This is a genomic window from Rhizobium terrae, from assembly GCF_003425685.1.
Lineage (GTDB): Bacteria > Pseudomonadota > Alphaproteobacteria > Rhizobiales > Rhizobiaceae > Neorhizobium > Neorhizobium terrae.
Map to the genome: position 1 here is coordinate 56,082 of NZ_QJKM01000005.1, position 57,116 is coordinate 113,197.

55 protein-coding genes and 3 pseudogenes (2 of these 58 cut by a window edge) are annotated in these 57,116 nt (G+C 60.2%); 38 read left to right on the top strand and 20 right to left on the bottom strand.

Annotated elements, in window-relative coordinates:
* On the top strand, positions 1-126 hold the 3' end of the coding sequence (locus DMO26_RS10415) for a sulfatase family protein (RefSeq protein WP_117191996.1). Its footprint begins 1,314 nt before the window's first position; the window shows 126 of its 1,440 coding nt (coding positions 1,315-1,440); the start codon falls outside the window, past its left edge; it ends in the stop codon at positions 124-126.
* Positions 127-467: 341 nt separating this feature from the next.
* On the opposite strand, the gene DMO26_RS10420 is transcribed toward DMO26_RS10415, so the two are convergent.
* Positions 468-1,235 carry an HpcH/HpaI aldolase family protein gene (locus tag DMO26_RS10420; protein WP_205421196.1) on the bottom strand — a complete coding sequence of 256 codons (768 nt, stop codon included), beginning with the start codon at positions 1,233-1,235 and terminating at the stop codon, positions 468-470.
* Between the two features lie 138 nt (positions 1,236-1,373).
* On the opposite strand from DMO26_RS10420, the gene DMO26_RS10425 reads away from it, so the two are divergent.
* The 10 genes from DMO26_RS10425 (at position 1,374) to eutC (ending at position 11,636) form a co-directional block, all read left to right on the top strand.
* The gene (locus DMO26_RS10425) at positions 1,374-2,291 is read left to right on the top strand and encodes a proline iminopeptidase-family hydrolase (RefSeq protein WP_117191997.1); all 918 of its coding nucleotides are present in this window, start codon (positions 1,374-1,376) and stop codon (positions 2,289-2,291) included.
* Positions 2,288-3,151: a carbon-nitrogen hydrolase family protein gene (locus DMO26_RS10430; RefSeq protein WP_117191998.1), complete on the top strand. Its 864-nt coding sequence runs from the start codon at positions 2,288-2,290 to the stop codon at positions 3,149-3,151. Before DMO26_RS10425 ends, DMO26_RS10430 begins: the two co-directional genes overlap by 4 nt.
* Positions 3,152-3,162: 11 nt before the next feature.
* Positions 3,163-3,825: an RraA family protein gene (locus DMO26_RS10435; protein ID WP_404947038.1), complete on the top strand. Its 663-nt coding sequence runs from the start codon at positions 3,163-3,165 to the stop codon at positions 3,823-3,825.
* Between the two features lie 106 nt (positions 3,826-3,931).
* Positions 3,932-4,753: an alpha/beta hydrolase gene (locus DMO26_RS10440; RefSeq protein WP_117192000.1), complete on the top strand. Its 822-nt coding sequence runs from the start codon at positions 3,932-3,934 to the stop codon at positions 4,751-4,753.
* Between the two features lie 28 nt (positions 4,754-4,781).
* Entirely contained in the window at positions 4,782-5,873 is a 1,092-nt protein-coding gene (locus DMO26_RS10445; RefSeq protein WP_117192001.1) for an ABC transporter substrate-binding protein, read from the top strand.
* Between the two features lie 54 nt (positions 5,874-5,927).
* Positions 5,928-7,667: an ABC transporter permease gene (locus DMO26_RS10450; RefSeq protein ID WP_117192002.1), complete on the top strand. Its 1,740-nt coding sequence runs from the start codon at positions 5,928-5,930 to the stop codon at positions 7,665-7,667.
* Entirely contained in the window at positions 7,660-8,754 is a 1,095-nt protein-coding gene (locus tag DMO26_RS10455; RefSeq protein ID WP_117192003.1) for an ABC transporter ATP-binding protein, read from the top strand. The genes DMO26_RS10450 and DMO26_RS10455 overlap by 8 nt, the downstream gene beginning before the upstream one ends.
* A 20-nt stretch (positions 8,755-8,774) precedes the next feature.
* Complete coding sequence (locus DMO26_RS10460) at positions 8,775-9,425, top strand: GntR family transcriptional regulator (RefSeq protein ID WP_162894805.1); 651 nt, start codon at positions 8,775-8,777, stop codon at positions 9,423-9,425.
* A gap of 64 nt (positions 9,426-9,489) precedes the next feature.
* Complete coding sequence (locus tag DMO26_RS10465) at positions 9,490-10,866, top strand: ethanolamine ammonia-lyase subunit EutB (RefSeq protein ID WP_117192005.1); 1,377 nt, start codon at positions 9,490-9,492, stop codon at positions 10,864-10,866.
* On the top strand, positions 10,863-11,636 hold the full coding sequence (eutC, locus tag DMO26_RS10470) for an ethanolamine ammonia-lyase subunit EutC (RefSeq protein WP_117192006.1): 774 nt from the start codon (positions 10,863-10,865) through the stop codon (positions 11,634-11,636). Before DMO26_RS10465 ends, eutC begins: the two co-directional genes overlap by 4 nt.
* A gap of 51 nt (positions 11,637-11,687) precedes the next feature.
* Here eutC and DMO26_RS10475 read toward each other — a convergent pair whose 3' ends face one another.
* Genes DMO26_RS10475 through DMO26_RS10490 form a run of 4 tightly spaced genes read right to left on the bottom strand, consistent with a single transcriptional unit; the run spans position 11,688 to position 16,724 of the window.
* The gene (locus tag DMO26_RS10475; RefSeq protein ID WP_226951272.1) at positions 11,688-13,316 is read right to left on the bottom strand and encodes an ABC transporter ATP-binding protein; all 1,629 of its coding nucleotides are present in this window, start codon (positions 13,314-13,316) and stop codon (positions 11,688-11,690) included.
* Positions 13,317-13,335: 19 nt separating this feature from the next.
* Entirely contained in the window at positions 13,336-14,913 is a 1,578-nt protein-coding gene (locus tag DMO26_RS10480) for an ABC transporter substrate-binding protein (RefSeq protein WP_117192298.1), read from the bottom strand.
* A 48-nt stretch (positions 14,914-14,961) separates the two neighbouring features.
* Complete coding sequence (locus DMO26_RS10485; RefSeq protein WP_117192007.1) at positions 14,962-15,801, bottom strand: ABC transporter permease; 840 nt, start codon at positions 15,799-15,801, stop codon at positions 14,962-14,964.
* A complete protein-coding gene (locus tag DMO26_RS10490; protein WP_117192008.1) occupies positions 15,801-16,724 on the bottom strand; it encodes an ABC transporter permease in 924 nt (307 codons plus the stop codon). The genes DMO26_RS10485 and DMO26_RS10490 overlap by 1 nt, the downstream gene beginning before the upstream one ends.
* Positions 16,725-17,029: 305 nt before the next feature.
* On the opposite strand from DMO26_RS10490, the gene DMO26_RS10495 reads away from it, so the two are divergent.
* The 3 genes from DMO26_RS10495 to DMO26_RS10505 all read left to right on the top strand — a co-directional run bounded on the left by DMO26_RS10495 (position 17,030) and on the right by DMO26_RS10505 (position 19,951).
* Entirely contained in the window at positions 17,030-17,698 is a 669-nt protein-coding gene (locus DMO26_RS10495; protein ID WP_117192009.1) for an RraA family protein, read from the top strand.
* A gap of 22 nt (positions 17,699-17,720) precedes the next feature.
* The gene (locus DMO26_RS10500; RefSeq protein ID WP_162894806.1) at positions 17,721-18,410 is read left to right on the top strand and encodes an aldolase/citrate lyase family protein; all 690 of its coding nucleotides are present in this window, start codon (positions 17,721-17,723) and stop codon (positions 18,408-18,410) included.
* Between the two features lie 185 nt (positions 18,411-18,595).
* On the top strand, positions 18,596-19,951 hold the full coding sequence (locus DMO26_RS10505; protein WP_117192011.1) for a leucyl aminopeptidase family protein: 1,356 nt from the start codon (positions 18,596-18,598) through the stop codon (positions 19,949-19,951).
* Here the strand turns inward: DMO26_RS10505 and DMO26_RS10510 are convergent.
* Positions 19,933-20,685, bottom strand: a complete 753-nt coding sequence (locus DMO26_RS10510; protein WP_117192012.1) for a helix-turn-helix transcriptional regulator — start codon at positions 20,683-20,685, stop codon at positions 19,933-19,935. The two genes, DMO26_RS10505 and DMO26_RS10510, sit on opposite strands and share 19 nt — an antisense overlap.
* Before the next feature lie 415 nt (positions 20,686-21,100).
* Between DMO26_RS10510 and DMO26_RS10515 the strand changes: the two genes are divergently transcribed.
* The 7 genes and pseudogenes from DMO26_RS10515 to DMO26_RS10540 form a co-directional block, all read left to right on the top strand.
* On the top strand, positions 21,101-21,883 hold the full coding sequence (locus tag DMO26_RS10515; protein ID WP_162894807.1) for an ATP-binding protein: 783 nt from the start codon (positions 21,101-21,103) through the stop codon (positions 21,881-21,883).
* Positions 21,884-21,920: 37 nt separating this feature from the next.
* Positions 21,921-22,148: a hypothetical protein gene (locus DMO26_RS10520; RefSeq protein WP_117192014.1), complete on the top strand. Its 228-nt coding sequence runs from the start codon at positions 21,921-21,923 to the stop codon at positions 22,146-22,148.
* A gap of 55 nt (positions 22,149-22,203) precedes the next feature.
* Positions 22,204-22,443: pseudogene (locus tag DMO26_RS34365) on the top strand (response regulator); the annotation flags it as partial.
* 322 nt (positions 22,444-22,765) lie between these two features.
* Positions 22,766-23,113: a helix-turn-helix transcriptional regulator gene (locus DMO26_RS33640; RefSeq protein ID WP_162894830.1), complete on the top strand. Its 348-nt coding sequence runs from the start codon at positions 22,766-22,768 to the stop codon at positions 23,111-23,113.
* A gap of 313 nt (positions 23,114-23,426) precedes the next feature.
* On the top strand, positions 23,427-24,194 hold the full coding sequence (locus tag DMO26_RS10530) for an SDR family NAD(P)-dependent oxidoreductase (protein WP_117192016.1): 768 nt from the start codon (positions 23,427-23,429) through the stop codon (positions 24,192-24,194).
* A 9-nt stretch (positions 24,195-24,203) separates the two neighbouring features.
* Complete coding sequence (locus DMO26_RS10535) at positions 24,204-25,442, top strand: D-arabinono-1,4-lactone oxidase (protein WP_117192017.1); 1,239 nt, start codon at positions 24,204-24,206, stop codon at positions 25,440-25,442.
* 26 nt (positions 25,443-25,468) lie between these two features.
* A pseudogene (locus DMO26_RS10540) lies at positions 25,469-25,753 on the top strand (MFS transporter); the annotation flags it as partial.
* 43 nt (positions 25,754-25,796) lie between these two features.
* Here the strand turns inward: DMO26_RS10540 and DMO26_RS10545 are convergent.
* Positions 25,797-26,099, bottom strand: a complete 303-nt coding sequence (locus DMO26_RS10545) for a hypothetical protein (RefSeq protein WP_117192018.1) — start codon at positions 26,097-26,099, stop codon at positions 25,797-25,799.
* Between the two features lie 272 nt (positions 26,100-26,371).
* Here DMO26_RS10545 and DMO26_RS10550 point away from each other — a divergent pair, with 272 nt between their 5' ends.
* From DMO26_RS10550 to DMO26_RS10580, 7 genes are all read left to right on the top strand, one after another.
* On the top strand, positions 26,372-26,614 hold the full coding sequence (locus DMO26_RS10550; protein WP_117192019.1) for an RHS repeat-associated core domain-containing protein: 243 nt from the start codon (positions 26,372-26,374) through the stop codon (positions 26,612-26,614).
* A 501-nt stretch (positions 26,615-27,115) separates the two neighbouring features.
* The gene (locus DMO26_RS10555) at positions 27,116-28,672 is read left to right on the top strand and encodes an ABC transporter substrate-binding protein (RefSeq protein WP_117192020.1); all 1,557 of its coding nucleotides are present in this window, start codon (positions 27,116-27,118) and stop codon (positions 28,670-28,672) included.
* A gap of 53 nt (positions 28,673-28,725) precedes the next feature.
* On the top strand, positions 28,726-29,709 hold the full coding sequence (locus DMO26_RS10560; protein WP_404947039.1) for an ABC transporter ATP-binding protein: 984 nt from the start codon (positions 28,726-28,728) through the stop codon (positions 29,707-29,709).
* Entirely contained in the window at positions 29,706-30,533 is an 828-nt protein-coding gene (locus tag DMO26_RS10565) for an ATP-binding cassette domain-containing protein (protein WP_117192021.1), read from the top strand. Before DMO26_RS10560 ends, DMO26_RS10565 begins: the two co-directional genes overlap by 4 nt.
* 15 nt (positions 30,534-30,548) lie before the next feature.
* On the top strand, positions 30,549-31,280 hold the full coding sequence (locus DMO26_RS10570) for a glycerophosphodiester phosphodiesterase (RefSeq protein WP_117192022.1): 732 nt from the start codon (positions 30,549-30,551) through the stop codon (positions 31,278-31,280).
* Positions 31,280-32,215, top strand: a complete 936-nt coding sequence (locus DMO26_RS10575) for an ABC transporter permease (protein WP_117192300.1) — start codon at positions 31,280-31,282, stop codon at positions 32,213-32,215. Before DMO26_RS10570 ends, DMO26_RS10575 begins: the two co-directional genes overlap by 1 nt.
* On the top strand, positions 32,215-33,108 hold the full coding sequence (locus tag DMO26_RS10580) for an ABC transporter permease (RefSeq protein WP_117192023.1): 894 nt from the start codon (positions 32,215-32,217) through the stop codon (positions 33,106-33,108). The genes DMO26_RS10575 and DMO26_RS10580 overlap by 1 nt, the downstream gene beginning before the upstream one ends.
* A gap of 377 nt (positions 33,109-33,485) precedes the next feature.
* Here DMO26_RS10580 and DMO26_RS10590 read toward each other — a convergent pair whose 3' ends face one another.
* Entirely contained in the window at positions 33,486-33,869 is a 384-nt protein-coding gene (locus DMO26_RS10590; protein ID WP_117192024.1) for a VOC family protein, read from the bottom strand.
* Positions 33,870-34,074: 205 nt separating this feature from the next.
* Here DMO26_RS10590 and DMO26_RS10595 point away from each other — a divergent pair, with 205 nt between their 5' ends.
* On the top strand, positions 34,075-36,069 hold the full coding sequence (locus DMO26_RS10595) for a PhoX family protein (protein ID WP_117192025.1): 1,995 nt from the start codon (positions 34,075-34,077) through the stop codon (positions 36,067-36,069).
* A gap of 159 nt (positions 36,070-36,228) precedes the next feature.
* On the opposite strand, the gene chrA (DMO26_RS10600) is transcribed toward DMO26_RS10595, so the two are convergent.
* Both chrA (DMO26_RS10600) and DMO26_RS10605 read right to left on the bottom strand, forming a co-directional pair.
* A complete protein-coding gene (gene chrA, locus DMO26_RS10600) occupies positions 36,229-37,458 on the bottom strand; it encodes a chromate efflux transporter (protein WP_226951260.1) in 1,230 nt (409 codons plus the stop codon).
* Complete coding sequence (locus DMO26_RS10605; RefSeq protein ID WP_117192026.1) at positions 37,430-37,741, bottom strand: PadR family transcriptional regulator; 312 nt, start codon at positions 37,739-37,741, stop codon at positions 37,430-37,432. The genes chrA (DMO26_RS10600) and DMO26_RS10605 overlap by 29 nt, the downstream gene beginning before the upstream one ends.
* 132 nt (positions 37,742-37,873) lie before the next feature.
* On the opposite strand from DMO26_RS10605, the gene DMO26_RS10610 reads away from it, so the two are divergent.
* Complete coding sequence (locus DMO26_RS10610) at positions 37,874-38,083, top strand: hypothetical protein (RefSeq protein WP_117192027.1); 210 nt, start codon at positions 37,874-37,876, stop codon at positions 38,081-38,083.
* 67 nt (positions 38,084-38,150) lie between these two features.
* Entirely contained in the window at positions 38,151-38,753 is a 603-nt protein-coding gene (locus DMO26_RS10615) for an exopolysaccharide biosynthesis protein (protein ID WP_162894808.1), read from the top strand.
* Here DMO26_RS10615 and DMO26_RS10620 read toward each other — a convergent pair.
* From DMO26_RS10620 to DMO26_RS10630, 3 genes are all read right to left on the bottom strand, one after another.
* Complete coding sequence (locus tag DMO26_RS10620) at positions 38,750-39,253, bottom strand: arsenate reductase/protein-tyrosine-phosphatase family protein (protein ID WP_117192029.1); 504 nt, start codon at positions 39,251-39,253, stop codon at positions 38,750-38,752. The genes DMO26_RS10615 and DMO26_RS10620 overlap by 4 nt on opposite strands.
* Positions 39,254-39,486: 233 nt before the next feature.
* Positions 39,487-40,890, bottom strand: a complete 1,404-nt coding sequence (chrA, locus tag DMO26_RS10625) for a chromate efflux transporter (protein ID WP_117192030.1) — start codon at positions 40,888-40,890, stop codon at positions 39,487-39,489.
* 6 nt (positions 40,891-40,896) lie between these two features.
* Positions 40,897-41,709 (bottom strand): chromate resistance protein ChrB domain-containing protein, encoded by an 813-nt coding sequence (locus DMO26_RS10630; protein ID WP_117192031.1) that lies wholly within the window; start codon positions 41,707-41,709, stop codon positions 40,897-40,899.
* A 453-nt stretch (positions 41,710-42,162) separates the two neighbouring features.
* On the opposite strand from DMO26_RS10630, the gene DMO26_RS10640 reads away from it, so the two are divergent.
* Complete coding sequence (locus tag DMO26_RS10640; protein WP_117192033.1) at positions 42,163-43,089, top strand: ArsR/SmtB family transcription factor; 927 nt, start codon at positions 42,163-42,165, stop codon at positions 43,087-43,089.
* A 27-nt stretch (positions 43,090-43,116) separates the two neighbouring features.
* On the opposite strand, the gene arfA is transcribed toward DMO26_RS10640, so the two are convergent.
* The 6 genes from arfA to DMO26_RS10670 all read right to left on the bottom strand — a co-directional run bounded on the left by arfA (position 43,117) and on the right by DMO26_RS10670 (position 50,476).
* Positions 43,117-44,664, bottom strand: coding sequence for an arabinosylfuranosidase ArfA (gene arfA, locus DMO26_RS10645; protein WP_205421202.1), 1,548 nt, complete (start codon positions 44,662-44,664; stop codon positions 43,117-43,119).
* A 46-nt stretch (positions 44,665-44,710) separates the two neighbouring features.
* Positions 44,711-45,607 (bottom strand): ABC transporter ATP-binding protein, encoded by an 897-nt coding sequence (locus DMO26_RS10650; protein ID WP_117192035.1) that lies wholly within the window; start codon positions 45,605-45,607, stop codon positions 44,711-44,713.
* Complete coding sequence (locus DMO26_RS10655) at positions 45,604-46,671, bottom strand: ABC transporter ATP-binding protein (RefSeq protein ID WP_117192036.1); 1,068 nt, start codon at positions 46,669-46,671, stop codon at positions 45,604-45,606. The genes DMO26_RS10650 and DMO26_RS10655 overlap by 4 nt, the downstream gene beginning before the upstream one ends.
* A complete protein-coding gene (locus DMO26_RS10660; RefSeq protein ID WP_117192037.1) occupies positions 46,671-47,531 on the bottom strand; it encodes an ABC transporter permease in 861 nt (286 codons plus the stop codon). Before DMO26_RS10660 ends, DMO26_RS10655 begins: the two co-directional genes overlap by 1 nt.
* Entirely contained in the window at positions 47,528-48,535 is a 1,008-nt protein-coding gene (locus DMO26_RS10665) for an ABC transporter permease (RefSeq protein WP_117192038.1), read from the bottom strand. Before DMO26_RS10665 ends, DMO26_RS10660 begins: the two co-directional genes overlap by 4 nt.
* A 63-nt stretch (positions 48,536-48,598) precedes the next feature.
* Positions 48,599-50,476, bottom strand: coding sequence for an ABC transporter substrate-binding protein (locus DMO26_RS10670; RefSeq protein ID WP_226951273.1), 1,878 nt, complete (start codon positions 50,474-50,476; stop codon positions 48,599-48,601).
* A 509-nt stretch (positions 50,477-50,985) separates the two neighbouring features.
* Between DMO26_RS10670 and DMO26_RS10675 the strand changes: the two are divergent.
* The 6 genes and pseudogenes from DMO26_RS10675 to DMO26_RS10700 form a co-directional block, all read left to right on the top strand.
* Positions 50,986-51,253: pseudogene (locus tag DMO26_RS10675) on the top strand (4-carboxy-4-hydroxy-2-oxoadipate aldolase/oxaloacetate decarboxylase); the annotation flags it as partial.
* Positions 51,254-51,305: 52 nt separating this feature from the next.
* A complete protein-coding gene (locus DMO26_RS10680; protein ID WP_117192040.1) occupies positions 51,306-52,073 on the top strand; it encodes an SDR family oxidoreductase in 768 nt (255 codons plus the stop codon).
* A 146-nt stretch (positions 52,074-52,219) separates the two neighbouring features.
* On the top strand, positions 52,220-52,879 hold the full coding sequence (locus DMO26_RS10685; RefSeq protein WP_117192302.1) for an ABC transporter ATP-binding protein: 660 nt from the start codon (positions 52,220-52,222) through the stop codon (positions 52,877-52,879).
* The gene (locus tag DMO26_RS10690) at positions 52,876-55,284 is read left to right on the top strand and encodes an ABC transporter permease (protein WP_117192041.1); all 2,409 of its coding nucleotides are present in this window, start codon (positions 52,876-52,878) and stop codon (positions 55,282-55,284) included. Before DMO26_RS10685 ends, DMO26_RS10690 begins: the two co-directional genes overlap by 4 nt.
* Positions 55,274-56,347: a lipocalin-like domain-containing protein gene (locus DMO26_RS10695; protein ID WP_117192042.1), complete on the top strand. Its 1,074-nt coding sequence runs from the start codon at positions 55,274-55,276 to the stop codon at positions 56,345-56,347. The genes DMO26_RS10690 and DMO26_RS10695 overlap by 11 nt, the downstream gene beginning before the upstream one ends.
* Before the next feature lie 398 nt (positions 56,348-56,745).
* Positions 56,746-56,949: a hypothetical protein gene (locus DMO26_RS10700; protein WP_117192043.1), complete on the top strand. Its 204-nt coding sequence runs from the start codon at positions 56,746-56,748 to the stop codon at positions 56,947-56,949.
* Between the two features lie 76 nt (positions 56,950-57,025).
* Here the strand turns inward: DMO26_RS10700 and DMO26_RS10705 are convergent, their stop codons facing one another.
* On the bottom strand, positions 57,026-57,116 hold the 3' portion of the coding sequence (locus DMO26_RS10705) for a c-type cytochrome (RefSeq protein ID WP_117192303.1). Its footprint extends 785 nt past the window's final position; 91 of the gene's 876 nt are visible here — the last part of the coding sequence; its start codon lies beyond the right edge, outside the window; its stop codon occupies positions 57,026-57,028.

Below are 57,116 nucleotides of genomic sequence, written 5' to 3' on the forward strand. Positions count from 1 at the left end.
GAGAGCGGCTCGCTTTTTGATCTCGAAAACGATCCCCTGGAAACGGAAAACCTGTGGGACGAGGCAATCGAGATCCGGGGCCGCCTGCTGGCGAGCCTTCGCAGCGTGGTGAACCTCGCGGATTGATCCGCTGCAGCGGAATTGGCTTTCGTTTGCGCTGGCAGTTTGTGGGCGGTCTTCCATTGAAAAGTTCGATAGGCTCCTCATCCCGCTATGTTGGATTCACTGCCGCCGCCAATGGGGAAGCTTCAAGAAGTCTCTATCAGACGATATCACGGTTGAGGCCGTATCTCCGATGAAACCACCTTGGCCGCAACAGTCGGCGGATTGTGGTCCGGCATATGACACCCACTCCAGGGCGGTCGCAGTCTGTGAGCATGACCTCAGTGCGATGGCTGAGTCGGGTTAGGTTTTGTGCTATCTCAATTCCACGTGTGGTGGGGTCCCTTGCGGTTATCGTGGAATAGCTATTTTTCCGACCACACCGCCGCCGCAGATGCTTGCCTGAGCAGGCCTGTATCGCTGGCGGTCGTCACAAAACTGTAGCCCCTCCCGAACATGTCACCGAGATCGGAAGGATCTATAGCCGCGCCGCCCAAAAGCCGGCCTGATGCAAGTACACGCTCCTCGATATGGGCGATTGCATTGCTCAGTTCACTCGATCCGAGGTCACCGTAAGGCCCGAAGCCGGATGTGAGATCAAGCGGGCCAATGAACAGCATATCGATGCCTTCGACCGCCGTTATCGTGTCGATCGCTTCCGCTGCCTCTCGCGATTCGATCATTGCAACGATCAGCGTTCGGGATCTCGCCTGTTCCACGTAGGTGAGCCGATCAAGGCCGTAACGCGCCGCACGGGAGACCGTGAACTGGGCGCCGCGCCGTCCCAAGGGCGGATAATGGGCGGCCTCGACGAGCGCGCGTGCCTCTTCGGCGCAACGGACATCCGCAGCGACGATACCGTCGAACCCTGCATCCAGCAGTGGTTTGATGTCGGCGGCCTTGTGCACGCGGACAAGGACCGGCACCTCACTTATCGATCGTATCGCGCGCAACTCGTGCAGCGCGCCCGAGAGGTCGGCTGCCGCGTGTTCCCGATCGACGACAAGCGCGCCATAACCTGCGAGCGCCATGATCTCCCCCACGTCGGGAGAGGCCAGAAACAGGAATGCTCCCTGCACCTTTGTGCCGGTGCGCAACTGCGTGCGGAGATCGGAGGAATCAATTTTGAGCAATGTCGCGTCTCAAGGGAATTTCTGACGAAAAGAGCGCGCGCCGCCCCGGGATGCAATCCTGTAATTCTTTGCAGGTAGGCGGCCGATTTCAGCACTGGCATGCTGAGAGCATATTGAACTCATGTGGATTGCGTATCGATGCAGCAACAGCCTGATGTCCTGGAGGGGTATGCCCCTTTCGGGAAATATAAGACCTGGTTTCGAGTGACGGGAAACCGAAATTCTGGCAAGGTACCGCTGATTGTGGCCCATGGCGGCCCCGGCTGCACGCATGATTACGTGCTTTCTTTCGTGGACCTTGCCGAGGCTGGCCGCTGCGTCATTCATTACGATCAGATCGGCAATGGCCACTCGACCCACCTGCGCGATGCGCCCGTTGGTTTCTGGTCCGTCGATCTGTTTCTCGACGAGCTGGACAATCTGCGGCGCCATCTGGGAATGGAGCAGAGCTACAATCTGCTTGGGCAGTCATGGGGTGGAATGCTGGCTTCCGAACATGCGGTCCGGTGCCCGGACGGGCTCAACGCACTGGTCATCGCTTCCTCGCCGTCGTCCATGCCCGTCTGGGTGGCCGAGGCGTTGAGATTGCGCAAGGACCTTCCGGCCGAGGTGCAGGAGACGCTTGGGCGCCACGAAGCGGATGGCACCTACGACCATCCGGACTATCAGGCCGCGAGCTATGTATTCTATCGCCGCCATGTATGCCGTCTTGATCCATGGCCAGACGACGTTGTGCGAACTTTCCGGGCGCTGGCGGAAGACCCGACCGTCTATCACGCAATGAATGGCCCGACGGAGTTCCACGTCATCGGAAGCTTGAAGGACTGGAGCGTGGACGACCGGCTGCATCGCGTTGCCGTGCCGACGCTCGTCATATCTGGTTATCATGACGAGGCGACGCAGGCCTGCGTCGAGCCGTTTGTCCGGCTCATTCCGAACGCAAAACAGATCGTAATGCCCAACTCCGCGCATATGTGCCATGTGGAGGAACGCGCCGACACCATGGCTGCCGTCGAAGGATTTTTGAGCCAGTACGATCCGAGGATTTCCGCATGAGCACCCTCACCCGTTTTGCCGCCATTCAGATGTGCAGCACTGCCGATGTCGAGGCGAACAATCAAGCTATCGAAGCTCTCGTCCGGGAGGCGGCGGCGCTCGGAGCGACGGTTGTCAGCTTGCCGGAGGCCGCCAACATCCTGCTGAAGGATAACATGCAATATGCCGGAACCTGCGTTGCCGAGGCGGACGACACGACTTTGGCACTTTGCCGCCGACTGACGGCCGAACTCGGAATATGGCTGCATGACGGCTCCATCCTGATCAGAACCGAAGACGGTAGGCGCATCTGGAACCGCACTCACGTCATCTCTCCGGCGGGCGAAATCGTTGCGCGTTACGACAAGCTGCACACATTCGACGTGAAGCTTGGCGAGGGGCATGATTTCCGGGAATCGCGGGCCGTACAGCCTGGAGAGGGGCCGCCCGTCGTCGTCGATCTCGGCGCGCCGGGGCTCAGGCTCGGGCTCTCGATCTGCTATGACGTGCGGTTTGCCTATCTCTTCCGGGCGCTGGCCGCCGCCGCCGCAAACGTGTTGATGATCCCCGCATCCTTCTCGCCTGTCACCGGGCCGGCGCATTGGGAGATATTGCTGCGCGCGCGGGCGATCGAAACCGGCAGCTATGTCGTCGCCGCGGCCCAGTGTGGCACGCGTGACGGTGTGCGCACACATGGCCATGCGATGATCGTTTCTCCGTTCGGAGAGGTCATTTCCGCGCTTGGCGACGACCCTGGCATCATTGTCGCGGATATCGATCCGGCCGAGGTGGAGGCGACCCGGCGCCGATTGCCCTGCCTGACGCAGGATCGAGAGTTGAAGCCGACGGCCACCGTATTTGCCGGAAGTGGAGGCTGCTGATGACCGCAGCCCTGTACCGGGTCAATCCGCCCGCAGCGCCGCTTGCATCGGATCTCATCGATCTGATGTCGCGAACCGAAACTGCAACCATCGGTCATATCCTGCATGATGGTTTCTGTGACCCTGCGCTGGCCGCGGTCGTGGCCGGCAAGCGCGTGGCCGGCACCGCGTTCACGGTGCGCATTCCGGGAATGGACTCGGCGACATTGCATTATGCTCTGTCCATGGTTCGTCCCGGCGATGTGCTCGTCATCGATCGTGCTGGCGACGATAGCCACGCCTGCTGGGGAGGGGTGGTCACGCTCGCCGCCAAACTGGCCGGCGTTGCCGCCGCCGTCATCGATGGCCGGGCCACCGACTTTGCCGAAATCCGTGGCCATGACATGCCGGTCTGGTGCCGCGGCACCTCGTCGAAGACGACGAAATTCGTCGGTCTCGGCGGTGCCATCAATATCCCGATCAGTGTTGGCGGGGTAGCGGTGATGCCTGGCGACGGCATTCTGTGCGATGAAAACGGTGTCGTCGTGTTGAAGCCGGAACAAATCGTGCCGATCTGCTCGCGTGTGATCGCGATGCAGGAGAACGAAGCGTCGGTCATTGCCCGCCTGCGGAGCGGCGAGCGCCTCTGTGACATATCCGGTGCAGCCGCCATGGTCGAAGGCCGGCAGGAATAACACCCACTGCGTCATGATATTTTCTGCAAGTAAAATTGGCGCCAATTATGTTTGCATTGCTGCCGCAAATGGCTCAGACTGCCTCGGCAACAGGAGTAAGAAGCAGGTGACGTTTTATTCGACGAGCCCCATTCACGCGTTTATCGACGGGGAGCCGCGTTTCGGTTTTCTCTTTTCTCCTGCGCCGGCCTTCGACGGAGAAGTTGTCGGATCGAGCTCGACCGGAACGCCCCTGGTCATCGTCGCTCACGGTTCTGATCGCGATGCCACAGGCATGCTCGATGCCATGCGTGAAGGGCTTGCAGGAAGGCCAGTCTCGATCCTTGCGCCGCTCTTTCCATCCGAGATCGGCGGAGAAGACCATTCCGACGGCTACAAGTTCCTAGTGTCAGGTGGCATCGACTATGTCTCCGTGACGAAATCCATGATTGCCGCGGCCTCGCAAATGGTTGGAGGTTTTGGGAGCATCTATCTCTTCGGGTTTTCGGGCGGAGCGCAGTTTGCACATCGGTACGCGTTGTTTTGCGCCTCGGAACTGTCCGGGCTTGTTGTCGCGTCACCCGGAAACGTGACGCTGCTCGACGAAACGCTCGAATGGTGGCCCGGGCTCGACGGCGCTTCCGCGGTGATCGGCCTTTCGACGGATATTGCTTCCCTGCGCAGGCTTCCGGTCGAGATCATCATCGGATCGGAAGACAGGGCAGTAGGCTTGGTCGCGCGCCCTGTCGGTTCTCCGCACGGTTCACTTTATGAAGGCGTGGCCGGGGCCAGCCGCCTGGAGCGCGCCCGCAACATGAGCGCCAGCTTCCAGAGCCACGGTATCCAGGCTCTGCTCCACGAAATCGAGGGCGTGGGCCATGAACTCAGGCCCGTCACACTGAAAGCCGCAGCATTGATTGCGCGATGGATCGATGCCGAGGAATGCTAAACATCGCCGATAAAAGGGGAATGAAACCATGAAACACAGATATTTGCTGACTGCCGGCCTCTTTCTCGTCGCCGGTGCCGGCAAGGCACAGGACGTGCCGGCGGGTTATCCCGCCACCTATCCGGAACTTATCGCGGAGGCCAAGGCGGAAGGCAGCCTGCGCATCTACACGAACCTCAGCGAAGACAACATTGCGCCGGTCATCAAGGCCTTCAACAAGGTCTATCCGGACATCAAGGTCGGGAGCCTGGAAATGGGGCCTTCCGAGGCCTTTTCCCGATATCGTGCCGAAGTGGGCAGCGGCGTCGCATCTGCCGATCTCCTGATCTCCAACACGATCGTCGATTGGGTGAGCGCGCTCAAGGATGGCCTGCTGACCGACTATAAGTCGCCGGAACGTGAGAAACTGCCTGAGTGGAGCTATCCAGGAACAGGCCTCTATACATTCTCGGCCGATCCGATGGTTACCATCTACAACAAGCTGACGGTCCCTGCGGAGCTTCAGGTCGACAGCATGGAGGCCTATTTTGCCAATATCTCTGCGCATCCAGAGGTCTTTTCCGGCAAGGTCGGTACCTATGACGGCCGTTATGCCTTCGGTGGTGCGCTCAATTACGCCCTGGTGGAGCGATATGGCGACAAGGCCTGGAGCTGGTTCGAAAAGGTCGGCCCGTCCATCAAGCCGGGTGGTGGTGCAGGCGGCATGATCGAACGGACGTTGAGCGGAGAACTCTCTTCCGCCTATTTCGTCTCCGCACCGGTGGTATTCAGCAAGATCGCCGACGGACTGGGCGAAATCATCGGCTGGAATTTTCCGAAGGACGGCACGGTCATTTTTCCCCGCGGAATGGGCATAACGGCCAAGGCCACGCACCCGGCTGCGGCCAAGGTCTTCCTGGATTTCCTTCTCTCCGAGACAGGTCAGGCGGCCGTTGCCGCCGGCAAGCTTACACCGTATCGCCCGGGCCTGGTTGCGCAGGGGGACCTCTCCTATTCGCTGGACGAGGTGGCCAAGGCCGTCGGGGGAACACAAAACCTGCTGATGATCAGCTACGACCGGAAGATGATCGACGGCAACTCGGCCTTCTCGGCACGCTGGGGCGCTGCTTTCAAGATGTGATTGGCGGTTCGGCGCGGTTTGCGCGCCGGATCCAAACAAAAAGGGTGAACAGTTATGGGCAGCAGCCCTCGAATTTCTTCGGCAATGCCCCAAGAGGCGCCGCAGACCGTGTTGCCGGATTACTCGCGGCTCATTCAGCTATTGATCTTCGTCGTGACGGCGATCCTCATGTTGGCGCCGGCAATCCCGATCGCCGTCCAGGTTTTCATCGACCGGCCGCTTTATTCCGACGGCTGGATATTCACGTTCGCCAATTTCGGCAAGCTCTTTGGGTCCGCACAGCTTGCTTCCGTCCTTGGCACGACGGCGGTCTTCTCCGTGATCACCGTCGTCATCGCGCAGGTCGGTGGAGTGGCGGCTGCATTATTTCTCGGGCGGACCGATCTTCCGGGCAGGCACCTGATAGGGGGCGTTTTGATGTGGCCTCTCTATCTTTCCCATCTGATCTTCGGCATGGGATGGGTCATCATGTACGGCCCGTCCGGCTTCCTGACACAGTGGCTTGCGCGCATCCTCGGCGGGGCGCCCTGGAATCTCTATTCGCTGGCAGGCATGGGGATTGTTGCCGGCGTTTCCCAGATCCCGCTCGCCTACCTGTACTGTCTCTACGGCGCCGTTCGATCCGTCGATCCTACGCTCGAACATGCGGCCCGGACAGTGGGCGCCCGGCCCTTGAGCGTTCTGGCGCACGTGACGTTGCCGTTGATGATCCCTTCGATCATAACGTCCGCCGCGCTCAACCTCGTCATTGCGGTCGAGACCCTATCCATTCCGCTCTTTATCGGCGGGCCGGCGCGGATCGAGACGCTGTCGACGTTTCTCTATCATCAGGGCATCGCGGCAAGCGACCCGGACCACGGGCTAATTGCGGCTTCCTCCCTGCTTCTCGTCGTGCTCGTGGCGGCGACATTGTTTGTTCAGCGGCTGCTGCTCAAGAACAGCCATCGCTACGAAACGGTGAAAGGCAAGGGTAGCCGACCGGCTCTGCTGAAACTCGGCAATTTGAAATGGCCGCTTGTCATCATCATGGGGGCATCGCTTTTCTTCTTTGTCATCGTGCCGGTCTTCGGGGTTGTCCTGCGTGCGTTCACCACCTTCCTTTCGCCTCTCGTGGCCCCCTGGACCACGCTGACGTTGAAGAACTTCAATACTCTGCTGACCTCCGAGACTTTCGTACGGGCGATTCGCAACACCTTCTTCGTGTCGTTCTTTTCCGCGGCGTCTGGAACGATACTGGCGACGATGGTCGCATTGCTGATCCAGCGGTCCGACTTCCCATTCAAGCGCACGTTGGAGGCGCTTGCCTATTCGCCACGCGTCATCCCCGGGCTCATCACCGGACTGGGTATCTTCTACGCGACCGTCATCTTCTCGCCGATGGGGTGGCTGCGCGGCAGCCTGTGGATACTCGTTCTGGCGTATGTGATGGCCACGCTGCCGCTCGCGCTTGGCGCCATACAGCCGGCGGTCATCCAGATCAGCGCGGATCTGGACAAGGCGGCGCGCACGGTGGGGGCGAGCTGGTCCCGCTCAATGCGCATCGTCATGGTGCCGCTTCTGCGATCCGCCATGCTGGGCAGTTTCACGCTGCTATTCATCTTTCACCTCAAGTCCTACATCATCGCCATTTTCCTCATCGTTCCCGGCCTGGAAGTGATGGGGGTGACGATGCTCAGCCTCTGGACCAATGGCGACGTCGGAGTGACGGCCGCCTTTGCAACGCTCCAGATGGTTCTCATCGCCCTCTTCCTCGTCGCGACGCGGCTCGTTTTCCGGGTAAAACTCTATGACTGATCTCGTCCTTTCCGATCTGACGCGCAGCTATGGCGCTACCAACGCCATAGACAACATCAACATCACCGTTGGCGCCGGAGAGTTCCTCACCCTGCTCGGCCCGTCGGGCTGCGGCAAATCGACCACGCTTGCCGCGATCGCCGGCCTCGACCAGCCGACCCATGGCCGTATCAGCTTCGCCGGCCGCACGTTATTCGACGCCGCCTCCAAAACCTCGCTTCCGCCCGAAGCAAGAGGGTTCGGCGTCGTTTTCCAATCCTACGCGCTCTGGCCGCACATGACGGTGGATGACAATGTCGGCCTCTCGCTTCGGCTTCGGAAGGTCGCAGCGCCCGAACGGAACCGGCGGGTGGGGGAGGCGCTCGACCTTGTCGGGCTCACCGCGTATGCGAAACGTTATCCAGGCGAATTGTCCGGCGGGCAGCAGCAACGCGTGGCCCTTGCGCGCGCGGTGGTATTCCGCCCGGCGCTGCTTCTGCTGGATGAACCTCTGTCCAACCTGGATGCGCAGCTTCGGCAGGAGGCGCGCATCTGGTTGAAGAGTATCCAGCGCGAACTCGGCCTGACCGCGATCTATGTCACCCACGATCAGGAAGAAGCCCTGTCGATGAGCGATCGGATCGTGGTGATGCGCGGCGGCCATATAATCCAGATGGGAACTCCGCAGGATATTTATGAACGGCCTGTGCATCCGTTCTCGGCAAGCTTTATAGGTAGTGCCAACCTGATTACGGGTGGGTCCGTTTCAGAAGTTTTTGGGGGGCAGGCGGCCATCGCGTTTGGGGATGGGCAAGTTCTTCGTGGACATGCTCCATTGCCGGTTCATCCAGGCAGCCCGGCTCTCGTCGCGGTGCGCCCTCAGAATATCCAGCCGACGGAGGGAGCGGACGAAAACCGCCTTCTCGTTCGCTTCGGTGCCGCGAACTATCTCGGCGACCGATTTGAGCAGGAGGCATTTTTAGGGGAATGCCGTCTCCGTCTCCAGACAATCCGGCCGGCGCCCGAAGGGCAAGGCGCTATCTGGATCGATCACGCGGATGCGCTTATTTTCCCGCTGGACGATCGGGCGAAAGACAAGACCCGATGAACAGCGGCAAGGACAAAGATTTGGACAGACAGGAGACAGCAAAACCGGCCGAAGCGCAACGTCCGCTGACCGAACGTATCCGTTCGGATGTCCTGGTCGGCACCTATCGTCCGGGTGAGTGGTTGCGGCAGGTCGACCTGCAGGAGACCTATGGTGTAACCCGGGCGCAGATCCGCCGGTCTCTGGACGACCTGGTGCTGATGGGCATGGCGGAACATGTGCCCAATCGCGGCATTCGCTTAATGATGCCGAGTACCGAGGCAAGGTCGCAGATTTCGGAGATACGGACCATTCTTGAGCGGGAGGCGGCGCTTCTCATGGTCAAGGATATACGATCGAGCGGTATCGAGAAGATCGCGACAGCGGCGGCGGCCTTCGAAAAGGCCATCGAAGTCGGATCTTACGTCGAGTTGCGGCGTCTCAATCATGAATTTCACAGAACGATGAACGCGTCGCTTGCCAACACGATGATGGCAAGCCTGCTCAACGACCTGCGGGAACGCGATCTGCCGGGTTCCTGGTCAGGCTGGGTCAGCGCGACGACTTTGAAAGCCTCGTCAGACGACCATCTCGAGATGGTGGACGCTTTGCGCAAGCGCGACGGTGCGCTGCTTGCGGAAATCATTTGCCGCCACATCAACCGTTGGCGTGCGCACGCAACTGAGGCATAGAGAGGCGCGGCCGCAATTTTCCATTCTGTCTTTTTGAGAAGACTTATCCGGAAAGCATCCTTTCATGACCTATCAGATCTCCGTGGGCGGTCAGCGGTTTCGCTTCGTCGATCTCAAGGCTTTGATGGCCAAGGCATCGCCGCCCCGTTCCGGTGATTACCTCGCGGGGGTTGCGGCGGGTACCGCTGCCGAGAATATCGCCGCGAAAATGTGCCTTGCGGATGTTCCGCTGAAAAATTTCCTGACCGAGGCGCTTATCCCCTATGAGGACGACGAGGTCACGCGACTGATCGTCGACACGCATGACCGGCAGGCTTTCGCGCCGGTATCCCACATGACTGTCGGCCAGTTCCGGGACTGGCTGCTGTCGCCGGCGGCAACGTCCGCATCGCTTGCCGCGCTCGCCGCGGGACTTACCCCTGAAATGGTTTCGGCGACGTCCAAGCTGATGCGCAACCAGGACCTGATACTGGCTGCCCGAAAGGTCGAGGTGGTGTCCCGCTTCCGAAACACGATCGGGCTGACAGGGACCATGGCCGTGCGGCTGCAGCCGAACCATCCCTATGACGACCGGCTCGGCATTGCGGCGAGCATCGTCGACGGCCTGCTCTATGGTTGCGGCGATGCGGTGATCGGCATCAATCCGGCGTCGGACAGCATCCCGGCACTGACGGGCCTCGTTGAAATGCTTGCCGAAATTATAGCGCGTTACGAGATCCCAACGCAGTCCTGCGTGCTGACGCATGTCACCACATCCATAGCCATGGCAGAACGGGGCGTGCCCGTCGATCTGGTATTCCAGTCGATCGCCGGGACGGAAAAGACAAACGCCTCTTTCGGTATTTCGCTAGCCACGCTGCGCGAGGGCTATGAGGCCGGCCAGTCCCTCAGGCGTGGCACGATAGGCAACAATGTCATGTATTTCGAGACGGGGCAGGGATCTTCGCTATCGGCCGATGCGCATCACGGCGTCGACCAGCAGACCTGCGAAGCGCGCGCCTATGCGGTTGCGCGCGCTTTCCATCCATTGCTCGTCAATACGGTGGTGGGCTTTATTGGTCCTGAATATCTTTATGACGGCAAGCAGATCATCAGGGCGGGGCTTGAAGACCATTTCTGCGGCAAGATGCTGGGCGTGCCGATGGGCTGCGACATCTGCTACACCAACCATGCCGAAGCGGATCAGGACGACATGGATACGCTCCTGACCTTGCTGGGAACGGCGGGCATAAGCTTCATCATGGGCATTCCCGGCGCCGACGACGTGATGCTGAACTATCAATCGACATCGTTCCACGACCAGCTTTATATCCGGGAGGTCCTCGGCCTCAAGCGCGCGCCGGAGTTCCAGCAATGGCTGGACCGCATGCGTGTGACGGATATGCATGGGCGGCTCGTTCCTCAAAACCCCTGCCAATCGCTTCTGAGGATCGCAATATGAGCGCCAACAATAAAGCGGCCGTTCTCACCCTTGATCCATGGGAAAAGCTGCGGCGGCATACCGATGCACGGATCGCGCTCGGTCGCTGCGGCAATTCCCTTCCGACCGCAAGGGTGCTCGAATTCGCCTTCGCGCATGCCAGCGCCCGGGATGCCGTCAACATACCCTTCGATGCCAAGGCATTGCACGCGTCGCTTTCCGAACTCGGAGTAAAAAGCCTTGCCATTTCCAGCCGGGCGGAAACCCGCCAGATCTATCTGGCGCGTCCGGATCTCGGTCGCCAGTTGGCTGAAACGGATGCCGGACGATTGCGTGCCGAAGTTGCGACGCCCTGTGATGTGGCGATTGTCGTGGCCGATGGTCTTTCATCGACAGCAATCGCGGCCAACGCCATTCCGTTCATCAGTGGTCTTCTGCCGCATTTTGAGAAAGAGGGATTGAGCACCGGTGTGATCGTTACGGTGAGAAACGGCCGTGTTGCCATCGGCGACGAGATAGGGGCCTTAATGCAAGCCCGTCTGACGTTGATGCTGATCGGTGAACGGCCCGGCCTTTCCTCCGTCGACAGCCTGGGCGCCTATATCACGTATGCCCCGCGCATCGGTCTGTCCGATGCGGCGCGCAACTGCATATCCAATATCCGGGAAGCGGGCCTGAAGCCGCCGCTGGCCGTCGCCAAGATAATGTGGCTGATCCGTGAGGCCTTGAAACGGAAGCTTACGGGAGTTGATCTCAAGGAAGAGCAGCAGGTGGCCTTGCCGGAAAGCTAGCCCGGCCGATACAGGATGATATCGCGGGATTGCGATTCAGGGTAGCGGCGATCATGTCGCGACTTCTTCGGTCGTTCCCGGCACGGCACGCAGAAGGCGGGCGGTATATTTGTGTTCCGGATGTCTGAACAACCGGCTTGGCTCGGCGACCTCAACCAGCCGTCCGCGCTGCATGACGGCGATCCGGTCGCAGATCGAGCTTGCCACTCTCAGATCATGGGTGATGAATATCATGCCGAAACCATGCTGCTCCTGCATTCGGTTCAAGAGATCCAGAACCTGCGCCTGAACCGACACGTCGAGCGCCGAAACGGATTCGTCGGCAATCAGCAGATCCGGCTCCAGCGCGAGCGCCCGGGCAATGCAGATGCGTTGCCGCTGTCCGCCGGAGAATTCTCGCGGATATCGCATTGCCGCATCGGGACCAAGCCCCACGGCCGCCAGCAGGTCCCGGGCGCGCGCGCCGGCCTCTGCGGCAGGCATTCCGTGAATGACAGGGCCTTCGGCGATCGTGGTCCCGACCGTTTGGCGCGGGTCCAGCGCACTGTAAGGATCCTGGAAGACGATCTGTACCGATTTGCGCAGATGGCGCAGCGCCTTCCCATCCAGTCGAGTAATGTCCTGTCCGTTGATGTGGATCTCGCCTGAATCGGTCTCGACCAGCCGGATGATCGCCCTTGCAAAGGTCGATTTGCCGGACCCCGACTCCCCCACGAGACCGATCGTCTCGCCGCGGCGAAGCGTGAGGCTGACGTCGTCGAGCGCTGCGAGCCTTCGTCCTCCTGAATGGAAGGTCTTGCGCAATCGCTGCGCTTCCATGACCAGCGGCTGTGAGTTCGGCCGGGCGTCACGCGGATTGAGCTTTGGAACGGCGGCCAGCAGAGCTCGCGTGTAAGGCTCCTGCGGCTGTCGGAGCACGGCTTCAGCCGGCCCGCTTTCGACGAGCCGGCCTTTCTCCATCACGACGATTCGGTCGGCGATATCCTTCACTACGCCGAAGTCGTGGGTGATGAAAATCACTGCGGTGCGATGCCGTTGCTGCAATTCACGGATCAGGTGAAGGATTTGCGCCTGAGTGGTGACATCGAGCGCCGTCGTCGGTTCGTCGGCGATCAGGACAGCGGGCTCAAGGGCGAGCGCCATGGCGATGACCACGCGCTGACACTGACCTCCGGACAGCTGGTGCGGGTAGGCGTTGTAGATTTTCTGAGGATCGGGCAGGTGGACCTCGCCGAGCAGGTCGATGACCCGTTTGCGGACAGCTTGCCGGTCGAGATCGGTGTGAATCCGGAAAACTTCTGCGATCTGGTCGCCCACCCGGTAGACGGGGTTGAGGGAGGCCATCGGCTCCTGGAAAATCAGGGCGATCCTGCATCCGACCACACCCCGGTGGCTTGCGGCGTCGAGCGTCAGGATATCCCGGCCCTCGAAACGGATCTCCCCGGAAGCGACGCGAATCCCCGTGTCCAGCAGGCCCATGATGGCCAGCGACGTGACTGACTTGCCGGAACCGGATTCACCGACCACGCACAACGTTTCGCCGGCATGGACGGTGAAGGACAGGTCCTTTACCGCATGCGCACGATCCGCCGATTTCGGCAAGGCGATCGTCAGGTGTCGTATGTCGATAACGGGCTTGCGGACGGTATCGGCGTCGGTGCCGGAATTATGGTTCATCATCACCTGTTTGGAATCCGCTTCAGAGTTTCAAGTAGCCGCCACGCATGCGCATCTCGAATTCCGGTATGGCGACCCAGCCGTATTTCGCCTGATGAGCCCAGTTGGCGACCGATTTCCACATGTATTGGCCGGGCGTCACCCTTTGCCATTCGTCCGAGAGCTTGTTGAACAGGCGTTTGCGCTCATCGAGATCGATCGCGCTGGAATAGGCCTTTCCGGTCTCGACGAATTCCGGAGTCGGGTCCCAGGTCTTCCAGGCCGCAGAGGAGATGACCCCGGTCGGGCTCCAGTCCAGCCAGAGCGGCTGGTAGGGGTCGCCAGGAATGAAGGTCGTGCCGCCGGATACCGCAAGCATGTGGAACGGACGTGCATAGGCAAGCTGGAAGTTGTCGAGGAACTGCGCCTCGACATTGATGCCAACCGCGCGCCACATCTCCACCATGATCTCGGCGGCGGCATCGTAGTTGGTCCAGAAGCCGCGCGTGATATGCCAGATCAGTTTCTGTCCCTTATAGCCGCTTTTTTCGACGAGCGCCTTGGCGGTTGCGGGATCGAAGGGCAGACGAGGCTTTGCCGCCGGATCGTAATACCTGCCGTATTCGGGGAAATTGAACGGCACTGCGGGGAAGAAGGTGGCGTCGCCGAAGAGAGCCTTGACGATCGTATCCATGTCGACCGCCCGGATCAGCGCATAGCGCAAATCCTGGTTCTGGAGCGGATTGCCCTCCGGATCGTTTCGCGTGTTGAACAGCACGGCCGTGTAGTTGCCGACCTGCTGGCGAACGAGCTTGACGCCGGAAAGGCCCTGGACCTGTTTTTCCTGGTCCGTGGGTATGGAGCAGATGAAGTCGAACTCGCCTGTCGCCAGGCCGGCCAGACGTCCGGCATATTCCGGCACCAGTTTGAACGTGAGCGAACGAGCCGGCGGAGGTCCTTCCCAATAGTCGTCGAAAGCGTCGAGGACCGCGGCTTCGTTGCCGCGATAGCTGCGTATCTTGTAAGGTCCGGTCCCGACTGGTGCCTGACCGAAACCGTCGACGCCCTTTTCCAGATAATAGGCTTTGGGCACCACATAACCGATATAACCGGAAAGCTTTCCAGGGACGTTGATGTCCGGCTCTGCGGTTTCGATCTCCACAGTCAGCGGTCCCACCGCCTCGACGCGTACGAAGCCCGCTGCGAACGTACGGCCGCGGGGTTCGTAGGCTGTTTTTCCCCAAAGCCGTTCCTCCGACAGCGTGAAGGCCACGTCCTCGGCCGTCATGGTCGCGCCATTATGGAACTTGACGCCCGGCCGAAGCTCGACCGTCCACACGTTGTCCTTGCGGCTCCAGCCGGTCGCCAGGCGCGGAGAGAGGGTCTGGCCGGTCGGATCCTTCAGATAGTCAATCTCGACCAGCCGGTCGTAGACGTTCGGAAAAATCCGGGCGCTCGCATTGGAAATGCCGTTGATCGGCGCGATATTCTGCCACAGCGCTTCGACGGCCACCGTAAGGGCGGGCCGTGGCGCGATTTGAGGTAAGGCAACCCGAGGCGCTGCCAGCGACGTCACTCCGCCTGCAAACGCAAGTTTGCCAAACTCTCTTCTCTTCAGCATTTTCGATCTCTCCTTGTTTGCGAATGCACGGGCGATCACGCATTCTTTTCAGCCGAATTCCCGTTTCAGCGTCGGATCGAGCCGATCGCGCAGCCAGTCGCCGATCAGACTGACGGCAAGGGCTATGATGAAAATCACTGCGCCTGGGATGACCGAGATCCACCAGGCGGTAGAAAGGTAGTCGCGCCCGTCGCCCATTATCTGGCCAAGGCTCGTAAGCGGCGGCTGAATGCCGAGGCCAAGGAAGCTCAGGGCGGATTCAAGCAGGATGATCTGCGGGAAGGTCAGCGTCACCTGGACGATGAGGACGCCCATGATGTTCGGCAGGATGTGCCGGAAATACAGCCGCCAGGGTGTGGCACCAAGCGTGGTCACCGCTTCGGCATAAGGCTGAGCGACCGCCGAGAGAACCACGCCACGCGCAAGCCGGGCATAATTCTCCCAACCGTAGAGCGCCATGAGCATCACCGTCAGCGCCAGCGAATTTCCGAAGAAGGCGAGCAGGGTCAGCGCGATGAGGATGAAAGGCAAGGATGCCTGCATGTCCACGACCATCATCAGCGCTTCTTCGGCCCAGCCGCGGAAGTGGGCGGCGATAAACCCGACCGCGCAGCCGAAGACCGCGCCCATGACTGTTCCGAGCAAGGCAACAGCGACCGACACCTTGAACCCGAAGGCCAGCCTTGAGAAAATGTCGCGTCCCAGCCGGTCCGTCCCCATCGGATGGTCCGGCACCCCGCCCAGATACATCGGCGGTTTGAGGCGGGCGAGCAGGCTCTGGTCGGCTATTCCATAAGGCGTCAGGAGTGGCGCTAGAAGAGCAACCACGACAAGCAGGAACAGGAGAAGGAAGGTCAGGCGGATAGACCAGGGCATGGATCTCAGCATCAGCGGCTGCTCCTTATGCGCGGATCGAGAATCCCATACGCGAGGTCCACGACAAGGTTCGACACGATCATGAAGATCGACATCACAAGCACCAGGCCCTGTACCAGGGCAAGGTCGCGCGCGGTGACGGCTGTTACGAGAAGCCGACCGATGCCCGGCCAGCCAAACACGGTTTCCACGACGACGGCGCCGCTGACGAGAGAGCCGAGATTGAGGCCGACGATCGTCACGATCGGGATGGAGGCATTCGGCAGGGCATGGACGAAAACGCGCCGGAACGGTGCCGCCCCCTTCGCCCGTGCCAATTTCATGTAAGGCTTGTCCAGCACTTCGAGCATGGCGGAGCGCGTGAACCGCGCTAATGTTCCGGCAACGTAGATACCGAGCGTGAACGACGGCATGAGGAGGTGGGAGAACGTTCCCATGCCCGCACTCGGCAGCATCCTGAGCCCGAACGAGAAGGCGAGAATGAGCAGGATTCCAAGGAAGAAATTCGGCATGGCGAAGCCGAAGACGGCAAGTGACATCACGGCGCGGTCTATCAGGCGGCCCCTGTTCAGCGCGGCGACTATGCCGGAGGGAATTCCGATCAGGATGGCGATGAGATAGGAAAAGCCGCCAAGCAGTAAGGTGTTGGGCAGCCGCTCCAAGATGCTTTGCAGAGCCGGCCTGCCATCCTGGTAGGAGCGGCCGAAATCGCCTGTCAGCAGGTTTGCCCCATAAGAGATGTATTGCTCGATCATTGGCCGGTCCAGCTTCCACTGGATGCGGAACTGCTCGATTTCCGATGGCAGCGCGTCGGGGCTCAGCAGCGCCACGACCGGGTCCCCCGTCGTGCGAAGTACGACGAATGTGAAGGTCACCACGAAACAGATCGTGACAAGCGTCCTCAAGAGGCGAGAGATCCAGAACCTCGTCCGCATTGTTTCATGTTCCCTTCGACGCGCCGGGTGATGGACGCGAAGGTGCTTCCGCACTTTTGTTCTTGATTGAAAGTGTCGCCACGTTTCCGGGCCTTGCAACAGGTTTGGGACCGGGAGGCCGCGTCAATGCGCTGCATCCGATTGCCAGGCTATCGAGGCGGTTCCGCGTGTTCCATCTGTAATATGTTACAGATTGAGGGCGGTGGCTTGTCCCTTCATTCTCCTCGATAATAGCAAATCGTTGAGAGAGGACATCTCCTCCGAGGCCGCGGAGCGGCCGCGCCATCTTTCGAGGAGCTTCTGAATTGACCCGATCCATTCTGGTAAAGCCACATGATGCCAGCTTCGATATCGCTGTGCGGCAGTCCCTGACAAACGTTTCGAGCGCGCTTCTGGCCGATGCGGATTCCCGGGTCGTTTGCCTAGGGACGCCGATGCGGTCGTTCGGAGGCAAGTCCTCTTTTGTCGGAACGGCAGTGACGATCGGTTCCGGAAGTATGGCGCAGTGGAAATCGCTGGATACGTCGACGTCCGGTCAGGTGCTTGTCATTGCCGCCGGTGGCCGGCGCGACAGTGCGGAATTCGGCGCGATCTTCGCCGAACTTGCCCGGCGCCGGGGCGTCGCGGCGATCGTGACCGATGGGCTGCTCCGCGATAGCGAGGAAATCGGCCGGCTGGAGCTGGCCGTATTTGCTTGCGGCACGCATCCCTCTTCGCCACGGGACGATACCCAGGGTCGCATCGGAATGACCGAAACGCTGCAGGGCTTGACGATCGAGACGGGCGATCTCATCGTTGGAGACAGTGACGGGGTTGCGGTCATCCCGGCTGCTGCCACCGCTGCAGTTCTCTCTGTCGTTCCAAAACAGAGTCAACGGAAGGCGCGTCTGGTCGAGGCGCTGGCGGCGCCGGGCGGATCGCTGCCCGGCCGCATCGTCGAGGCGCTGGCGGCGATCCCGATCATCGAGGCCTGACGTTTGCGAAGGGACGATGGATATGCGACCAAAACGTCTCAACCCGCTCATGGCGAGGCTGGAAAGCGGGCAGGCGGCCGTCGGCATCTGGACAGCAGCCTATTCTACACCGCGCATCGCCAAAGTCGTCGCGAGGAGCGGTGCGGATTTCATCGTCGCCGATATCGAGCATGATCTGCTCGACCATTCGGCGCTACAGCGTTTCCTGCTGCAAACGAGTGATTTCGGATCACGTTTTGCACCCGGGCTGGCGCCGGCCGTGCTAGTGAAACTTGGCCATCGCGCCGGCTGGGAGCCTCGTTATGAGATCGCTTCGACATTGAGAAGCGGACCTGCCATGGGGATCTGGATTCCGTTCGTCGAAAGCCGTCAGCAGCTTGAGGCCGCCATATCGGCGGTGCGGCACAACGAAGCCCATGCTCATGCTGGCCTCAACCTGCCGGCGGAGCGCCGAGATCTGTGGCCACTCAATCCGGACGCGGAATATCTCGTTGTCGGGATAATCGAGTCGGCTGAGGGCGCGCAAAATGCGGAGGCCATCATTGCCACGCCCGGGCTCTCCGCAATGGAGATCGTTCACCTTCCGGATGACGATACGAAACGTATCCGCGACCTCTGCCACCGTCATAGTGTCATAGCCGCCGCGACTGTTCGGCCGGAGGACGTCGGCGCCATGCTCGACGCGGGGTACCGGCTCGTCGCCATCGGGTGAGACTATGTACTTCTCAGGCAGCAGCTGGCGCATAACGTCCAGACGACACGAGCCGCAATCACCGCGCGATCGGGCTAGGAGCGGGCCGGGGCCGCACCGGGTCGGAAGCATAGCGGGTGTCACGCACGATTTTACCGATCCTTTCCCCGCATATCCCGTCGTGCCTTTCAGAAAGGGGCCAACCCATGGAGAAATCCGTTCCGCTCGTCTGCATTACTGAGTCGTCCCCTCTGCTGCAGGAGCAGGACGCGAAGACAAGCCGCTGGGCTTTCTCGCACGGTTTCTGCGGCCAGAAAGGGCGTCTGCTTTCGGTTCCAGACGATGAGGGTGCTATTGCGGCCTGGCTATTCGGCATGGGCAAGGCATCGGAAACCCGCGATATGGCAACCGGTCTGGCTGCAATGGCTCTGCCTGAGGGGATCTACACGCTCGAAGGCGGTTTCGAGGACCCAACCGCCGCCGCGCTCGGTTTCATCCTCGGCTCTTACCGGTTTTCCAGCTACAAGATTTTTCCCAGATCGCCGCAACTGGCTTTCAATTCCGATATCGACCGGCCTGAAGTCGACAGGCTTGCACAGGCCGCTTTCATCGCGCGCGATCTGATCAATCTTCCCGCCAACGATTTGGGACCTGAGAAACTGGACGCCGCGATCAGAAGATTTGCGTACGACCACGAGATGAGCGTCACATCCTTCGTCGGTGACGAACTCCTGGTGCACGGTTTTCCTTTGGTCCACACGGTGGGGCGCGCATCGGCCGAGGCGCCGCGCCTGCTGGATTTGACCTGGGGCCATGCCAGCGACCCGAAGGTAACCGTTGTGGGCAAGGGCGTCACATTCGACACGGGAGGCCTCAACCTCAAGTCCTTCGATCACATGGAGTCGATGAAATGCGACATGGCGGGTGCGGCGAATGCTCTTGGCATTGCGCATGCGGTAATCTCTGCAAATCTCCCTGTCAGGCTTCGCGTGATCGTCCCGATCGTCGAAAGTGCGGTGGCGAGCTCGGCGTTTCGCCCAGGCGACATCATTCGCGCAAGAAACGGCATCACTGTCGAAATCGGCTTCACCGATGCGGAAGGACGCCTTATTCTCGCGGATGCCTTGGCATATGCCGATGAGGAGGCGCCGGTGGCGCTCATCGATCTCGCAACTCTGACCGGGGCGGCGGGCGTGGCTCTCGGATCCGATATCGCCGCTCTCTACTGCACGGACGACGGCTTCGCAGCGTCGCTTTGCGAGCAGGGTACGCGCTGGGATGATCCGGTATGGAGAATGCCGCTCTGGAGCGACTATGAATTCATGCTGTCTTCCGAGCCTGCGGATTGTAACAACTTCAAATCGGAGTCGTTTGCGGGATCAATAACAGCCGCCCTTTTCCTGAGGAAATTCGTCGCCAGAAGCCATCTCTGGGCCCATTTCGACATTCCTGGCTGGACAAAAAGGCAAACGAATTCGCGTCCCGTCGGTGGAACCGATCATGCTATCCGGGCCATTTACATGGCCCTCAAGCACAGGAAGTTTTACCGCAATATTCCGTAATGGGCGGCGCGGGCGATCGCCTGCGCCCTGTTGCGTGCTCCCAGCTTCCGCATGGCCGATTGAAGATGCATCACGACTGTCGAGATCGAACGGCCCAGCACGTATGCCACCTGCTTATCCGACAGGCCTTCCGCGCAAAGGCGGATGCATTCGCTTTCTCGCGGTGTCAAGCGTACGGCAACGGTTGTCAGGTCTTCTTGTTTTGCCTCCAGCAGCAGCGTTCCATGCAGCTTGTGGGCAAACAACATGAACTCGGCGACAAAGAAGCTCTCCAAAACCTGCTTATCGGGCGGCTGCCGCCAGAAACCCGTTACCGTCGCGCATCCTTTTGACGGGGTCTGGACCGGTATGGTCAGGCCTCGTGCTAGCTGGGAGTCTCGAAGATAATTTGCGACAGCGCCCTGAGCCGTCGGTGTCAGCACGGAAGGCTCATCGAAATGATAAGACCAATAGAGAGGCTGAATGGATCTCAATGCCATAATCTGGACCGGGTCTGACAGATACAGCCCCTCGTCGAACCACATAGCTTCCATATCGTTGGGCATGTTGCGCATGCTGACGATGGTCGGCGGCACCACTTGCCCGTCGGGGGTGAACGGCACGGGTGTATAGTCGTAAATCAAGCCTTCAAGCCCGAATCCCGCTGCCTGCACCATCGCGCTGTCGAAGATACTCTCGAGATCTGGCGGCAAGTTACCTCGCCTTCTGCTTTGATCCTGAAGATAGCTCTTCATTTCCGTGCCGTCAGTTGCCTAAATTCCAGACTTCTTAATCTTATGCTGAAACTTTGGCCGATCGCAATGAGCTTTGGCAATCCTGCATATCAAAAATGAAGTAGGTATATGCGTATGACGCGGGGTGGATTCCCGCTCCCCTCAGGCTCAATCGCAACAAGCTGGCGTAAACTGCTCACGTCAATTATGCTCCGTTGCATGGATTCGCTCCTGCCTTCAATCGTTATCGCGTCCATTTGGTCGCTCCGCCTGCCGGCCTAGGCGATGCCGCGACATCACCGATGTCTGATGCCGCCTTCACCGCCGGCATTGCCTTGAAATCGCTTGACGATCTCATTCGATCTGCCCCGGTATGACGGCGAGGGCGGCAGCCTGAAAATGCATAAGCCGTTCTCGGGACGTTCGCCTTTGGCACGTGATATTCCGCCATGCTCCGGAAGGCGGCAGAAACGAGCAAGACAACCTTACCAATCACATCAACCTGCTCTCCAACGCCATCAAGTTTACCCATACCGGCAGAGTTTGCTTCAGCCTGTCCTATCGCGGGCAGGTGGCGACCTTCGAGATCGAGGATACCGGCGTCGGGGTAAAGGCGAGCGATATCGAGCGGATCTTCCTCCCTTTCGAACGTGCCGAGGTTACAGTCGGACACACCAGTCCGCCCGGCACCGGCCTTGGCCTGACGATCACCAAATTGCTGGTGGAGATTATGGGCGGCGAGCTTACCTTGAAAAGCACGCCCGGGAAGGGCACGCATTTCACCATCCGGCTCATGCTGTCTTTGGCGGCCAAGCCGGACGACATGGCGGGACTAGCACTCGCCATCATCGGTTATGAAGGCCCGCGCCGGACGGTGCTGATCGCCGACGATGATCCGGTCCAACGGGCGCTGATGGAGGACGTCCTGGTGCCGATGGGCTTTTCGGTCATCACCGTGACGGATGGACCTGCCTGCCTGTCGCAATTGGCGCTTCATCGCCCCGACATCGTCGACATCGCTATGTCGACGATGTCCGGCTGGGAGGTGGCCCGGCGGATTCGGCAGCGCCTCGGCCGTGACCTGCCGATCCTCATCCTGTCCGCCGATGCCGGCACCGAGCGAACCAGGCCCGAGTACACGGACCTCTACGATTCCTACCTGATCAAACCCTTCGGCTCGAGGAACTCTTCGAACGACTGGCAGCGCTCGTTCCGTTGAGCTGGACCTACGACGACGGCCGGCCGGAGGAGGTCAGGTGACGCCGCGCTTCCTGGATGCGGAACTGCCGGACAAGCAGAAGCTGCGCCAGTTGCGCACCCTCGGGCAGACGGGTTTCATCCGCTCGATCGAGGCCATGCTGAACGATCTTGAAGTCTCCTCGCGGGAAACGGTGCGGTTCTGCAGACACATGCGTCATCTGGCCACGATTTATCGCCTGCGCGATTTCCTCGCCGTAATCGAGGAGACCAAGAACAATGCCTGAGATATCCGATTACAGCAAAGTTCTGATCGTCGACGACTCCCCCGATGCGCTTGCCATGCTCTCCGACGCGCTGAGCCTCGAGGGCATGGACGTGGTTGTCTCCAGCAGCGGCAGGCAGGTGATCACGCTTGCCAACACGACAGTCCCCGATATTGTCCTGATGGATGCGATCATGCCGGGCATGGACGGGTTCGAGACCTGCCAGATACTCAAGGCCGCGCGGGGGTTCCAGGACCTGCCGATCATCTTCATGACCAGATACGACGAGAGTGAACACGTGGTGAAGGCGCTGACTTTGGGCGGCGTCGATTTCGTCAGCAAACCGATCCTGCTCGATCAGCTCTTCGCCCGGATGCGGGTGCATCTCGGCAATGCCAGGCGCGCTCGGTCAGCCCGCAATGCGCTCGATTCCACCGGACGCTGGATCGTTGCCTGCGACGGCAACGGCCGCATCGGCTGGTCGACGCCACAAGCCAGCGAACTGCTCCTGCGGGTCGGGGTGCGGCCCGACGCCGGTGCCTATTTGCCGTGGGAGAGGGCCGGTTGGCTGAGTGAACCGCAACCCCAGGACGGACCGCCATTGCCGCAGGCATTGCGCTACTCGCGCCATTCCCAGGATGTCGAGTTCCGGCTGTTGTCGCATAGCCAGAACGGTGAAATCCTGCTCAGGCTCGTCGATCGTTACCGCGGCATCGACGAGGAAACAGCTCGTCAAGGCCTTCGGCCTGACGCTGCGCGAGGCCGAGGTGCTGCTCTGGGTTTCGCATGGCAAGTCGAACAAGGAGATCGCCGATATCCTCGACATGTCGCCTCGGACCGTGAGCAAGCACATGGAACAGATCTTCAACAAGCTCGCCGTGGAAAAACGTACTTCGGCCGCTACGCTTGCGGTCAAGGTCTTTGGCGGGAGTGATGGCGATGTCACAAAGCCGGTGATGTCGGCGTCGCGAAAGCTGAAGGGTTGATCGAAGCCGCCGTCGCGCATTGGACATGCGGTGGCAGCCTTCCGCGCCGTTGACTGCGATGAGCAGCGCAGTTCCATGCAATGCGGACTAGCGGTACGTACCCTCTCAACAGCGCAGACTCCGTCAGATCGGCCGGCCAGCCTACACACCTGAACAGCATGGCATGTCGGCAATAGACCGCGGCGCAGAATTAGGCCAAGTTGCTGCCATCAAGCAGAAGCATAGCCGCCCTTCGTCGGCCGGAGAATAAGAGGCGCGAAGACAGCCCAATTCGGCGATTGGCCGGCGGTTATCAACGACAGTAGGAGGATGAATGGCTCTTCGTCTCGACGGTAAAGTTGCGCTTATCAGTGGCGGCGCGGGTGGATGCGGTCTCGCAGCGAGCGAGCTTTTTGCGCGAGAGGGGGCGGCGGTCGGGATCGTCGATCTCCCGCATAGCCAGGGGGCAGCCGTCGCCGCCCGCATGCGGGAAGAAGGCCTGAAGGTGACATTTGCGCCCGCCGACGTTTCCGACGAATTGCAGGTAAATCAGGCGGTCGACGTGATTTCCGGCGAACTCGGACCGATAACGGTGCTGTTCAATCATGCCGGGACGATCATCGTCCGGGCGTTTCTCGAAACCACGGTGGAAGACTGGGACCGGCTGATGGCCATCAACGTCCGCAGCATGTTCCTGATGACGCGGGCCGTGCTGCCGCACATGATCGAGGCGGGCGGCGGGTCCATCGTCTGCACGTCGTCGATCTCCGCCGTTGCCGCGACGCCGATGGAGGTCCTCTACGATACGACCAAGGGTGCGTGTCACATGTTTGCACGGGCGATCGCGGTCGAATTTCGCGACCGCAACATTCGCTGCAACGCAGTCTGTCCCGGCTTCATCCAGACGCCGCATGGTCGACGGGAGGTCGAGGAACTGACCCGCTACGGGATCGACGTCTCGGATGCAGCGATCATGGCCCAGCAGGGCAGGATGTGCCGGCCCGACGAGGTCGCCAAGGCGGCACTCTACCTCGCGAGCGACGACGCCAGCTTCGTCAGCGGCACCCATCTGTTTGTCGATAATTGTTTTACAGCGATGTGAGGGGAAGACATGGCTCTGGAAAAAGGCGGCCTGTGGCGCAACTGGGTCGGCAATCAATATTGCGTCTCGCAATTCAAGGCATCGCCGGAAACGGAAGCCGAAGTGGCGGAACTTGTTCACGAAGCCGACAGGCACGATTTGGCAGTCCGTGTTTCGGGATCGGGACATTCCTTCACACCCGTCGTCGGCACCAACGGACTGTTGCTGTCGCTTGAAAATCTGCGCGGCGTGCAGAACATAGATCTTGACCGGAAACAGATTACGGTGGCAGGCGGGACGCGCATCAACGAAGTCGGCAGGACGCTGAAAGAACACGGTCTTTCACTGATCAACCAGGGCGACATCGACAGCCAGGCCGTCGCCGGCGCGTTTACGACCGGAACCCACGGAACCGGGATCAAGCTCGGAAACCTGGCCTCGTCGATTGCCGGCATGCGTATCGTCACTGCGACCGGGGATGTCCTCGATATCGACGGCCGCGACAGGGACAGGCTGCATGCAGCCCAGGTCTCGGTGGGAACGCTCGGCATCATCTCCTCGCTGACGCTCAACGTGATGGACGCCTATAATCTGCACGAGCGTCTCTGGCGGGACGATTTCGAGACCTGCATGGAGCGTCACGACGAACTGGCTTCCAGGCACCGCCATTTCGGCTTCTTCTGGTGCCCGACGCCGGAAAGCCGCCATCTGTACTGCCTTGCCGACACGTCCGCGGTATCGAGCACGAACAAGCTGGCCGACGTCTGCGAGATGAAGGTGATGGACATCACCGACGCCGCTCCGATGGAGAGCGAATTCGAAAAGATCGCCTACAGTTCCGAGGTCTATCCGATCGAATACGTTCCGAATTTCGTCGAACTTGAATATGCGGTTCCGCTCGAACATGGCAAGGCCGCGGTGAGGGCTGTCCGGGATCTGATGCTGAACAAGCATACCAACTGCATCTATCCGATCGAATACCGCTTTACCGCCGGCGATCCAGCATGGATGAGCCCCTTTCACCACCAGGACAGCATCACGCTATCGGTGTCAGGTGGTCCGGGTATCGACTACTGGCCCTTCCTGAAGGACGTCGATCAAATTCTACGGGGATACAATTCTCGTCCGCATTGGGGAAAGATGCATTTCCTCGACACGGACGACGTCACAAAGCTCTATCCTCGCGCCAAGGAGTTTCGCGCGCTGAGACGGGATCTGGATCCTAAGGGCCGGTTCCTGAACGATCACTTGAAGATGTTGTTTGGATAAGCGTCAAACCAGTTCAGCCTTCGGCGATGTTCGGGGTCGGCGCGACCATGATGGCGGCAATCCCGACCATTCAGGTCCGATTGACCGGCCTCGCCCCGGAGTCCGCCACCTTGATGGGCGCGATGAACCTTGCTTCACTCAACGTTGCCAATGCACTCGGCGCATGGGCGGGCGGCATCACGATCGGCGCGGGGCTCGGCCTTCTGTCTACCGTTTGGGCGGGTTTCATCCTGACGTCGGCAGGGCTGATCCTGTTCATCACGACAATGACCGCGGAGCCCGCCGACCGAGCCACAGGACGGTTCGGTTGAGGTGGTATCCTGTCGATTGCCGATGGCAAATGGGACGCGCCGCTTATTCACGGTGATCAAGTCTTAGGTTGTCGCGGCAACAATCGAGGGTCGCTTGGAGCATGTCCACTCCGAATTTGAGACCTTCGACCTCGGCGTCAATTGGGAGGCCCTCAGAAACAGTGTTTTTGGCATCGAGGAGCAGCTCTTTTTCAAGATCGTCGAACCAGGCTAGGTCATCCTCTGAGTGCGTGGCCGCAAGTTTTTCGATTACCGTTTGTAGTGCCGGTGCAAGCATGGTTATTACGGCGCTCAAGTTCAGGACCGTGAACTCTCCCGATGCCGGGGTTACCATTCTATCGGTCATCCTTTTCTCCTTTTGCATAAGACGGAATGCGAGGGAGTGCTTTCGCAAGAGGCTGCCCGAGAGCGTGAGGCTTGCACTCAGCTCATGAAGTGTGAATCAGTCAATGAGGTCGAAAGATTGTGGTTCCGAAGCAGCGCGTATAGGTTTACGGACCACTGCAGCCACTCTGCCATCCGGAGAACTGGGTTTCATGGAGTGTCCGAGAAACTTGGACGCCGCGTGAAAAGGGGGCATCCGCTTCCACTTCAAGGGCAACCCCCGGCAGGCCGGCGATGCAGACGAAGAAGGGTTATATCGGCGAACGCCTGGATGTCGAAACCGGCCTCATGTACCTCAACGCCAGATATTACGATCCTGCCTTCGGAAGATTCGTGCCGAGGGATGAAGGTCAAGACCTTATCAACGAGGGCTCCGTATTTGCGAAGGGGGCGACCTATGCCAGAATTCCGGTATTTGGCGCAGGACGCCTACCAGAATCGCTTATGCCTTCCACATTAGCCACATATGCAATCTGATCGGAAACAACCTGAGGCAGTCCGCTTCACGGTGGAGGTTCCGACGCGCAGGCCTTGAAGTTGATTTACGACTCTAGCCATTGATCGCCGTCAGGCTGACTCGGTTACCAGCCCTTTTGCGAGGTCAAAAGGAATTTGTTTGCCGAGAATCACGGCTTCCGGATCACGGTCGGACGATATGCGATGCACCGGTTGCTGGGTCAAGTTGAGTTCGGTGTCAGCGAGGCGGGTTGGCGGCGGCTCGGTGCAGAATGAACCGCAGTTTTCTCGTTCATTTCCCGATACGACCAGGCACTCCTGGCGATCGTGGGAAGCGCGCGTGAACGAGACGCTCGGTTTGGTTGATCGCGGGTTCTCCGATCAATCAAGAGACCACCTTAACTCGTCATCTTCGACGCTTTTTAAACATCACATCTTGATGTGATAAAAACGTTAACATGAAGCGCTATGCCGTCAACAGCTCGATGCTGAAGTCGGGAAGATCCCGCTAGGAGACGGTTCATGAAACAATCACTCATCGCCTTGGCCCTCGTTGTCGCGGGCCTCTTGCCTTTTGGCGCGAATGCGCAAACCGGCGATAGCCGCACAAGTCTCTCGGTCGCCGTCGCAGACATCCCGCCGACACTGGAACCGGCGCAGGAGCTTTCGAACGTAGGGACCCGCGTCACCTATTCAATGTTCGATACGCTGATCCGCCGCGATTTCCTGTCCTCGCCTGGCGGCGACGGCTCGAAGCTCGTGCCTTCATTGGCCGAAAGCTGGAAGCGTATCGACGACCGCACCCTTGAGGTCAAGCTGCGTCCGGACGTCAAGTTCCACAACGGCGATGTCCTGACCGCCGCCGACGTGGTCTTCACCTTCTCGCCGGAGCGTCTCAGCGGCAAGAATGCCATCATGAAGCAGGGGCCCGGCTTTTTTGGCGGGCTCGAAAAAGTCGAGGCGGTCGATCCCCTGACCGTCCGCTTCGTCACGAAGGGCGTCGATCCGATCCTCGAACAGCGTCTGGCTTCCTGGGCCTCCTGGATCGTGAACAAAAAGGACTGGACGGCGAATGCCGGCGGCAAATTCCCTAAGTTCCCCGTCGGTACGGGTCCGTTCAAGCTCGCCGAATACAAGCCGAACGAGTCCATCAAGCTGGTCGCCTTCGACGACTATTTCGGCGGCAAGCCGACGGTCCAAGCCGTGACATTCCGCGTCGTGCCGGAACAGGCCACCCGCATCGCCGGCCTCGTCAGTGGCGAGTTCGATATCATCGCCAATGTCGCGCCCGATCAGATCGCTCAGATCAACGCCTATCCGGATGTGGAGGCCCGCAGCGTCGTTCTCGCGAACGCCCACGTGCTTGTCTACAATACTGAAAATCCGGTGATCAAGGACAAGCGCATCCGCCAGGCGATGAACCTTGCCATTGACCGCAAGCTGCTTGTCGACGCGCTTTGGGACGGTAAGGCTGTCGTGCCGAAGAGCCACCAGTTTCCGGAATTCGGCACCCTCTACGACGACAAGCGCGCCGGCCTCGTCTACGATCCGGAAAAGGCCAAGCGGCTTTTGAAGGAAGCCGGCTACAAGGGCGAAGAAATCCATTACGCCACCCGGGCCAACTACTACCTGAACGCCGTTCCCGCCGCACAGGCGATCATGGAAATGTGGAAGGCCGTCGGCATCAACGGCAAGCTCGACATCGTTGAAAACACCGACACTATTACGGGCGACCTCAAGATGGTCCGCAACTGGTCGAACTCGATCCGTTATCCGGATCCGGCCGGTGGCCTCTGGAACCTCTGGGGTCCGTATAATGGCCCGCAGCAGAACAAAGAATGGACACCGGTCGGGTTCAACGCACTCGGCGAAGAACTGGACCGCACCTCCGAGACAACCAAGCGCCGCGACATCTTCCAGAAGATGCTCGATGCCTGGGAAGACGAGGCTCCCGGCACCATCCTGTACCAGCCGCTCGAAACCTATGGCGTCCGCAAGGCCGTCAAGTGGCAGCCCTATAACTTCTACTACATGGACCTGCGCCCCTATAACCTTCAGATCGAGGCCAAGCGCTCGTGACGGTTATCGATGCCGAAATCCTTTCCGCCGGTTCAGGCCGGCGGAGAACGTCTATTCCCCAGCGAGTTCAGCCGCTGGCGGAAGTCATCCTGGCCGTCGACGGTCTGACGGTCGGAACCGCTCGCGCGGACCTGGTGATCGATGTATCGCTTGAGGTCCGGGCGGGCGAAACGCTCTGTCTCGTGGGCGAAAGCGGTTGCGGCAAGAGCTTGACCTGCCTTGCCGCCATGGGACTGACGTCCGAGCCGCTTGTCGTCAGGAACGGCCATATCTCCTTCCTCGGTCAGAGCCTTTCTGCACTCGGCGAAAACCAGCTTGCCGACATCCGCGGCCGCGACATGGCGATGATCTTCCAGGACGCCATGGCCGCACTCAACCCTGTGCGCCGAGTCGGCATGCAGATCGCCGAAGTGCTCGTCGTGCATCGCGGCCTCAGCTGGAGAGAGGCGGAGCGACGCGCGATCGAGCTGATCGACTCCGTGGGCATCCCCGAACCCGAGGTACGGTCAAGGGCCTTCCCGCATCAGCTCTCGGGCGGCATGTGCCAACGCATCATGATCGCCATGGCACTCGCCTGCCGGCCGAAGCTCCTGATCGCCGATGAGGCCACGACCGCGCTCGACGTAACGACCCAGGCGCAGATCCTCGGGCTGATGCGCGAACTTCAGGCCGAGACCGGAGCCGCGATGATCTTCGTCACTCATGATCTCGGCGTCGTTGCGGAAATCGCCGACCGGGTGGCGGTCATGTATTCCGGTCGGGTGGTGGAAACTGCGACCGTCGACGAGCTTTTCGAACATCCGCTGCATCCCTACACGCGCGGCCTGATGGCTTGCCGCCTGCATGCGACGACGACAAGTCATGGCCGCATCGCCGCAATCGAGGGCACGGTTCCAAGCCCTTCACGCCGTCCGGCCGGCTGCAGTTTCCGGCCGCGCTGTTCCTTCGGAACGGACGCATGTCATTCCCCGCCCGTACTCTCGCGGGTTGTCGGCGATCATCGCGCCGCCTGTCATTTCGCCGGAGACTTCGCATGAGCGGCGAGGGCAGGCTGGTTCTTGAGGATATCGTCAAAGCCTATCGCTCCGGCGGCAGTCTTTTCGGCGGTAGGACCGTGGTGCGGGCGGTGGGCGGCGTCAACATCGTGTTGGAACCGGGCGAGACGCTTGGCATCGTCGGCGAAAGCGGCAGCGGCAAGTCGACGCTCGGACGCATCGCTGCCGGCATCGAGGCACCGACCTCCGGCAGGGTGACTTTCGACGGAAAGCCCTATGCGCGGATCGGTTCCGCTGCCTGGCGGCGGGAACGGCGCGGTGTACAGATGGTATTTCAGAACCCGTCCAAGGCGCTCGATCCGCGCATGACGATTGGTGGCCAGATCGACGAGGCCATGCAGGCGCATCGACTTTTCGATGCCGTGGGGCGCAAGGCGCGGTGCGAAGAAATGCTGGCTCTGGTCGGTCTTCCGGGCATGGGCGAACGCTACTCCCATCAGCTTTCGGGTGGACAGCAGCAGCGGGCCGTCATTGCCCGCGCGCTGGTTCTCGACCCGAAGATCGTCGTTTGCGACGAGGCCGTGAGCGCGCTCGACGTCTCGGTCCAGGCACAGATCATCAACCTCCTGAACGATCTCAAGGCCCGCTTCGGGATGGGGTACCTGTTCATTTCGCACGATCTCGGCGTCGTCCGGCATATCAGCGACCGCATCGCCGTCATGCAGAAGGGCGTGGTCGTCGAGACCGGTCCGGCGGCCGAAATCTTCGCCAACCCGCAACATGAATATACGCGCTCGTTGCTGGCGGCGGTTCCGGCGGCAACACCCGCCGAGCGTCGCGCCCGCGAGCGCCGGCTCGCATCGTAAAGTCCAAGGAAGCCCATGTCCCTACCTGCCATCATCGCCCATCGCGGCTATTCCACCCTTTACCGGGAAAACTCGCCCGCGGCCTGGATCGGCGCGATGGAAGCCAAATCCGATTATATCGAGGTAGACGTGCGGATCACCGGAGACGGCAAGATCGTCTGCTGCCACGACAAGGACCTGAGGCGGCTTGCCGGCCGTGAGGACGCGATCGCGGAGGTGACGAGCGAGGAGCTGGCTGGCATCGAGGCGCAGGGGTTCGCAGCCGCGCCGCCACTTGCGGTCTTGTTCGACATCGTGCCGGCGGATCAGCCCATTCTATTCGACGTCAAGGACGAGCGACCGGAATCGCTGGATATCCTGCTTGCCGCACTGGCGACTGAACCCGACCGCGGTCTCACCCTCGGCCTGCATGCCTCCGGCTCCGTCCAATATATGCGCGATGGCGGCTGGACCCGGCCGATCCTCGGTCTCGTCAAGACATTCGACGAGGAGGCCTTCTTCGAGGCGGGTGGTGACATTCTGCGCATTTGGGAATGGGATGCGGCGCCTGGCCGGGTCTTTTCGCATGTGGAACGCGGCCGGCCGGTCTGGATCACGACAGGCGAGGGTGCGACTGGCCGCGGCGTCGGCGATTTCGATGCCAAGGAATTGGTCCGCATGACGCGAGAAGGTGCAACCGGCTTCCTCGTCAACGATCCGGTGACGGCGCGTCAGGTGCTGGCGGAAGCCTGGGAGACGTCGCCATGATGCGACTGCAATTCATCCTTGGGAAACTGCTGCGCGGGCTGCTGACGCTGCTGCTTGCGGTAACCTTCGTGTTCGTCGTGCTGCGCGTCTCGGGCGATCCGGTCTCGATGATGTTGCCGGACGATACGCCACCGGCGATCGTCGCGGAATATCGTGTGTCTTTAGGCCTCGATAAATCGCTGCCGGAACAGTATGTCCGCTTCATATGGTCGGCCCTGCATGGCGATCTCGGCTATTCCTTCCGCAACGACCGCCCGGCGCTGACCGTCGTTCTGGAACGAGTGCCGATGACGCTGCTGCTCGGCCTTTCCGGCTTCGCCATCACCGTCGTCATTGGTCTTCTGACTGGCATCGCCGCCGCGCTGAAGCGCGGCACGAGCATAGATCACGCGGCGATGGCCTTTTCGATCTTCGGTCACAGCATGCCGAATTTCTTCCTCGCCATCCTGATGATCCTGCTCTTTTCCATGACCTGGCGCGTGCTGCCGAGTTCGGGCGGGGCGACGTGGTGGCATCTCATCCTGCCGGCGGTGACACTCGGCATCATCAATGCCGGCACGGTGGCGCGCTTCACCCGTTCCTCCATGCTCGAAGTGTTGCACCAGCCCTATATGCGCACCGCTCGTGCGAAAGGGCTTCGGCTGACGCGGAGGGTAATGTCGCATGCGATCCCCAACGCGGCGATCCCGGTTGTCACGGTTCTCGGCCTGCGTCTCGGCGGATTGATTGCCGGAGCGGTCGTTATCGAAACCGTCTTCGCCTGGCCGGGCATCGGCCTGATGCTGGTCAACGCCGTCAGCCAGCGCGACCTCCCTGTCGTGCAGACCATCGTTCTGCTCGTTGCGCTCACCATGGTCGTCACCAATTTCGTTGTCGACCTCACCTATGGCTGGCTCGACCCCCGCATCGAAAACCGCCAAAGCAAGGAGGGATGATGGCCATCGAACAGTCCATTCCCGCTCCACGCTCGCGCTGGGTCAGCCTCAAAGGCGCCGGTCGGCCACGGTTTATCATCCTGCTCTGCATTGCCTGGTTGCTCCTCGTTCTGGCGGTGGCGATCGGCGCCGATTATCTGGCGCCTTTCGCCTATACCGAACAGAGCCTGCTCAACCGTCTCAAGCCGCCGGCTTTCATGGGCGGCAATCCAAAGTACCTGTTGGGCACTGACGGTCTCGGCCGCGACGTCTTGAGCCGATTGATCTATGCGACGCGCATGAGCGTCCTGATCGCCATCGTCGGCTCGATGATCGGTGCGACCGTCGGCACGTTGCTCGGCTTCCTGGCGGCGCATTTCCGTGGGCTCGTCGAAGACATCGTCATGGTCTTCGTGGATTTCCAGGCGAGCATGCCCTTCTTCATCATCGCGCTCGCGGTACTTGCCTTCTTCGGCAACAATTTCGAACTCTTTCTTGTGGTCGTCGGTCTGTACGGCTGGGAGGTCTATGCGCGGCTGACCCGCAGCCTCGTACTGCAGGCGAACGGACAGGGTTACGCGTTTGCAATCCGCACGCTCGGCGTTCACCCGATCCGCATCTATGCCCGGCATATCCTGCCGAACATTCTTTCGGTGCTGATCGTGCAGGTGACGCTGAATTTTCCGGAATTGATCCTGGTCGAAACCTCCCTCTCATTCCTCGGCCTCGGTATCCAGCCTCCGCAGACGAGCCTCGGCCTGATGTTGGGCGAAGGGCGGAACTATCTGGCGACCGCCTGGTGGACGGGCATTCCGGCCGGTATCGTTATCTTCCTAACGACGCTATCGATCAGCCTCGTCGGCGACTGGCTGCGCGACAGGCTCGATCCGACGCTGAAGGTTACCGAAGCGTAAACGCAGGAAAAACTGGAGTTGTTCGAATTCAGCGTCTGCGGGCAGCGCATATTCCGCCACCTATCCCAAGCCGGATGCAGGCTTGGAACCTGTGCCCGAAACCACCATGCCCAATCGGACGTTCGTACCACTGCATATGAGCGGGCCTTTGTGCCAGCGGCATCAAGGCGCCGCGAGGGACAACGTGCCCTCCAAATAACCATTACTCTTTCGATGGTGACCTCTAATCGCACTCGGTGCAAAGCCGAATCGTCGCCGAAAGCGAGTTCGGCAAAGTGTGCTTGGAATTCTGATCCAATGCCGAAAGTTGCTCAATGCCTGCTATCCATCCGCGGCTGAAGCGGAAAGACGCCGACACTCGATGCCCCTCTCAACCGCTACCGTTGTGCAGGCTGGAACAGTTCGACGAGATTGCCGGACGGATCGACGAGCAGGATCTGCGAACCGCCCGGCCCCGTGACGATGTCATTGCGAAAACGGACGTCGTTTGCGCGCAAACGCGCCACCTCGGCGGCCAAATCGTCGACGATCAGATGGATGCGGTTCCAGCCTCCGGGCACCGGTTGTTCGCCATCGGGCATCGGCCGCCCCGCCGAGCTCATTGGACCACTTAGGAGCAGCCGCAATGCCCCGCGCCGGACATCTGCAAACGCCGGCGCCTGTTTTGAGATGAGAGAGAAGCCGAGATGGGTGACATACCATTCAACGGCGATTTCAACGTTGGCGACCATATAACGGACATTGACTGTTTCGTCGGCCATCTCTGCCTCGCAAGATTTGGAAGAAGCAAAGGAAGAATAACAAAACGATTCCGGTTGAGAACCATTTGCCGCGCCGCCTTCGCTGAAATCAATCGCCTCCACGGCGATCTCACTGTCGCAAATCCGCAATATCGCGCCTCTAGATTTAGAGCGGCTCTAAAAACAAGATAATTTGAGACCAGTTTTCAACCCATGGAGGCATTGGATGAGCGACCACCTTTCCCAGAAGATATTCCCAACCACGCAGCTTGAAGAGGCTGACGGTGACGGCCACAACACGAGCGCCAATCCGACGATGGGCGAAATCATCGGCAAGCGTTTTTCACGACGGAATTTCTTGCAGGGCTCGCTGGCCGTCTCGGCGATTGCCGCTACCGTCAGCCCGGTCGCTCTGATGAGCGCCGATGAGGCGCGCGCCCAGGGCAAGGGCGGTTCTGCCTTCAAGTTCACCGAAGTGGAAGCCGGTGTCGACGCCAACCATCACGTTGCCGAGGGTTATGATGCCGACATCCTGCTACGCTGGGGTGATGCCGTACTGCCAGGCGCCCCGAAATTCGATCCGATCAAGCAGACTGCCGAAGCCCAGAGCAAGCAGTTCGGCTACAATAACGACTATGTCGGCTATATCCCGCTCGAGGGTTCCAGCCAGCACGGCCTGCTCGTCGTCAACCACGAATACACCAACCCACACCTGATGTTCCCGGGCCTCGTCAAGGTCGTCGACGGCAAGATCAAGCAGGGCGCGCTCAGCAAGGAGCAGGTGGATGTCGAAATGGCGGCCCATGGCGGCACCATCGTCGAAATCCGCAAGCAGGGCGGCAAATGGCAGGTCGTCGCAGACGGCAGGTACAATCGCCGCATCACTGCCAATACTCCGATGGAGATCACCGGCCCGGCTGCCGGCAATGATCGCCTGAAGACCAATGCCGATGCGACCGGAACCCATGCCATCGGCACGATCAACAACTGTGCCGGCGGCGTTACGCCCTGGGGCACCTACATCATGGCAGAAGAGAATTTCCATGGCTATTTCTCCGGCAAGCTGCCGGAAGGTCATAAGGAAGCCGTCAACTACAAGCGTTACGGCGTTCCGGAAGGCGGCTACGAATGGGCCAATTTCTACGACCGTTACGATCTCGCCAAGGAGCCGAACGAACCGAACCGTTTCGGCTGGATCGTCGAGGTGGACGTCATGGACCCGACCTCCACGCCGAAGAAGCGCACCGCGCTCGGCCGCACCAAGCATGAAGGGGCGGAATCGATCGTCGCCAAGAACGGCAAGGTTGTTTTCTATCTCGGCGACGACGAGCGCTTCGATTATGTCTACAAGTTCGTGACCGACGGAACGTTCAACCCGAATGATCGCGCCGCCAACATGAACCTGCTTGACAGCGGTACGCTCTATGTCGCGAAGTTCAACGAAGACGGCACCATGCAATGGCTGCCGATGATCCACGGTCAGGGCCTGCTGACGGCCGCCAACGGCTTTGCCAGCCAGGCCGACGTGCTGATCGAGTGTCGCCGCGCCGGGGACGTGCTCGGCGCCACCAAGATGGACCGTCCGGAAGACGTCCAGCCGAACGGCGTGAACGGCAAGGTCTATGTCATGCTGACCAACAATACCCGCCGCAAGGCCGACCAGGTGAATGCAGCCAATCCACGGGCGGAAAACGCTTTCGGCCACATCATCGAGATTGCCGAAAACGATGGCGACTTCACCGCGACCTCCGGCAAATGGGAAGTGCTTCTGAAGTGCGGCGATCCGTCCGTAGCAGCGGTCGGCGCTACGTTCTCCACCGACACCACCAAGAACGGCTGGTTCGGAATGCCGGACAACTGTGCCGTCGATTCCGCCGGCCGCCTCTGGGTATCGACTGACGGCAACAGCAACAAAGCCACCGGCCGCACCGATGGTCTCTGGGCCGTCGATACGGAAGGTGCGGCGCGCGCCACTTCGAAGCTGTTCTTCCGCGTGCCGGTCGGCGCCGAAATGTGCGGCCCGCTCTTCGCGCCGGATGACGAGACCGCCTTCGTGGCTGTCCAGCATCCGGCCGACGGCGGTGAGGACTGGTCGGGGCATGGCCGACCGTCCTATTACGAGGACCTCTCCACCCGCTGGCCGGACTTCAAGCCGGACATGCCAGTGCGGCCGGCGGTCGTCGCGATCACCAAAGTCGGCGGTGGCAAGATCGCCGTCTGACGGTATCAACCGCAGCGTCGAGCTGCACCGAACGTGGCAGTGAGGCTGCCAGCCAGCTGTGAAGGTCGGTTAGCGGCCGGGATGAGCTTATTGTCCCGGCCTGCTTTTGAAACGCGCGGCAGCGCCCGTTCGCGCTGGGTCATCGGTGAGGTTTTCGTGCTAGAAAACGGCCGTGCCCGCCCCCGCAAGCCCCAGGCCCAATACCACCAGCCAGGGTGGCGCCTTCCAGACGACCAGCAGGATGAAGCCCGTCAGCGCCAGCGCGAAATCGTATGGGTCGAGCACAGCGCTGGTCCAAACCGGAGTATAGAGGGCCGCACCAAGAATACCGACGACGGCGGCGTTGGCGCCACGCATCGCCGCCTGTGCTATGGGACGCTTGCGGAAATTGTCCCAGAAGGGCAGCGCGCCGACCAGCAGAAGGAAGCCCGGCAGGAAAATCGCGACGAGGCAGATGGCGGCGCCAAGGATGCCATTCGGAGCAGATCCCATGACGGCGCCGAGATAGGCCGCAAAGGTGAACAGCGGTCCGGGAACGGCCTGAGCCGCGCCATAGCCGGACAGAAAGGCGTCGTTCGTTACCCAACCAGGATTAACCACCTCTGCCTGCAGCAGGGGCAGCACGACATGGCCGCCGCCGAAGACCAGCGAGCCGGAGCGATAGAAGGAGTCGAACAGGGCAAGACCTTGAGAATCGACAGTGGATGCCACGATGGGCAACCCCGCGAGCAGCAGGCAGAAAGTAAGGAGGCATCCAACCCCAACAATCGGAGAAATCCGGAAGAAAAGATGCGCCGTTCCCGTGGCGGGACCGTTGCGGCAGAATAGAAGCCCGGCCAGCCCGCCGGCCGCGATCGCGGCAATCTGTCCGATCGCGCCGGCTGCGAACACGACGATAACGACGGCGGCGAGAGCGATGCTCGCCCGCGTTCGGTCCGGGGTGAGGGTCCTTGCCATCCCCCAGACGGCTTGCGCCACGACCGCGACGGCCACCACCTTCAATCCGTGCAACACGCCGGCTCCTATGGGACCGTCGAATGCCGTCGCTGCCATCGCGAATATCACCAGCAGGATCGCAGATGGAAGTGTGAAGGCAACCCAGGCGGCCAAAGCGCCAAGCGGACCACCGCGCAGGAGTCCAAGGGCAAAGCCGACCTGGCTTGAGGCTGGGCCAGGAAGAAACTGGCACAGCGCCACGAGATCGGCATAACCTGCCTCATCGATCCACTTGCGGCGGACGACCAATTCATCGCGAAAATAGCCGAGATGCGCGATCGGGCCCCCGAAGGAGGTGACGCCGAGCTTCAGGAAGGCGGTAAAGACCTCTCCGGGCGTGCCATGCGGACGTTCGACTGCTTCCTCATGAATTGTTTCCGCCGACGACTTCACGAAACAGCTCCTTGGCCTTTTCCCTGGCCAGTTCGAGAGCTGCAATACCGTAGGGTGTTGCGTTGTAGATTCTGCGATGCGTGCGCCCCACCCGTTCCGTTCGAGAGGTGAGGTATCCCTTCTTCTCCATGGAATGCAGCATCGGATAGAGCGTGCCGGCGGAGACCTTGTAGCCGTGATGCGCCAGTTCCTCGATCATCCACAGGCCGTGGAGATCGCCTTCGGCCGCATGATGCAGGACGTGAAGCCGGATGAAGCCGGAAAGAAGGTCCTGGTGTTCCATTCATCACCATCAAAAATAAACCTCACTCTCGAAAAGCGATATCGGGAACCGAGATTAGAGGTAAAGAGTTTGGCCTTCAACCGTCAAAAGGACTGGGCGGTTCATCGAAGCACGAACCATAGGAGAATACCAATGGTCAGTGAAGCCGATCGTGATCCGCGTCACCATACGCAGAAGATGCAGACGCGCCTGCAGGAAACCATGGATCACTTACGGGAAGACATCGAAAAGGTCGACGAGCCGCAACTCAAGGCCATGTTCGAAACCGCAGCCGAGGTGTTGGGCGGTCTTCAGAAGGCGTTTGGCGATTACGAGAAGAAGAACGAGGCCGCATGGCAATAGTGCACCTCGATCGGTGGAGGCGCTGGTGGGCACGAGCAACCTAGCTGGCACACAGGGATTGGCGGAATTGATCAGCACGCTTCCAGACAGATTGCCACGACCTGTAACTGTGGGTGACCTTCTGCATGCGATGGGTGATCAGGGGATTGCTGTAATCCTGCTGATGTTCTCTATTCCCGCGATCATTCCAACGCCCGGCATTCCGGCGGGCCTGGTGTTCGGCACGGCGCTCGCTCTGTTGTCGGTTCAGGTCATGCTGGGTGCAGAGCGATTGTGGCTTCCAAAGCGATTGTCAGCCATGGGCGTGCCTCGCTCCCTTGCTGAGCGGATGGCCACGCATGGCGCGCCAGTCCTCGCCCGTCTTGAACGTCAGATGAGGCCACGCGGCAAATTGCTGTCGCAGGTGTTGATGAAACCGGTGCTTGGGCTCGTCATCTTCATGATGGCCGTCTTGATCGCCTTGCCGATACCTTTCGGCAATATGCTGCCGGGTCTCGCCGTTCTTATTACGGCTCTTGGCATGGCACAGCGCGATTCACTGGCGATTGGCGCAGGATTGCTTGTTGCGATCCTCGCAGCCACGGTCAGTGCCGCCATCCTCGCTGGCGGCTGGTGGCTGATCGCCGATTGGATCGGGATGGAACGCGCTTTCAACCGGCCGAAGGGTTAAGCGTCCTGCGCCTCGCCGATGCCTCTGACCTGGTTCTGGAGGCTCATGCGATCCAGCGAGGCGAACGGCAGGTTGATGAAGATGTTGAGGCGGCGTTCCAAGCCGGCAAGCACCTGCATGAAGGCCTGCTTGCGTTGCCAGGCTTCACCTTCAACAAGGATGGGGTCGGGGCAACGCCAGTGCGAGGTGATCGGCAGGCCTGGCCATTCCGGAAGTGCTTCCCCGGCGGCGGTGTCACTGAGCGTAAAGACAAAATCCAGATCGGCAGCCCCAGCATCGGCGAATGTCCCGAAATGCCGCGGCGTCAGCTCTTCGATTGGATAATCTGCGTTCCGGAGAAGTTCCAGCACGATCGGTTCGATCACCGGTGCGGGATCGACGGCCGCGCTGACCGCCTCAAAGCGTCCTCTGCCGACTTTGTTCAGAATGGCTTCCGCCATCACACTGCGTGCGGAATTGCGGCGCGAAAGGAAGAGTACGCGGTAAGTTTCGATCTGCATCGAAAGTCCCTCGGATAACGATATCGGAAATCGATAAAGATATGACAAGGCTCCATGACAGTTTTATGAAGCCAAGTTCGCAGAGAACACAGAGAACAATGAAGCACTGGAGAACGCCTTGGCGGTCAGTGCGCTGTTTGCGAGATAGTCAAGGACCGTTTCGCCATCACCCGGCAGCTCCGACCGTCCGCAACGGCAGCCACCTTCTCATCGACGTCTCAGTAATACCGCCCTCACGATGCCTCGATCAGCGTCCAACCGATGCCAAGTGCGGCAGCCCCAAGGAGCGTGTTGATGACAGAAAGCTCTAAGCGGAAGATGGCAACTCCTGCCAGCAGCGTCAGCACCAGGGCCGGAACGGTGAGCGAGGTCACCACCGGCACATCCATGGCCCAGGAGCCAAACGAGATGGTGGCGACCTCGTGGAACAGCACATGCACTCCGAACCATATGGCGAGGTTGAGGATCACACCGACTACCGCCGCCGTGATCGCAGACATTGCCCCCGAAAGAGCGAGGTTCCCGCGCATTTTTTCGATGAACGGTGCTCCGGCGAAAATCCAGAGGAAGCTCGGGAGGAACGTCACCCATGTCGTGAGGATGGCGGCAAGCGTGGCGGCTGTCAGCGGATTGAGACCGCCCGGATCGCGGTGGCCAGCCAAGAACCCAACGAACTGGGTGACCATGATCAGCGGCCCCGGCGTCGTCTCTGCCATCCCGAGCCCGTCCAGCATCTCCCCCGGCCGCAGCCACCCGAAACCCTCGACCGCCGCCTGCGCCACATAGGCCAGGACGGCGTAGGCTCCGCCGAAGGTGACGACCGCCATCTGGCTGAAGAACACACCGATCTTCGAGAAGACGTTGTCCGGCCCCAGCGCCAAAAGGAGCACTGCAACAGGTAGGAGCCAAAGCACCGCGAGCGCGCCAGAAGTCTTTAGCGACCAAGCTAGGTTCGGCTTCGCATGCGGGGGAATGTCTTCGCCGAGGACGGAATCCCCGTCTTCAAGGATTTTAGCCGACCCGGACTTGTGTCCGCCGCCCACCTGGAAGGCCGGGTTGCCTATACGGCCACCGAAGTATCCGATGATGCCTGCCGCGATGATGATGAGCGGGAAGGGAATGTGCAGGAAGAAGATCGCGACAAAGGCCGCCGCGGCGAGCGCCACCATGACCTTGTTCTTGAGGGCGCGGCTGCCGATCCGGAAGACGGCCTGGATTACGACGGCGAGGACGGCGCATTTCAGGCCGAAGAACATCCCTTCGATGAACGTCAGGTTGCCAAACAGGACATAGATGTAGCTCAATGCCAGGATCGCGATGAAGCCGGGCAGGATGAAGAGCACGCCGGCGATAAGCCCGCCCTTGGTCTTGTTGAGGAGCCAGCCGATGTAGATGGCAAGCTGGTGTGCTTCGGGTCCCGGCAGGAGCATGCAGTAGTTCAAGGCATGGAGAAACCGATGCTCCCCGACCCATCGCTTCTCGTCGACGACAATGCGGTGCATCACCGCGATCTGGCCTGCCGGGCCGCCGAAGCTGAGGGCGGCTACCCGCACCCAGACCTTGGCGGCTTCAGCGAGAGGGACGATGTCTTTCTCGGTCGAGCTGCGCTCGACCGTGCTTTTTGCGAGGTCGGCCATCGCTCTTTATCCTTTCCTTGGATTCGGCCAGTTATGGGTCTCGTCCGTCGCATCTCGGCACCAGCGGTAAAAGGCGTCGTAGATCGTCAGGCCTGCCTCCAGTTGCTCAAGGTCGTCGTTGAACATCCGGGAAAGTCCCAGCGAAACGGCAAGCAGGCCGGGCGCTTCGGGAGCAAGGTCCGGCCGGGCGGTATCCGCGCCCCGCACGATCGTTGCCAGGCGGAGGAGTGGGTCTGTCTTGAGGCCGAACTCCTCGACCATGACATCGAAGGCGCATAACTCGCCGCGATGGCTCCAGAACACATTCTCGATGTCGAAGGGCGTCGCACCGAACCGCTCAGCCACGGCCGACACTTCGCTCGCGGGGACAAACAGGAAGACGGCCGAAGGATCGACAAACCTGCGGATCAGCCACGGGCAGGCGATGCGGTCGATCTTCGGTCGTGACCTGGTTACCCAGACCGTTCGGCCTTGGGCATCCCGACGGGGGAGCTTTCCGTCGGGGACAAGCAGGCCCTGCGCGTCGCACCAGGCCTCAAACCCACCTTCCAGGACCTCGGTCTGCGTTCCAAGCACGCGAAGGTGGGCTGCAACCCCATGTCCGAGTTTCTGCCCTTTCTGACAGAGGACGATGGCAGAGCCGATGACTTCCGGGCCCCATTCCGCGACGCGACGGTAATCTCGCCGGATCGATCCGGGAACCAGTCGAGGGTCGCTTGCGAAGTCCTCGTCGTTGCGGACGTCGATGATCGCAGGCAAGTTGGGGGTGCCGATGATGCGGGCAAGTTTGTCAGGGGTGATTTCGAGATATGACGGCATAGCGCGTCCCTCCGTTGGCTCGGGTTCAAAGGACGCGATTCTTTAGCCGTGGCCTCGTGGGGTGATCGCAACCCCATGTCCGAGATTTTGCTACAGCCGCTTCCGTTGTCAAGGGCTGATGCCTGCATTCACAATGAGCGGAAAAGCTCCACGGCAGCGACCGTCATCAAGACAACGCCGGCGAATGCTTGGAGGGTCTTCGACGTATAATCGAGAGCCTTGGTAGGTTTCAACGCTTGCTCCGATTGTGGGGGGAAGCTGCACTTCGACACCATGAAATCGCTACGCTTCGGAGGTGGCCGGTCAGTCTCCCGATCGGCTGTCATAATCTTCGAGCGGCATGCGTAAGGTACCTCGCCTTCGTTCGCCAACCCATCCTTGCTTTGCATCAAAATTTCGTTCTTACTAAATCAAAAATGCTGATACAGAGAGTGGGCAACGGCAGTATCGAGCATGAAGCCAAACTTTCTTACCATATCAGCGAATACCGGCAGTTCAGTGCTGAAAGGTCTCGCGTCGCCCATCAGGATCAACATTCTCCAGCTTCTGCACGATCGCGGGAAAATGAACGTCAACGAGATCAGCGCTGCTCTTTCGCTGCCTCAATCGACGGTCGCTGTGAACATATTGACCTTGGAAGAGGCAGGATTGATCGATACCCAGTCCGTCAAAGCGACGAAAGGGCATCAGAAAGTCTGCAGCGCCAAATATGACGAGATCATCGTTCGCTTCGATACACCGGAAAAGAGCCCGAAAAGCAACCAGATCGAAGTCGCAATGCCGCTTGGGCTCTTCACCAGCTGTGAAGTGTCCGCACCTTGCGGCCTATGTTCGCCGGATGGTGTCATCGGCCTGCTCGACGTGCCGCACTTTTTTCTAGACCCTGGCCGGGTTCAGGCCGCGCTGATCTGGTTTGGACGCGGCAATGTGGAATACAAGTTCCCCAATAATGCCAGGCTCGTCAATTCCACGATCGATGCAGTTGAATTCTCCATGGAGCTGTCGTCGGAAGTGCCCGGTACGAACGTGAATTGGCCCTCCGACATCACGTTATGGGTCAACGATCATCGGGTCGGGACGTGGACGTCCCCTGGTGACTACGGTGACAAGCGCGGTGTCTATACTCCCAAATGGTGGAAGCTCGAAGGCTCGCAGTACGGGAAGCTCAAGACCTTTCGTATCACCAAACAGGGATCGTTTGTCGATGGCATCTCCATTTCAAACATTACCATCGACGACGTCGGGCTAGCCGATCATCATTCCATACGCATGAAAATCGGGATCGAGGAAAATGCCCCCCATCCGGGAGGCATCAATATTTTCGGACGCGGCTTCGGCAACTACGACCAGGACATCGTCATGCGTCTTTATCTGGCATGAGATGTGAGCATATCAAGCTAAAGCAACTCACGCAGCAGCATCAAAGCGGACAATGCTCCATGAGGCCGGGGGAACAGTGACCGTGGTTCCGGTGTTTTTTACCTCTACACCAGGCAACGGTCGCGGAACGATGTTGTTTGGCTCACTCTTCGTATTGCTGGCTTTAAGCTCCGGGTGATGAAGCGTATGGGCGCGTTGCACCGTCAGGCTTCCAAAACCTGTCGCTGCGATATCGACCTGCATGTCGTCGGAGAGATGCCGGTTGAGGATAAACAGCGTGACCGTCTTGTCCGTCTCCGCGTGCACGGCGGAGAACTTGAGGTAGGGCACGGGATCGATCTTATCGTAGAGATCCTCCGTGTGGGTCGGGTCGTAATAACGCGTCGAATAGGTTGGTGTATCGACCTTTGTCCTCAGGACCCGGCCTCTGCCGAGATTGCTGAAATCCGAGAACGGCCAGAAAATCGTCTGGCGCCATGCGGGGCCGCCGGTCTCCGTCATGATCGGGGCGATCGCGTTGACGAGTTGGGCAAGGCATCCGGCCTTGACCCGATCCGCATGATTGAGAAGCGATATGCAGGCGCCGCCAAAGGCGAGCGCGTCCTGCATGTTGTATTCTTCCTCCAGAATGGGCGGCGCAACGGGCCAACCTTCCTTGACGCGGTTGTGCTCGCCACGCCGTGTGCGATACCAGACGTTCCATTCGTCGAAGCTCAACATGATGCGCTTTCGGGATCGGCGTCGTGCTGCGACCGCGTCTGCGATCGCAACCACCTCTTCGATAAAGCTGTCCATCAGATCGGAACTTGCCAGGAATGACGGCGTGTCGTCGGCATAGTTGTTGAGATATGTGTGCAGCGATATGAACTCCACATGATCGAATGTGTGCTCCAGCACGATCCTTTCCCATTCGCCATATGTGGCCATCTTCCGGCCCGAAGACCCGCATGCCGCCAGTTCGATCGTCGGATCTGTCATCCGCATCATTTTGGCTGTTTCAACCGCGATACGTCCGTATTCTTCGGCTGTCTTTGCGCCCATTTGCCAGCCGCCGTCCATTTCATTGCCCAGGCACCAGAACTTGATGTCATGAGGTTTTTCCCAACCATGCTGGCGGCGAAGATCGGAAAGACGAGTGCCCGATGGATGGTTGCAATATTCGAGCAGATGGCGTGCTTCGTCGGGACCACGTGTACCGAGGTTGACGGCGAGCATGGGTTCGATATCCGCAGCCCGGCACCAGTCCATGAACTCGTTGGTGCCGAAGTGGTTTGTATCGACTGATTTCCATGCGAGATCGAGGCGGCGGGGGCGCTGGTCAACCGGTCCCACACCGTCCTCCCAGTCGTAGCCGGAAACGAAATTGCCGCCGGGATAGCGCATGATCGTGGGATTGAGCTCACGTACGAGATCCAGGACATCTCGCCTGAAACCCTTCTTGTCAGCCGTGGGATGGCCGGGTTCGTAAATCCCGCCATAAACGCAGCGGCCAAGGTGTTCAATGAAAGCACCAAAAAGGCGTTTGTCAGTTTCACCGATAATGAAGTCCCGGTCGAACCGGACTTGGGCTTTGATCATCTCAAATCTCACTCTGATAAAAAGAGAACCGAAAATTTTGCCGCTAGCGCACCTGCGGCTCTAAGTTGTCGATCTGCGGGTGCGGTGATGCCCGTGCTTGCTGGGATGCGGCGCTGTCGCCAGTCAATACGCCGCGGCCGTGCGGATCGGGAGATAGGACGGCGGACTTCAGCAACTGCGAGTAAGAATGTTGAGGGTTTTCCAGAACGACGCGTGCCGATCCGCTTTCTACGACCTCCCCCTTGCGCATGATGATGATCCTGTCGCTGACGTAATAGGCCGTCGCAAGATCATGGGTGATGTAGATGATCGACACCTTCAGGTCGTCGCGCAGCGTGCGAAAGAGATTGACGATGGACATTCTCAAGGACGCGTCGACCATCGACACGGGCTCGTCGGCGACGATCATCGAAGGACCGGGGATGAGCGCGCGGGCAATCGCGACGCGCTGCAACTGTCCGCCGGACAATTCATGAGGAAACCGGCCGCGAACCTCGCCAATCGAGAGACCGACCTTTTTCAAGGCTCTATCGGCAGCCGCTTCGAGCTGCGCGGATGATCGGGCAGGGGTGAAGTTTTTCGCAGTCATAAGGAGATAGCGATCAACGCGCTTCAAGGGGTTGAATGCCTCGAAAGGGTTTTGGAAGATCGGTTGTACGTCCTTCATGAATATTCGCCGAGCGCGTGCTCCACGCATCGAGGCCAGATCCTGGCCTTTGAAGAAGATTGTTCCCGCGGTTGGCCGCACCATGTTGAGGATCATTCTTGCCAGCGTCGTCTTGCCGCTACCGGACTCTCCGATGACCGTGAAGACCTGGGGCTCGTTATCCTCGATCCGAAAGGAGACGTTATCAACGGCCCGGAATTCTTCACGCCCGAACAGGCCACCGCGCCGATAGGTCTTCGAGACCCCCTCGAGTTGCAAAAGAGGGCCGGTCATCGCACCGTCTCCAATGCTTCCGGATGTTGGGGCTTTTCGTCGCTGGTTGGCTGCACCGTTGCACTGGCCGCAAAACAGGCCACTCGATGATCCTCCGCAAGCGTCGTCAGCGCCGGATTCTCGTGGCGACAAATCTCCATCGCCAGCGGGCAGCGGGGATGGAAGCGGCATCCTTTGGGCGGGTCGGCCAGGCTGGGCGGAGATCCGGTGAGCGCGTTGCGTGGATGTATGTCACCGATCCTCGGCAGGCTCGCGATCAGGTGGGCCGTATAAGGATGCATCGGGTTGGAAAAGACATCCGCCGTTCGCCCTTCCTCGACGAGCCTACCGGCATACATGATGCCCAGCCTGTCCGTGATGTTGGCATGAACCGCCAGGTCGTGGGTTACGAAGATCATCGACGATCCGAATTCGCTTTGCGTCTCACGGATCATTGCCAGAACGTCCTTCTGGACGACGACATCAAGCGCGGTCGTCGGCTCATCGGCGATGATGAATTCCGGTTTGCAGAGGGTGGCAAGCGCAATGCAGACGCGCTGTCGCATGCCTCCGGACAATTCGTGCGGATAGGCGCGGAGGATTTCGGCGGGAAGACGCAACCGCTCGAGATGGCGCTTCACCTCCTGTTCGAATTCAGACCGTCCCATATGCATGTGCCGGAATGCAAAATCCTCGAATGTCTTGTGGATTCGCCGAACCGGATTGAGAACGTTCATCGAACCCTGGAGGATGTAGGAGAGATGCCGCCAGCGAATGGCGGAGCGTTCCTTCGATGGCAACGCATACAGGTCATTATTGATAAAGTTGTAATTCACATGTCCGGCGACGATTTCCAGCGGCGGCCTAATTGCGGCGGCTATTGCCTTGATGAATGTTGTTTTGCCGCAGCTGGATTCGCCGGCGATGCCATAGATTTCGTTCTTGCGCACGTGCATCGAGATCCCGTCGACGGCCCGTACTTCACGGTCGATCCCGAAATACTTCATGCGGTAGTAAGCGCGCAAAGCGCGCGTTTCCAACACGTACGAATTTTCGTCCAGAGGTGAACCGGAGATCTGCGTCATCAGGAATTCCCCATCCGGTCGAGCCGGCTTCGCGGATCGATGTATTCGTTCATGGAAATGGACAGCAGGAAGAGGCCGATGAACGTCAGCGTCACGAACAGGGTGGGGAAGAAATACCACCACCAGATTCCGGACACCATCGCGCTATGCTGGTTGGCCCAGAAGATCATGCCGCCGATGGTTGGGGTATCGACATCGGTGAAGCCCAGCACCGCGAGCGTGACCTCCAGTCCGATCGACCAGTTCATGTTGTTCATGAACGTCGAGAAGACGATCGGGAGCACGTAGGGCAGATGTTCCTGGGTAACGATCCTCGGCATGGACATGCCCGAGAAAACGCTGGTGTTTGTGAACTCGCGAGTCCTTAGACTGATCATGACCGATCGGATCAGTCTTGCATCGTAAGCCCAGCCCAGCCCAGCCATGACGAGTGCAAGCACGAACCAAGTCATGTCGTCCCGCAAGACGAAGTAGAGCAGCACCAGAAGGGGAAACAGCGGGATGACGATAAACGTGTCGTTGACGGACATCAGGACCCGGTCGACGGCTCCGCCGGCATAACCGGAAATCAGCCCGATCGCCAGGGAGAGAATCCGGCTGATCAGCGCAACAATGAAGCCAAAGGCGAGCGTATTGCGAAGCGCGAAAGTCAGTTGCCAGAATATGTCCTGACCACGCGAGTTGGTGCCGAACACGTATTCAGCCGAGGGCGGGGCATCCATGGCGACGAGATAGGAATCGATCGGCGCATAAGGCGAGAAGAACGAGGTGGCGGCGACACCGAGTATGACCATCATGATCATGAAGCCGATGGCGAACTCGCCGTTATAGCGGAACAGGTCTCTGAATACGGCAATCATTGGGTCACCTGAACGCGCGGATCGATCAGCGGATAGATGATGTCGATAATGAACACGGCAGCCGATACCGCGATGATGGCGATCGACGTGATCCCGAGGACGAGCGAATAGTCGGCCGCATGAACGGCCTCGACCAGAAGGCGGCCTATGCCCGGGTATCCGAAGACCTGTTCGGTGATCACCGCGCCGTTGAAGATCGCACCGATCGACATCGCAAGACCGGTGATCTGCGGCAGGAAGGCGTTGCGCATCACATACGAGGTTACCAGCCGCCTTTCCGGTACGCCGGCGAGGGCGGCGTAGGTCACGTAGTCGTCGGTGACGATATTGGAAACCAGGGCGCGCATGCCCATGAACCAACTTCCGACGCCGACGAGGATGAGGGAGACCGAGGGCAGGATCGAATGAAGTAGAACACTGCCTAAGAATTGGGGTGTCCAGCCGGGCGCGAGGTTCATCGCATAGCCGCCGCTGCTCGGCAGGATCGGTAACAGGAACGTAAACACAATTAACAGGACAAAGGCGACGATATAGTAGGGCACCGGATGCAAGCCCATCATGATCATGCCGATTATCCGTAGGATACGGTTGCGGCTGTAGTAGCCGGCCAGCCCGCCGATGATATTGCCGATGAACCAACTCAGAATGGTCGAGACCGTAAGGAGTCCGATCGTCCAAGGAAGGGCTCTTCCGATCAACTCACTCACGGGCGTGGGGAATGCCGACAAAGACGGGCCGAAGTCGAGCCTAGCAAGCCTTTGCCAAAAGATCAGATACTCCTCCCAAAGATTGTCGCCCACTCCATAGAGTTCCCGCAACGACTGCCGGAGAAGTTCGATGGATTCAGGGCTGGAAAAACCGAAGGTGCTGACTTGTGCCACGGAATGCTCGACCGGGTCGATCGGCGTAAGATGCGTGATCAGAAATGTGATGCTGATACCGACGAAAACGACCAGCGCGAACTGCAAAACACGCTTGCCCACGTAGATGGCGTAGGATCGCATTGATGCCTCTTGTCTCGGAAAGAGTTTCCGCCCGGCGCTGATATCGCGCCGGGCGGCGGTTGCTCACTTTGCCGGCTTGGTCGGCTTCAAATTGACCATCATGTATTTTGTGTTGCCCCAGTTGGAGACCGGGTTCGTGTAGGGTTTCGTTGCGAGGCTCGGGAAACCGGTCCAGTAGGTCGTGTCCATTGTCGCAAACACGTTGTACGCCATCAGCGGAATGATCGGCATCTCCTCCGCTGCCAGTTTTAGGTAGGCAAGGCCGAGTTCGACGCCGCGAGGATCGTCGAAATCGATCGTGCGGATCTCTTCTATGATCTTGTCCAGCCTGGGTTCAGCCCAACGCTGCCAGTTTCTCGGCGGCTGCACCTTGCCGACATCCACGACGAACTGCGAGTGCCAGCTGTCGAGGAAGAAGGAGAGGTCCGGGTGACCGCCCCAGGTTTCGACGCTCCAGCCGATGAAGGTATCGAAGTCGCCGACGCCTCGCCGGTCGAGCAACGTTCCCTGGGCAACGTCTATATTGGCGTCGATGCCGAAGCGTCGCCATTGCTGCGCGATGATCGATCCGGCACGCGTCATGACAGGCCGGAGATCGCCTTCGACCATAACCTTGACGGAAAACGGCTGGCCATTGGGCTGATACCAGCGTTCACCCTGCTTGGTGAAACCGGCTCTCTGGAGAAGTTCGGTTGCTGCCTCCGGGTCTGGCTTCCACCATCCTCTGCCGAACGCGGCGGCGATGTCGACGGGGTTGGAAGGTATCTGATCTTTCAGCGAAGGCCGGAGCATATCGGCGATCTGCTTGCCTATCGTCGGGTCGTAGGGCTTGATCTTTCGTTTGCCGGTATCGAGCTCGAAACCTGTGAGCCACTGTTCCATCGGCTCGAAATAATACTTGGGATAGAGCCCGGTAGGCGGCACTCCGATTGCCGAGATCGTCGCCGCACCTCGGTAGGAAGCCATGCTGACGGCTTTGATGTCGATCAGCAGAGCAAGCGCCCAGCGCACGTCCTTGTTCTGGAACTTCTCCAGCCGATGGTTGAAGATGACCGAAGGAAGCGTGGGGTCCGGATGTGCATAGGGGAAGCCTTTGAACCAACTGACCGAAGACGGAGAGTCCTTCGCAAGCGTGAACATGCCTTCGGGGGACAGGTCGTGAATGACGTCGAGCCGATGGTTGAGTTGCTCTATGACGCGCTTTTCCGGCGGTCCCGGGTCGATATAGGCAAGATAGCCGGGACCGGGCTCGCCGTAACGGGCAACCGTGGTTCTATGCCAGTCGTCGCGCTTCTTCCAGATGAACCATTTGCCGCCACGGTCAAAATTGTGGAGCGTGTAGGCGCCCAGAGACACCGGCGGATTGAAGTCGAACTTGAGCACGTCGCCGACCTTTTCGAAGACGTGCTTAGGCATCATCCACATCGCATTCCAGCGAACGGTAAACAGGGCGTGGAAGCGCGAATTCGGCTTTTTCAGCTTGAAGAGCACTTCCGTCGGGTTCTTTTTCTCGATCGCCGCGACATTGACTTGGACTGGAGCGCTCCAGCGCAGGCCGCTGGTCTTCATGTGCGTCTCGATCGTGAACACCACGTCGTCAGCCGTGAATTCGACGCCGTCGCTCCAGAAGATGCCGGAGCGCAGCTTCACGGTCATTTCCGTGAAGTTCTTGTTGTAGATCGGCTTTTCCGTTGCAAGCGAATTATCCCAGACACCATTGATGCCGTGGTCGGGATCGATATACCAGAAGGTGTCCATCACATTCTGATGAAGACCGGTAGTCTGGCCGCCTGCGTTGATGGCCCAGATGTTGAACCAGCCTGCGTTCTTAATCGTACCTTCCGGATTTTCCAGAATCAGAAGCTGCTCGCGGGGCAAATCACTTCCCGGCGCTTGCCCAAACGCCGGCCTGGTCGCAAGGAATGTCCCTGCGAGCCACATAAATGTCCTTCTCGAAAGCATGCCGTTATCCTCCCAGTTTCCAGCGTGCTCATCGGCTATCCGAACGCGGAAATGATTGTGCAGCCCGGAAGATAAGTCAACACAAAAATTGATCTATATCACATTCTGTGATATTCATGTCCGTGTCTCGCTTGACTTTAAATCCTGTTCCAAGCTTCTGGCGCGGTGGGATTGCAATCGGAATGCCCGTGGGAGAAATGGGTGCCGCGTCGGGCTTATAGGTCAGGCCTTGATGAGCGAAAGCAGGCCTTATATCGGCTTCGGCAGCATCGCCTCTCGCCGTCGTCCGGCAAATCGATCAGGTCTATGTCGATGTCCGGCAATCTTCGATGAGCCGGGAGTTGCTCGAGGATTTGGTTTCGGGAAAGCGAGGCGGCCGGACTTCCGGTGCAAATCTTCACCGTTGCAGGCTTCCGCTACACCTTGATATCGACGATCATGGCTCCAATCGCGCTCTTGGGGAACATTCGCGGTTATGCTGGCGATGGGGTACCGTCAAGGAAACGCTCGGCGTCCTCAACGACTCCGTCATCCTCGGTGGAGAGATCATCAATCCGGGCGATATCGTCGCCGGCGACGCGGACGGGCTGGTGGTCGTACGACGCGAAGAGATACGGGAAGCAGCGAGGCTGTCGTGGGTACGCGAAGACGCCGAAGCCGGCTACATCAAAGCCTACAAGCAGGGGCAAATCGGCCATTGAAGTCAGCAAGCTCGAAGCCTTATTGAAGGCGAAGGGTCTCATCGTCGATATCTGACGTCGAAGGCTGGTCGGCTTCCAACTCTTCCCTTGCCTGTCGGAGGTAATGAATGACTTTTCCATTGTTTGATCTTTCGGGCCAGCGCGCTCTGGTAACGGGTTCGTCCCAGGGCATCGGTTTTGCCCTGGCGAAGGGATTGGCGGAACACGGCGCTGAACTCGTGCTCAACGGCCGCGATAAGGCGAAGCTCGCAGAGGCCGCCCGTCAGTTGAAGGACGTCGGTACCCCCGTATCCGTTTCCGATTTCGACGTGACGGATGCGGAGGCCGTCAAGCGGGGCGTCGATGTGATCGAACGGGAGGCCGGGCCGATCGACATCCTGATCAACAATGCCGGCATGCAGTTCCGTACGCCGCTGGAAGACTTTCCCGTCGACCGATGGGAGCAGTTGCTGAAGACCAACATCTCCAGCGTCTTCTATGTCGGTCAGGCGGTGGCCCGGTACATGATCGGCCGCGGGCGCGGCAAGATCATCAACATCGCCTCCGTCCAGAGCGAGCTCGCGCGACCGGGCATCGCCCCCTACACGGCGACCAAGGGGGCGGTGAAGAACCTGACGCGCGGCATGTGCACCGACTGGGCGAAGCATGGCCTACAAGTCAATGCCATTGCGCCTGGCTATTTCAAGACGCCGCTCAATCAGGCGCTGGTCGACAGCGCCGAATTCTCATCCTGGCTGGAGAAGCGGACGCCGGCGGCACGCTGGGGCAACGTTGAAGAACTGGTCGGCGCGGCCGTCTTTCTTTCCGGCAAGGCCTCCTCCTTCGTGAACGGACACATGCTCTATGTCGACGGCGGCATCACCACCTCTCTTTAAGGGAACCGGCCATATCGGCCCGCTGAGGGACCGGCAGCCCTCGCCCGGCGCGTTGGTGCCGGACGCCCGGGCCCTGTATCGGGGACGATTATCCCTTGGCGGCGTGGCGACTTGCACATGACAGCCGCCGGTGCCACATGACTTCAATGCTCCTGTCCCTTTCCAAGATCACCAAGTCCTACCAGACGGCGGAAGGCCCCATCCAGATACTGAAAGGTATCGATCTCCAGCTCGCCAGGACGGAAAGCGTGGCACTGACGGGCGAATCGGGCAGCGGCAAGAGCACGCTGCTCCATCTCGCCGGTGGCCTCGACCGTCCGGACGCGGGAACGATCGTCGTAAATGGCCGGGATATCGGCGCGCTCGACGACAGCGGCCGCGCCCGCTACCGCAGGAACGAGGTCGGCCTCGTCTTTCAGCAGTTCAACCTTATCCCCTCGCTCGACGTGGCGGCGAACATCTCCTTTCATGCCAAGCTTGCAGGGCGCTTTGATCCCGACTGGGAGCATGAATTGATGCAGCAGCTCGGCCTCAGCCGATTGCTCGCCCGCTATCCCGAGCAACTTTCCGGCGGCCAGCAGCAGCGTGTCGCGATCGGGCGGACGCTCGCGGCGCGACCGTCTCTCGTTCTTGCCGACGAACCGACGGGTAATCTCGACGAAGCCACGGGCGACGCGGTGCTCGACCTGATGCTGTCGCTCAGCAGAAGTGCGGGGTCAGCCCTTCTTCTGGTCACGCATTCGATGCGGCTCGCCGACAAGCTCGACCGTCGCGTCGTTCTGCGCGGCGGGAGGATCGTCGCATGAAACAGGCGGCGTTTCTGGCGCTTCTTTCCCATTGGCGGCACCGGCCGCTGCAGCTCGTCACTTTGATCCTCGGGATAACGCTCGCCACCGCGCTCTGGTCGGGCGTTCAAGCGATCAACGCGGAGGCAAGGGCAAGCTATGCACGGGCCGCTTCGATCCTGGAGCAGAATGGCCTGCCGCAGCTGTTGCCGCGCGATGGCGGCTCGATCCCGACTGCAGTCTTCGCGAAGCTGCGGCGGGCCGGGTGGAGCGTATCTCCCGTTATCGAGGGCGACTACAGGTTCGGCCCGGTCCGGATCAGGCTGATCGGTGTCGATCCCCTGACCCTGCCGAATGAAGGCCCTGCATTTCCGATATCCGGCTCTTCCGAATTCGTGGATTTCGTCCACGGGGGAGGGCAGCTTGTCGTTTCACCGGCGACGGCCGTACGTCTCAAGGACGTGGCTGCAATGCCCCTGAAGGTTTCCGGCGATATTCCCGACGATGCGGCTTTTACCGATATCGGAGTGGCCGACAGGCTGCTGAACAGGAGGGGCGCGCTGAGCAGGATCGTGATGGCGCCCGAGCAGCGGCCGGATCTGCCCGCGCTCGAAACGGTGGCTCCCGAACTTACGAGGCAGTCCGCAGGCGACAGACCGGACGTGGCGCGGTTGACCGACAGCTTTCATCTGAACCTGACGGCCTTCGGTTTCCTCGCCTTCGTGGTCGGCCTGTTCATCGTCTACTCTGCGACCGGTCTCGCTTTCGAACAACGTCGAGCCACGTTCAGGACGCTTCGTTCCCTCGGCGTCTCGCTGAGGTCGTTGACGGCGATGCTGATCATCGAGATCACATCGTTCGCTTTTGTCTCCGGTCTGATGGGCGTGGTGATCGGGTATTTTGTGGCGTCGGCACTCTTGCCGGGCGTGGCTGCCACGCTGCGGGGACTCTATGGCGCAAGCGTTCCCGGTGCGTTGTCTCTCCGTCCCGAATGGTGGCTCGCCGGGATGGCAATGGCCGTGGCCGGGACTGCTCTCTCGTCAGTCCAAAGCCTGTGGCAGGTCCGGCGCATGCCGATCCTGACCGCGGCTCAACCGCGTGCCTGGGCTCGGGCATCCGCAACCGCCTTGCAGCTTCAATCGCTGGCAGGAGCGATTCTGCTGGGGCTCGCAATCAGCATGGCCTGGGCCGGCTCCGGACTGGCTTCTGGATTTGCAGTGCTGGGCGGTCTTCTGCTCGGTTCCGCCCTTCTGCTTCCTGCCTTCCTGTCGAAATCGCTGCAGCTTGCCGAAGGTCGGTCACGGAAAGCTCTGACCGTGTGGTTCTGGGCGGACACGCGGCTGCAACTGCCCGGTCTGTCACTTGCGCTGATGGCGCTCCTCTTGGCGCTGGCGGCGAACATCGGGGTGGGAACGATGGTGTCGAGCTTCCGCCTGACCTTCCTTGGCTGGCTCGACCAGCGTCTTGCGGCGGAGCTTTACGTCACCGCCCGCGACGAGGACGAAGCGGCTCGCCTGCGGGATTGGCTGCCGCAGCATTCGAATGCCGTCCTGCCCATCTGGAGCATCGAGGGCAATATTCTCGGCGACCAATTGCAGATCTTCGGTGTGGCGGATGATTCCACCTACCGGGATCATTGGCCGCTGATCGGCGGAACGGCAGGCGTCTGGGATCGGGTTGCCGAAGGGCAGGGCGCTCTGGTGAACGAACAGCTATGGCGCGGCAAGGGCGTCCAACCCGGCCAGACGATCACGCTGCCGGGCGAATGGCCCGTTGCGGTCGTCGGTGTCTATTCCGATTACGGCAACCCCAGGGGCCAGGTCATCGTCGGTCTGGATGCTCTGGTCCGGCACTATCCGAATGTCCCCAAGCTCCGATACGGGATCCGCGTCGATCCGGCCGCCGCTGCTGATCTGAAGCGGCAGATCGTACAGGAGTTCGGACTGCCGGGAAGCAACGTCGTAGAGCAGGATTCCCTCAAGCGGCAGTCACGAGCCGTGTTCGAGCAGACATTTGCCGTCACCGGGGCGCTCAACGTGCTGACGCTCGCGGTGGCAGGTTTTGCCATGTTCGCCAGCCTTCTGACGCTCTCCGGCATCCGGCTTCCGCAATTGGCTCCGGTCTGGGCCATGGGCCTGCGCCGCCGGGACCTTGCGCTTCTAGAGATCGCGCGGACGCTGGCCTTGTGGTTGGCGACCTTCGTTGCGGCGATCCCGGTGGGATTGGCGCTTGCCTGGGTGCTGCTTGCGATCGTCAACGTCGAGGCCTTCGGCTGGAAGCTGCCGATGACGATCTTTCCGGCGGATTGGCTGCGGCTTGGGGCGGTGGCCCTCGTCGCGGCGGTGTTGTCCGTACTGCTTCCGGTCAGGCGCCTGGCGACCGTCAATCCTGCCGATCTGCTAAGAGTATTTGCCAATGAACGCTAGGTTCGCCGCCGTTGCCCTTGCCGCTCTTTCGACCGTCGCTCTTGGCCCTGCAAAGACAGATGCCCAAGGTTTCGCGGGGCTTGGCTCGAATGCGCAAGGGTTTGCCGTTCCCGAGCGTGGTTTCACGCTGTCCTTCCCGAAGGACCACGGGCCGCATAGCGGTTTCAGGATCGAGTGGTGGTATGTCACCGCCAATCTCCAGGCCGAGGGCGGCCGCCGGTTCGGGGCGCAATGGACATTGTTCCGATCGGCGCTTGCACCGGGCGAGGGCCAAGGCTGGTCCACCCCTCAGATATGGATCGGACATGCGGCGGTCACGACGGCGGAGCGTCACTACGTTGCGGAGCGGCTGGGACGGGGAGGGGTCGGGCAGGCGGGTATCGTCGCCGATCCTTTCGAGGCATGGATAGACGACTGGCAGATGAAGGCCATCGGGCCGGCGGGGAACGATCAACTGGGCCGCATCGACCTTCGAGCCAGCGGAAAAGACTTCAGCTATCGAATGACGCTGACAGCAAACGGGCCGGTAGTGCTCCAGGGCGACCAGGGTTATTCGGTGAAATCGTCTTCCGGACAAGCCAGCTATTACTATTCTCAGCCGTTCTACGAGGTCCAGGGCACGATCACGCTGGATGGGGAGCCAGTCACCGTTACCGGCAAAGCATGGCTCGACCGGGAGTGGTCGTCGCAACCTCTCGCGTCGAACCAGACCGGATGGGACTGGTTTTCGCTCCATCTCGCCTCAGGCGAAAAGCTCATGGCATTCCGGCTGCGCGATACGGGGGGAGGTTTCGTATCTGCAAACTGGATCTCTGCCGACGGCAGGACCAACCCCTTGTCCTCGCAGGACGTCCTGCTCGAACCGTTGAGAACGGCGCAGGTGAATGGCCGGGATATTCCGGTTGCATGGCGGGTGAGAATCCCCAGCAAAGGCCTAGACGTCACGACCAGGCCACTCAACGACAATGCCTGGATGAACACCTATACGCCCTACTGGGAAGGCCCGATCTCGTTCGAGGGAAGCATGTCGGGCGAGGGGTATCTGGAGATGACAGGATACTGACCTCTCGTAACCTGTAGAGCGGGGCGCGCTCGTTGCGCGCGGGATGCAGGGCTGGCAATGCCAGGAACTTTTCGCGCTACCGATGGTTCGCGACATTCCAGAGGTCTCGGAGATACACATGGTTTTCAAACCGCTTGTCGCATGCATCTTCGTTGCTGCTTCCGCCGTTCCGGCGTACGCTCAAAATTCTTCAGCCGGAGCGCCATCGCAATATGGGGCGCCCTCGCAACGGCAGGGCAATGAGCCTACTGCGGGTTCCGAAGCGGTTCCGACGGCCGATCCGGGGGTTACCAACAGCGTCACCGACGGCGAGGCTTGTACGACAGCGCCGGGAACATCCGCCCAACGGCCTAACACTCCAGGTTCACAAGCCGAACCGCAACCGCAGGCGCGCTGTAATGCCAAAAAATGATCACGCCCCAGTCAAACAGGAAGAGGCTGCTGCGGCCGGCCGAGCTGTTTTCCTGCTTGAGAAGTCACTGTTTCAGCAGGAAAAGGCCATCAGCCGGCTCATACTCCGAGGAGCGCCCATATCCGGCGAAGAGGCCAAGCTGCAGGCAACGCTGCAGGCTCTGCGTCAGCAGCGGCGCAGAACCCATTGAACGCCGGTCTGTTGAGCCGGGCGTCGCGTAAGGCGTAAGACAGGCATCTGCGGTTTATCCTGATATTCGGTCGGCTTTAAGGACGCGGAGTAGGCCGAGCCGGAAGCGACTTCACGTATCTGGCAATCGCGTCCCGGTCGCTTTGCGGCAGGGCGGCGGTGTTGGTG

Bases quoted from the DNA above. Each gene is read 5' to 3' on its own strand.
- DMO26_RS10480 (WP_117192298.1), bottom strand. From the start codon at position 14,913: ATGCTGAAGAGAAGAGAGTTTGGCAAACTTGCGTTTGCAGGCGGAGTG.
- DMO26_RS10665 (WP_117192038.1), bottom strand. From the start codon at position 48,535: ATGCGATCCTACGCCATCTACGTGGGCAAGCGTGTTTTGCAGTTCGCG.
- DMO26_RS10500 (WP_162894806.1), top strand. From the start codon at position 17,721: ATGCGACCAAAACGTCTCAACCCGCTCATGGCGAGGCTGGAAAGCGGG.
- DMO26_RS10430 (WP_117191998.1), top strand. From the start codon at position 2,288: ATGAGCACCCTCACCCGTTTTGCCGCCATTCAGATGTGCAGCACTGCC.
- DMO26_RS10425 (WP_117191997.1), top strand. From the start codon at position 1,374: ATGCAGCAACAGCCTGATGTCCTGGAGGGGTATGCCCCTTTCGGGAAA.
- DMO26_RS10545 (WP_117192018.1), bottom strand. From the start codon at position 26,099: ATGACCGATAGAATGGTAACCCCGGCATCGGGAGAGTTCACGGTCCTG.
- DMO26_RS10650 (WP_117192035.1), bottom strand. From the start codon at position 45,607: ATGACCGGCCCTCTTTTGCAACTCGAGGGGGTCTCGAAGACCTATCGG.
- DMO26_RS10590 (WP_117192024.1), bottom strand. From the start codon at position 33,869: ATGGCCGACGAAACAGTCAATGTCCGTTATATGGTCGCCAACGTTGAA.
- DMO26_RS10530 (WP_117192016.1), top strand. From the start codon at position 23,427: ATGGCTCTTCGTCTCGACGGTAAAGTTGCGCTTATCAGTGGCGGCGCG.
- DMO26_RS10450 (WP_117192002.1), top strand. From the start codon at position 5,928: ATGGGCAGCAGCCCTCGAATTTCTTCGGCAATGCCCCAAGAGGCGCCG.
- DMO26_RS10685 (WP_117192302.1), top strand. From the start codon at position 52,220: ATGCTCCTGTCCCTTTCCAAGATCACCAAGTCCTACCAGACGGCGGAA.
- DMO26_RS10620 (WP_117192029.1), bottom strand. From the start codon at position 39,253: ATGCAGATCGAAACTTACCGCGTACTCTTCCTTTCGCGCCGCAATTCC.
- DMO26_RS10680 (WP_117192040.1), top strand. From the start codon at position 51,306: ATGACTTTTCCATTGTTTGATCTTTCGGGCCAGCGCGCTCTGGTAACG.
- DMO26_RS10490 (WP_117192008.1), bottom strand. From the start codon at position 16,724: ATGCGGACGAGGTTCTGGATCTCTCGCCTCTTGAGGACGCTTGTCACG.
- DMO26_RS10485 (WP_117192007.1), bottom strand. From the start codon at position 15,801: ATGCTGAGATCCATGCCCTGGTCTATCCGCCTGACCTTCCTTCTCCTG.
- DMO26_RS10595 (WP_117192025.1), top strand. From the start codon at position 34,075: ATGAGCGACCACCTTTCCCAGAAGATATTCCCAACCACGCAGCTTGAA.
- DMO26_RS10575 (WP_117192300.1), top strand. From the start codon at position 31,280: ATGCGACTGCAATTCATCCTTGGGAAACTGCTGCGCGGGCTGCTGACG.
- DMO26_RS10465 (WP_117192005.1), top strand. From the start codon at position 9,490: ATGACCTATCAGATCTCCGTGGGCGGTCAGCGGTTTCGCTTCGTCGAT.
- DMO26_RS10445 (WP_117192001.1), top strand. From the start codon at position 4,782: ATGAAACACAGATATTTGCTGACTGCCGGCCTCTTTCTCGTCGCCGGT.
- DMO26_RS10695 (WP_117192042.1), top strand. From the start codon at position 55,274: ATGAACGCTAGGTTCGCCGCCGTTGCCCTTGCCGCTCTTTCGACCGTC.
- DMO26_RS10700 (WP_117192043.1), top strand. From the start codon at position 56,746: ATGCCAAAAAATGATCACGCCCCAGTCAAACAGGAAGAGGCTGCTGCG.
- DMO26_RS10505 (WP_117192011.1), top strand. From the start codon at position 18,596: ATGGAGAAATCCGTTCCGCTCGTCTGCATTACTGAGTCGTCCCCTCTG.
- DMO26_RS10630 (WP_117192031.1), bottom strand. From the start codon at position 41,709: ATGCCGTCATATCTCGAAATCACCCCTGACAAACTTGCCCGCATCATC.
- eutC (WP_117192006.1), top strand. From the start codon at position 10,863: ATGAGCGCCAACAATAAAGCGGCCGTTCTCACCCTTGATCCATGGGAA.
- chrA (WP_117192030.1), bottom strand. From the start codon at position 40,890: ATGGCCGACCTCGCAAAAAGCACGGTCGAGCGCAGCTCGACCGAGAAA.
- DMO26_RS10640 (WP_117192033.1), top strand. From the start codon at position 42,163: ATGAAGCCAAACTTTCTTACCATATCAGCGAATACCGGCAGTTCAGTG.
- DMO26_RS10580 (WP_117192023.1), top strand. From the start codon at position 32,215: ATGGCCATCGAACAGTCCATTCCCGCTCCACGCTCGCGCTGGGTCAGC.
- DMO26_RS10570 (WP_117192022.1), top strand. From the start codon at position 30,549: ATGTCCCTACCTGCCATCATCGCCCATCGCGGCTATTCCACCCTTTAC.
- DMO26_RS10605 (WP_117192026.1), bottom strand. From the start codon at position 37,741: ATGGAACACCAGGACCTTCTTTCCGGCTTCATCCGGCTTCACGTCCTG.
- DMO26_RS10550 (WP_117192019.1), top strand. From the start codon at position 26,372: ATGCAGACGAAGAAGGGTTATATCGGCGAACGCCTGGATGTCGAAACC.
- DMO26_RS10690 (WP_117192041.1), top strand. From the start codon at position 52,876: ATGAAACAGGCGGCGTTTCTGGCGCTTCTTTCCCATTGGCGGCACCGG.
- DMO26_RS10510 (WP_117192012.1), bottom strand. From the start codon at position 20,685: ATGAAGAGCTATCTTCAGGATCAAAGCAGAAGGCGAGGTAACTTGCCG.
- DMO26_RS10610 (WP_117192027.1), top strand. From the start codon at position 37,874: ATGGTCAGTGAAGCCGATCGTGATCCGCGTCACCATACGCAGAAGATG.
- DMO26_RS10535 (WP_117192017.1), top strand. From the start codon at position 24,204: ATGGCTCTGGAAAAAGGCGGCCTGTGGCGCAACTGGGTCGGCAATCAA.
- DMO26_RS10565 (WP_117192021.1), top strand. From the start codon at position 29,706: ATGAGCGGCGAGGGCAGGCTGGTTCTTGAGGATATCGTCAAAGCCTAT.
- DMO26_RS33640 (WP_162894830.1), top strand. From the start codon at position 22,766: ATGTCGAGTTCCGGCTGTTGTCGCATAGCCAGAACGGTGAAATCCTGC.
- DMO26_RS10455 (WP_117192003.1), top strand. From the start codon at position 7,660: ATGACTGATCTCGTCCTTTCCGATCTGACGCGCAGCTATGGCGCTACC.
- DMO26_RS10670 (WP_226951273.1), bottom strand. From the start codon at position 50,476: ATGTGGCTCGCAGGGACATTCCTTGCGACCAGGCCGGCGTTTGGGCAA.
- DMO26_RS10555 (WP_117192020.1), top strand. From the start codon at position 27,116: ATGAAACAATCACTCATCGCCTTGGCCCTCGTTGTCGCGGGCCTCTTG.
- DMO26_RS10660 (WP_117192037.1), bottom strand. From the start codon at position 47,531: ATGATTGCCGTATTCAGAGACCTGTTCCGCTATAACGGCGAGTTCGCC.
- DMO26_RS10475 (WP_226951272.1), bottom strand. From the start codon at position 13,316: ATGATGAACCATAATTCCGGCACCGACGCCGATACCGTCCGCAAGCCC.
- DMO26_RS10655 (WP_117192036.1), bottom strand. From the start codon at position 46,671: ATGACGCAGATCTCCGGTTCACCTCTGGACGAAAATTCGTACGTGTTG.